Consider the following 42,775-nt stretch of genomic DNA (forward strand, 5'->3'; position numbering starts at 1 on the left):
CGCCGATCCAGCCGAGGTCGACGCCGTCTACGCGGCGCTCGTGGACGCCGGATACCGGGGTGAGCTGAAGCCGTGGAACGCCGCGTGGGGGCAGCGCTACGCGGTGATCAACGACCCGGACGGCAATGGCGTCGACCTCTACGCGGCGCTCGAGTGATCATTCGCAGTTCGTCATGGATCCGCTAGTGAGCAACTCCCCCAACGGCATTCCCACCAGCTCGCGCACCTCGCGGGAGAGGTGGGCCTGATCCGCGTAGCCGGTGCGGGCCGCGGTGTCGGCGAGCGGGATACCCGTCCGCGCCGTCGCCACTGCCCGCTGTAACCGCAGGATGCGGGCCAGCGTCTTGGGCCCGTATCCGAAGGCCGCCAGCGAGCGACGATGCAGCGAACGAGCATTCAGCCCGGTCTCGGCCGCGGTCTCGGCCACCGAACGCCCGGCGTCCAGCGCCATGACGATCCGCCGCAGCCGCGGATCGGGCGGGTCGACGACGGCTGCCCTGCGCACCGCGATCTCCTCCAGCGCGGCGGTCCGGTCCGCGGCATCGTCGATGCGCGCGGTCATCTCGCGCACCGTGGCGGCGGGCCAGAGATCGGCCAGCTCGATCCGCCGGTCCCGCACTTCGTGCGCGGGCACCCCCAGCAGGGCCGGTGCGGACCCGGGGAAGAACCGGATCCCCGCGAAGGCGGTACCGACCGGCACCTCCGGACGGAACGCGGTGGTGTCGGGACCCGCGACGAATAACGCACCATCGCGCCACAGCAGGTCCATACACCCGTCCGGAAGGACCGGAGCGGCGCGATCGTGACGGGTGACGGTGCGGGTCCACAGCACCGCGCCGGCGAGTCGCGCGGGCCGCTCGCGGTAACCCGATTCCGCCGCATCCACGGTTCCGAGGCTACCCACCCCCACCGACAGCCCGGCGACTAATCTGAAGACACCCGCCCTCGGTTCAAGGACGGGTCCAGCGCATCGGACGACGGAGTCCGCGGCGGACTTCCCCGCGGGCGCCGGGCGCTGTCGCTCCTCCGTCGGAAGGGACCGCTGCCGGTATGACCGAGAGCAATACTGAGGACGCTGCACCGTTCGTCGACATCATCAATGGCGCTTTGGAATTCACTATTCCGGCCGCCGCGCGGATGGGGGTTCAGGCGGTCGAGGTGCGCCGCGGGTACGCCGCGACCACGGTTCCCGTCGAGGGGAACGGCAACCACTTCGGGGTGATCTACGCCGGCGTGCAGTTCACCGTGGCCGAGGTGCTCGGCGGCGCGATCGCGGTGGCGACGTTCGACAATTCGGCGTACTACCCGCTGGTCAAGGGGTTCGAGATCAAGTTCGTCGGGATGGCGAAGTCGCAGCTGCGGGCCCAAGCCACCCTGTCCGAATCGGAGATCGCGCGGATCGAGGCGGAGGCGGCGGAGCGCGGGAAGTCGGATTTCACGCTGGAGTCGGTGGTGACCGATGCCGAGGGGAAGACGGTGGCGATCACCAAGGGCCTCTATCAGCTGCGGGCGCACGGAAAGTAGTTCGAGCCCAGGATGATTCGGCGGTCGACGCGACGGCTGCCCGAATACCCCGCACCGTGCGCGCCGTCGGGCACGGTATGGGTATTCGCGGTCAGTGGGGGTTCATACCGCGCGGCGCAACCCGAATGTAGTGCGGTTCGGCGGCCGCGATTTTGTTACCCGGGTCTTTACAACCGACGGTGACCTCGGTGGCCGGTGGTGACGAAAACGTCCAGAGCGTGACCCACTCTGTGCCCGCGATTTCTTCTCGCTTCTTCACATCCGAAGAGCGCAGATCCTCGTTCCGCCCGCTGCTGTCGGTTACCGTGCAACGCAACCCGGTGACCGCGTCACCCCACGCGGCGGGCACCTTGATATCCATGACCGCGTCGGCCGGGATCAGTACCGTCCGCGTTTCGCCCGGCGCAATGTGTACACCGGCGCCGGATTCGGCGTCATCCTGGCCCGCAGCGGCATTCACCGGACTCGTGGATGAGGCGGCCGACGAGGTCGACGCCGTATTCGACGATGTGTCATCGGAGCACCCGGCCACCGCGACGGCCAACAGCGCGGGCACCGCCATACAGATCAGTCTCACAGGTCAACCTCTCGTCGCGCCCGCGCCCCAGGCGCCGGGCCGGATCAGCGATCGAACACAGCGGAAACTTTCCTCGGGAATGCACACTACAGGGCACCGCATTTCGCAGTTTATCGGCAAATATAGCGGGCGAGATCGGATCCGCCGACGGAATCCGGATTGCAGCGCATCCGGCACACGCCATTCACCGGCCGCACCCGGTCGCCACGGTGGCTAGGATCGTGCCGGTGGTCGCGACACCACCGCCGCCACCGCTCGTATTCCGGCCGCTATTCGTCTTGGAGAAACCCGATGACGTTTTCCGTCGCATTCGACACCCTCGATATTCCCGCCCCCGGCGGGTCCGCCGACGCCTATCTCACGCACCCGGACGACGGGTCCGCCCACCCCGGCCTGCTGTTCTTCATGGACGCCTTCGGCCTTCGGCCCTGGATTCGCGAAATGATGGAAACCATTTCCGCGCAGGGCTTTACCGTGCTCGCACCGAATATCTTCTATCGGACCGGCCGCGCGCCGGTCCGGCCGATGCCGGACTTCGACGAACCGAACGCTGATGCGAAGTTCTTTGCCGCGCTCGCCCCCGTGCGGCAATCGCTCACCCCCGATCGGTCGCTGCACGACGCGGGCGCCTACCTCGACTGGCTCGACGCCTCCGACTACGTGACACCGGGGGCGCTCGGCGTCGTCGGCTACTGCATGGGCGGCAGGCTCGCCCTGCGCACCGCGGGCGAATACGGGCCGCGCATCGCGGCCGCCGCCAGTTTCCACGGCGGCAGGCTCGCGGTGGAGGAGGCGCCCGACAGCCCACACCACGCCGCCGACCGGATGACCGCGGAACTGTACATCGCACACGCGAGCGCGGACCCGTCCATGCCCGCCGACCAGATCGCGCTGCTGGACAAGGCGCTCGACGCGGCCGGCGTGCGGCACACCTCGGTGACCTATCCGGACGCCGGACACGGCTTCACCATGCGCGACACCCCGGCCTACGACGCCGAGGCCTATCAGCGTCACCTGCGCGACCTGGTCGACCTGCTGCACCGGGCCATCCCGGGTGACCGCGCCCCGGCGGGCGGCGCAAGATGATCACAGGACTCGACCGGTACCCGAGGAGCGCAATGGAACTGAGCTACGCAGATATCAAGGCCGCTGCGGACCGGATCGGGGGCCGGATCCGGCCGGTCGCCCTCGCGGCCGGTGACCGTGCCGACACTGCGGGCGCACCCGCCGATCCCGGCGAGCTGTGGTTCGCGCTGGAGTTCATGCAACACACCGGTTCGTTCAAAGCCCGTGGCGCACTGAACTTCATCCGGTCCCACCGGGATGCCGGGACGCTGCCCGAGGCCGGGGTGACCATCGCTTCCGGCGGCAATGCGGGGCTCGCGTGTGCGTGGGCGGCCGCGGGTCAGGGTGTCACGGCGACGGTATTCCTGCCCGCCACCGCGCCCGCCGTCAAGGTCGACAGGTTGCACGGCTACGGCGCACAGGTGCGGCTGCTCGGCGAGCAGTACGCCGATGCACTCGCCGCCTGCCACGAATTCGCCGCCACCAGCGGCGCGCTCATGTCGCACGCCTACGACAACCCGCTCATCGCGGCCGGTGCGGGCACCCTGATGGCGGAGATCCATCAGCGCCTCCCCCGGCTCGACACCGTCGTCGTGGCCGTCGGCGGTGGCGGCTTGTTCGCCGGGATCGCCACCGCCGCACACCATTACGGCATTCATACGGTGGCGGTGGAACCGGAGCACTGCCGCGCGCTGAACGCGGCGCTGGCCGCGGGCGAACCTGTCGACGTCGAGGTGAACTCCGTCGCCGCCGATTCTCTCGGAGCCCGGCGCGCCACCGAGCTGGCCATCACCGCCGCACAGCGGTCCGGCGCCCGCTCCGTCCTGGTCACCGACGAACAGATCATCGCGACCCGCCGCATTCTCTGGGCCGAGCGGCGGCTCGCCGTCGAGCACGCTGCCGCCACCGCACTCGCCGCACTCACCGATGAGGACATCGAGCCGGGCCGCGGCTACCGGCCGGAGCCGGGCGAACGGGTTTGCATCATCCTGTGCGGCGCCAACACCGACCCGTCGGATCTCCTCCGATAGCCGTAGAAGGCATTGCCCGGCAACGGAATCGGTACCGGATGACCGCTCTCCGGCTCGATCGGCGAGACTAATGGCATGATGACCGACGCGGTGACCCTCGCGCGCCGACTGGTGCTGGAGAAGTTCCCGCAAGCGCGGGCCGCCTGGCTCGGTGGCAGCGTAATCACCGGCATGACCACCCCGGCCTCGGATCTGGACATCACGATTCTGCTCACCGGCTCCCCGGCGCCGTATCGCGAGTCGCTGCGGCACGAGCGGTGGCCCGTCGAACTGTTCGTCCAGACCGAAACCTCACTCATGGCCTGCTGCGGCATGGAGGTCGAGCACCGCAAGCCCACCACGCTGCGCCTCATCGGCGAATCCGAGGTGCTGATCGACTCCGATGGCAGCGGCCACCGGCTACGCGGGCTGTTCCTACGTTTGCTGGATGCCGGGCCGCCGCCCCCGACCGCCGATGAAATACGCTCGGCCCGTTACGGAATCACCGATCTGCTGAACGATCTGACCGCGACGGAGACCGAGGACGAACGCATGATGATCGCCATTACCCTCTGGCAGCGCCTCGCCGAGCTCTTGCTGACCGGTCACGGCCGCTGGATCGGTGGCGGCAAATGGCTACAGCGTGAAATCCGCTCCCTCGACGCGCACACCGGCTCGGCCTACGCCCACCGCCTGCCCGATGCGCTGCGCGCCGTCACGGCCGGCGATAGCGGCCCGATGATCGCGGTGACCGGCGAAATCCTCGATCTGTTCGGCGGCCCACTCTTCGAGGGTTACCGCGCGGTACCCGCCGAAGCGGCCGATGCCGAGCGCTAGGGCGGTAGGCTCGAACCACAAGGAGGATCGCATGGCGCTCGAATCCCTCATGGTCCCGCTGGGTACGCCCGCACCGGACTTCGCGCTGCCCGACCTCGACGGGCAGGTCCATACCCGCGCGGACTACGCGGGTGGAACCGGACTGCTGGTCGTCTTCGCCTGCAACCATTGCCCTTACGTCAAACACATCGAATCGAGACTGGGCGCGGTGACCGGCGCGTTCGCGACATTGCCGACCGTGGCGATCTGCACCAACGACGCCGACGCGTACCCGGCCGACCGGCCGGAGGAATTACGCGGACAAGTCCACCGGGCGGGGTGGACCTTCCCGTACCTCGTCGACCGGTCCCAGGCCGTGGGCCGGGCCTTCCGTGCCGCGTGTACGCCGGACTTCTTCCTCTACGATGCACGGCTCGAACTGGTCTACCGCGGCGCTTTCGACGACTCCACCCCGGGAAATGGAAAACCGGTCACCGGCGCTGCGCTGAGCGCCGCGATCGAGGCGGTACTCGCGGGTGAACCGGCGCCGGAGCCGCAACGGCCGAGTATGGGGTGTTCCATCAAATGGCGCCACGACTGAGCATGGCGATCAGGTACCCACCACCGCGTTCATGATGGTGCCCGCGCTCGTCGCGACCACGCCGCCGAGCATGGCCCCCGCTACCATTTTCGGCGATTGCAACCCGCCTCCCGACCACTTCTCCCAGGCGAATCGGCCGCCCGCGTAGGTGATCGCGGCGATGCCCGAGAGCAGTACGAACCAGGTGAGGTAGCGGACCAGCTGCAGGATCTTGTCGGCAACGGGAGGGGCTTCGGGGGTCGGGTTCCCGACCTGCGCCAGAACTGTGCCATACATGTCATGTGCCGCGGCGAGAATGATGCTCACAGTCGTACCCCTCTTCTGATGTCAGCGAACGGTCGAGAACGCCGTACAAGATCGTACTCGCTTCCTTCCGGAAACATTGGGGTGCAGCGTGATTCAGAAAATCAAGCCAACCGGTCGGAAATGTGCCGACCTGCGAAAACGCATCACATCACCGAAGGAAGCAACCCGTCGGCACACATCTTGAACAAAGCATGCGGTCGACCGTATGCTTACTTCATGACAATGACCAGGCAACGCCGCACCGAAGAGACCGATCCGTACTGCCTGCCCGCCCTCGAAGCGTCCGCCCTCCTCTTCGACGCCCCCTGGCATCGGTTCGGCGTGCTCGGCGACAGCCTGTCCGCGGGCACCGGCGACCCGAGCTCCGGATACGCGAGCCTGGGCTGGCCCGGCCGGGTAGCCGACGTCCTGCGCCGCGTACATCCGGAGCTGGCGTACCTGAATACCGCCGTGAACGGCGCGACGACGCCCGAGGCGATCGAGCACCAACTGGACCGCATCCTCGCCTTCGAACCGGATCTGCTGCACCTGCCCAGCGGCGCGAACGACATCATCCGCCGCGACCCCGATTACGACCGCATCGAACAGACCCTGCGCGGGCTGTACCGACGCGCCGCGGGTACCGGCGCCCAGCTGCTGACCTTCACCCTCGGCAAAGCCTATGCCGTACCGGTCTTTCCGGACTGGCCGGAGCGGGTGCGCACCCTCAACGGCATCACCCGCAGACTTGCCGCCGAACACCGCGCCCTCCTGGTCGAGATGTGGGACCACCCGATCAACGACCGCGACGACCTGCTCAGCGCGGACCGCATCCACTTCTCCGCTGCCGGACAGGCCGTGCTGGCCACGGAGGTCGTGAAACATCTTGCGCACCAGCTGAATCGACGTGTCCCGGCATGAACGAGGAATCGAGTGGCGGCCCGCCGGACGAGCCCACCGACAAGCGCCTGTTACGCGGGGCGCGCACCCGCGGCCTGATCCTGCGGCGGGCCGTCGACGTGGCTTCGCTCGACGGTCTCGACGGCCTCAGCTTCGGTAGGCTCGCCACCGACACCGGACTCAGCAAAGCCGGCGTGCAAACTCTGTTCCGTACCAAGGAAACGCTCCAGCTGGCCGCCATCGACCATGCGCGTGACATGTTCGTCGCGGCGGTCATCGCCCCGGCACGCGGCGAACCCCGTGGCGTTCCCCGGCTGCGCGCCATCGTCGAGCAGTGGATCGCCTATGCCGCGGCACCGCTGTTCGCCGGCGGCTGTTTCCGCGCCGCGACCATGACCGAATTCGACAGCCACCCGGGTCCGATCCGCGATGCCCTGTTGCGCGACCAGCGCGACTGGCGGACGATTCTGGCCAACCAGTTCCGCCATGCGCTCGCGGCGGGCGATATCGAGGACCTGGACCCCGAACTCGCCGCCTTCCAACTCGACGCCGTGCTACTCGCCGCGAATACCGCTCTGCGGCTGGGTGATTCGGATGTCGTGTACCAGGTCCAGCGCACCCTGGACCAACTGCTGCGCCCCGGTGACCGGACGGCTACCGCCGAGATCCGGCTCAGCCCCGGGACACCATGACGATTTCGGTGACCGCGGAGCGAGCCCCCGCTTTGACCTCGATCCGATAGAGGCCCTCGGTGCGGAGCCAGGCCGAGCCCACCAGCAGGCCATCCTTGCGGACCGGGTGCACCTTGGCGATCGCGCGTTTCGTGGCGGCCTCCGAGATCAGGCACTCCACACCGTCGGGGGTGGCGGCACCGGCGATCTCGATCCGAAAGTCCGTTCCGGCCGTGACGGTATCGGACACTCGGAGGCCGACACCGGATTCGTTCGCCGCCGTCGGCACACGCTCGGTATGGGTGGCGGCCGCGCTCGCATGGGTAATGCCCTCGACCCGCGCGGCGAGAGCGCCATGCGTTTGCGGAATCCGCCACGGCCGGGTTTCGGACGGGGTCGCCGCCGCCGGGACCACCGTGCCGTCGCCCTTGCGATCGACGCGCCGCACCTTCCCGTATTCATCGGTATCACAGGTATATTCGCGTTCGAGTGCGACACCGTTGACGAAGACCACCGATTGCGGCGTATCCTGGTGCACCCCCACCAGCGGCCAAAAGTCCGCCACACCGGCGGCGGCTGTCACCTTTTCTCTGCGGGCGAAGGCTTCGGAGGCCAATTCGCCGTCCCCACCGATATTCTCGATATCTCCGATGGTCAGGCGGCGCACCGTCTCCCCCTCGTCCACGCAGTGATACGCGGGTAGTAGGTCGTGGACGCCGGGCATGGTCGACAGCAGAGCGCGGACCCTGGCCTGCGGGGTGGGCAGCCCGGCACCGTCCCCGATCACCGACAGCACCCGCACCGCACCGGAAAAGGGCGTTCCCAGACTCACTACCGCACGCACGATCGCGGCGCCGCCGAGCACCTCGGTGAAGTACCGGGCGACCAGCCCGCCCGCCGAATGCGCCACCAGGATCAGCCGGGCGTCGGGGCCACCCGCGCGGGCGCGCCACTGGGCCAGATGCCGCTCGGCCGTCACCGCCAGGCGCCGGGCATTGTGCTCGATCGAAAGCCGCCAGTCGTAGGGGAATCCGAGCACCGCGTCCGGATGGGTGGCCAGTCGTAGTCGAGCGGTCAGATCCGAATACGGTTCGACACCACGCAGTCCCGGCGCGAAGGCCGGAAAGCGCAACAACCGGGTCGGGGTGATCCGGCCCGCTCGACCGGCTCGCTCGTCCTCGGTCACCCGCAGCGCGTCCAGCGCGGGCCCATCGGTCCAGGCCCGCACGTACCAACGCGGATCGGACCGGCCCCAGACCGTCCGGCCGGATTCGGTGTCGACCAGTTCCGAGCCCATCAACCCGGGGAGCACGATCACCGCGTCGTCGGTCATAGTTCGGTTCGCACCCTCTCGAAGATGATTCGGGTCCGGCTGCCGGTCAGTACGAACGCATCGTCGGTTGCGGTCCAGGTCGGACCGCGGAGCAGGAATTCGGTGAGCCACATGTCCTGATCTTCCAGTTCCGGCGCGCACGCCATCAGCGTCGAGTAAGGAGCTCGTGCATCGAGAACGTCACCGATGATGTCCACGTCGAACATCGTGGTGTTACAGCCGGCGTGCGCCGACAGCCTGCGGGTTTCGGAAACGAACCAGAGCGTAATCCGGGTATAGCGGACCAATGGGCGGGGCATGCCGTCCTCGGTGACGGACGCAGAGATATAGCGCTGGCCCCAAGGGGTGGGTCGGGTCATCGACGGTGAAAACCTTACTCACGATGTTCGATTGCCCGACCATCCTGGTTCGCGCGGATGAGCGCCGGAACCGGCCGGTCCGCTCAATGAACCGATTAGCGTAGATTCTTCTCGATCTCTCTTGCCGCATGTGCCACCAGTCCCGGCAGCGCGGGCGGAAAGCGCGGCGCCAGCGACATACAGGCGATCGCGGCCACTTCGGGCGTCCCCGGCTGTTGAATCGCCGCTGCGGCGCAACAGATTCCACGCACCATCTGGTAGTGGTCCACGGCGATCATGCCGGTGTCCTCGATGCCGGTGCGGACCCGGCGCCACTCACCCGCCGAATAGGTGGGCGGCGGGACCGCGCGGTCCACCCGGCCCGCCAGCAGCACTTGCGCCAACGCGGTCCGGAAGGCGAGGTCGTTATCCGGGGCGGCGCTGAGAAAGACCTCGGCGCCGTTGAATCCGGCCACCATGTGGATCGCCCCCTGGTCGAGGACGCAGACCGCGACGGTCGACTCGGTCAGTGCGGCCAGGATGCGCCCCGGTCGCTGGGCGGCCCGCCGCAGCATCGGCGCGGCCTGCCAGCGCCGCCCGAGTTCGGCCAGCCGCGCGCCGACGAAGTACCGCTGCTGCACCCGGTGCACCGCGCCCAGCGCCACCAGCTGTTCGGCCAGACGGTACGCGGTGGCTTTGGGCAAACCGGTCGCGCGTGCCAGCCGAGACAGTCCGCAACCCTCGGGTGCTTCCGAAATCGCTTGCAGCACTTGAAAGCCCGAATCCAATACGCCGCGACCAGCACCCGGATGGGGATCGGGCGCATTCGACGAAGGATCCACGGACATCGCATTCCCCCCTCCCGCGCCGACTCTCTTCGGCGCACCCGCTCGCGCACGGAGCGACTCAGACAGCTTATCGACTCTCTCGGGTCGGGCGCAGGCCATAGCTGGGAACTCGTCACCGGACGGACCGGTCCAGTACCCGGCAGGTGGCTCCCGACAGTGCGCCCCCGCGCTCGTAGGGTCGGAGCAGGCCATACGACATCCTTGGAGCTGCTGTGGATCCACAACTTGCCGAAGATCTTCGTGACTTCCCCGAGCTACATCGCCGCCACCGGCGAAACCTACGTCACGCCAACGGTGTACGACGGCACACCCGCCCTGCGAGCCGCCTTCAGCAACTGGCGCACCACCGACGCCGACGTGGACCGCGTGTACGCGGCGATCACGGCCGCGCTCGACGCCCTCGACTAGCTCACGGCGGGCACAGCGCTATCGTCAATAGGGCATTGGTGCCGATGATCAGCTGAATATTGCCCGAGAGCCCGGGCAATTCGTTCAGCAGCACGGTGACCGCCCGGTCCTCGGTCGCGACGCTGATCGTGCTGAAACCCTGGATGGAGCCGCTATTGCCCCACGCAGTCCGTCCGCACAGGGTGGAGAAACGGAACAGCCCCAGTCCGGATGCCTCGGAGAAGCCGCCGGTCAGACCGGTGGGGATGGTGTTCTGCATTTGCGCGAGCAGCTCGGGCGGCAGCACGTGCCCGGAGACCAGGGCCAGGTAGAAGCGGTTGAGATCGCGGCCGGTGGAGACCATCGCACCATCGGCCAGCCCCCACCCCGCGTCGACGTCGGTGACATCGACGCGGAGCTCGCCGAACCGGTGATATCCACGCGGGTGCGGACCGTGCAGCACCTCGTCCAGCGGGAATTCCGGCCAGTATGTCTCGGACAGTCCGAGCGGAAGCAGGATCCGCTGTGCCACCGCCACGGCGACCGGCGACCCGGTGACCCGCTCGATCAGCTTGCCCACCAATAGATAATTTGTATTCGAGTATCCGAAGGTTGTGCCGGGAACGAATTCCGATGGGGCGCCGAGGCCGAGCTCGATCAGCTCGTCCGCTGACCGCGAATTCCGCAGCATCGCCACCGATCCCTGGTCGAGCATGGGCAGATAATTCGGAATTCCACTGGTGTGCTGCAAGAGATTTCGCACCGTGATCCGAGCACCGTCACCGCCGGGACCGTGCACCACGCCGGGCAGATACCGTTCCAGCGGCGCGTCCAGGTCGATCCGATTCTCCGCGACCAACTGCAATGCCACCGTCGCGACGAAAGTCTTGGTGATACTCGCGATCCGCACCCGGGAATCATCCGGGAATCGCGCTCCGGTGCCGAGATCGCCTACCCCACTGTCGAATTGGTCGATCTGCCCCGGTGTGGTGTAGACCATCTGGGCCCCTGGCACACCGGAGGACATGACGAGTCGATCCAGCTCCGACTGTAGAAGTGCGATCGGCGCGGCGGGTGCGGCGGCAACGGGCGGCGCGACTGGAGCCACCCAAGTGGCTGTCGCGATTGCCGCCATTGTCCGGAATACAATTCGCCGCATAGATATCTCCTGATTACGGAATTCTCCTGCAACGAATATCGCCGACCGCACCGCGAGCGTTTACCGCCGAGGCATACGGTCACCGCGCGGTGGCCGTTCTCTCAGCAAACTCTCATCCACCTCATTCGAATGTCTCAGAGTCGCCCCGTTGAATCTGTTGCGGCTGCCCCGCCCGGGATCACCTCTCCCGGGCGGTAGGCAGCGCCAAACCCGCCTCGGATCCAGGCTCACCTCGGAGCACCGGAACGAGATCGCGCCGTAGCCCGGCCTGCCGGTGTGGCTCAGCGGTGGACGGGGCGCGAGTCCGCCATCGGAACCGGGCTGGGTTCCACGGGAGCCGATGCCGAGACCGCCGACGGCCGGCGGGTGGCGACCAGGAACAGTGCCACCAACAGCACGCTCAGCCACACATAGGTGTTACCGATGACGTGCTGCCACGGCGTCCACAGTGATTCTCGATGTTCGCCATTGGGTAGCCAGTTCTGCGGCCCGTAGACGAATACGGCGGCCGTCACGGTGGTGACGACGTACCAGCCCACGGCCTCACGCAGCGGCAACCTGGTCGCGTAACCGAACATGGCGAACAGCGCGGGGGCGATCCAGATCCAATGGTGCGACCACGAGATCGGCGAGACGAGCAGGGTGAAGACCGCGTTGACGGCCAGCGCGAGGGGTGGGAAGTCGGCCGCGCGGCGCATCGCCGCGACCACCAGCGCCAGCAGAGCGGCCCCGAGCACCAACCACACAATGGTGAAGGTCGGCTCCGGGACCCGCAGCCGGGCCAGCACGGCCTGGATGGACTGGTTGGTGTGGAAGGCGGATCCGCTCAACCCGTCGACATTGCCGAGACCGCCGAACCAGTACTTCACCGAGGCGCCGGGCAGCACCAGGAAGCTCAGCGCGGTCGCGGCGGCGCCGGTTGCCGCGGCGGTGACCGCGGCCTTGTAGTCCTTACGAACCAGGAAGTAGAGGACGAAGGCGGCGGGCGTCAATTTGATCGCGGCCGCGATGCCGACCAGCATGCCGCGGCGCCATTTCGGCTTCTCGGTCAGGCAGTCGGCCACCACCAGCGCCATCAACAGCAGATTCACCTGGCCGAAATCCAGGGTCGAGCGGGTGGGTTCCAGCAGCATAGCCAGCGGTGCGGCGCAGGCCGTGGCGAATAACGCCAGCCTCCGAGCGCTCTCACCGGGCCACACCCGCCGCGCGACAACGTACAGCGTCAGTGCCAGCGCCGCGGTCGAGGTCACGAAGAACGCGAAGGCGGCGACATCCCACGGCAGCAGCGCGAAGGGTGCGAGTACGAGTGCGGCGAAGGGCGGATAGATGAACGGCAGCCCGATCCCGAGCGTGGTCTGCGGCAGCTGCCCGTACATATCGCCGCCGTGCCGCAGGGTTTCCACCCCGAGCCGGTAGACCTGGAGGTCGATGAAGCCCCCGGTGATCTGCTTACACGGCCAGATCGGCAGGGTCAGCCACACAGCGGCGACAACCACGAGTAGCGCCGGGACAAGCCACATCACACGCCCCGGTCGGCGGTTGGATGACTTCGGCGTTTCGGCGGCGGCGGAACTACTCATCCGCGGCGACTATACCGGTGGACCCGTCCGGGATCGACGGGTGCCGACAGGCACCCACTCCGCTCGTAGTTGCTGACCATTCGCTCTCGGCCTGCGGCTATACGTCTATGCCATCCGCTGACGGCGTGTCGCAGCGGTTTGTCGGTGCCGACCGCCCACTCACCCGGGGCGGGTATCTTTCGTTCGGCACATCGTGGCGGACAGGGAGAACGCGGCATGCTGGACAACGGCCTTCGATTCGGGCCCGGAATGCGCGTTTGATATGTGCGCACCACGAATCGTGCATATCGCCCACGATGCGGCAGCCCGAACCAACCGTCGCGGCCTGTTCGGGGGAGCGGTAGGGCTCGCGGCGCTGGCCACCGTCGCGGTGGCGCCCCCGGCCGCGGCGGTACCCGCGGGCTCCGGCGGGGTCGTCGATCTCACGCACACCCTGACACCGCAACTTCCGGTCTGGCCCGGGAATCCGCCGCCGGCCATGCTCCCGGTGGCCTGGCATGCGGTCGGCGGGTTCGCCCAGCAGGCGCTGGCGTTCTGGGAACACACCGGCACCCACCTCGACGCGCCCGCGCATCGGGTGCCGGGCGGCGCCACCACCGAACTGCTCGCGGTGCGGGATCTCGTCGCCCCGCTGGTCGTCGTCGACATCAGCGCCAAAGCCGACGATGCCGACGCCACGCTGACCATCGCGGATATCGAGAATTGGCAGGCACGTCACGGGCGCATTCCGCCGCGGGCATTCGTCGCCATGTACTCCGGGTGGGAGCGTCGCCTCGCCGACCCCGCCGCCTTCGTCAATCTCGATGCCCAGGGCACCGCACACGCGCCCGGATTCGCTCCGGAGGCCGCCGAATATCTTGTCTCCCGGTGCGATGTGGTCGGCGTCGGAGTGGATACCCTGAGCCTGGATCGGGCCTCGAGCCGGGACTACGGCGCGCACACCGCGATCCTGGGCGCGGGTCGCTACGGCGTCGAAATGCTGGCGAATCTGGCGGCGGTGCCGCCGCGGGGCGCCACCGTGGTGGTCGGCGCACCCAAGCACGCCGGCGGTACCGGCGGACCGTGCCGGGTACTCGCACTCACCTGAATCGCTCCGGGCCACCGATCGAAAGCCGGTGCCGGAAAAGGCCGTTCGGATCCCAGTCCGCCTTGATCTGTCGCAGCCGCGGATAGTTCGCACCGTAGTAGAGATCGTGCCACGGCACGCCCGAGGTATTCCATTGCGGATCGGCCAGATCCGGGTCGGGATAGTTGATGTAGCTGCCGCCGTTGCGATCGTTCGGTACCGGGGCGCCACCGGTATCGGCGTAGACCTCCCCGTACATGCCGCGGGCCCAGGCCAGGTACCGGTCGTCATCGGCGGGCAGCCGCCACGCCGCGTGGATCAGCATCTTCATGAACGCGCCGCGCGCGGGAATCGCGGTCGTCTCGGGCGCGACGGCATTGATCGCGCCGCCGAAGGGCAGGAATTCGAGCTCGGATTCGCCGAGGAAGCGCGGGTCTGTCAGGTAGCGGTAGAAGATCCGCAGCTGTTCCACGGAATATGCCCGTCGCAGATACGCGGACTTCACCTTGACCCGTGGGGTGAGCGGACTCTTGGGGTAGTACACCTGCCGCACCGTGTCCGGATAGGACGCCCGCGTCGCGGGCTGTACCAGCGGCGCGGGCGAGACATCGGCCACGACGGCCGCCACGAATTCGTCGAAAAGCGCCGTGGCATCCGGATTCTCGGCGTCGAGCAGGATGGTCAGCTGAGCGAATCCGGTACCGAGCGTTCGAAAACTCAGTGGGGCATACAGTCCGGCGAAACGATTGCCCGGCGCACTGTGCTGTTCGAAGAAGGCCAGGTAGTTGCCGAGGAAGCGAATGAAGTTCTCTTCGTTCAGCATCGGCACGATCAAACGCGAATGCAGCAGCGCACCAGGAGGTTTCGGCAGAGCATGCCGAGGATCGGTCCCGTCGGATTCCGGCGAACGGAACAGAAAACGCGTCACCACACCGAAATTACCGCCGCCCCCGCCGGTATGGGCCCACCACAGCTCCTGGTGCGGACCGTCCTTCGTCGCGACCACGATCGAGGCGGCACCCGTGGCGTCGACGGTCACCACTTCCACACCGTAGAGGTGATCGACCACCAGCCCCAGCCGACGCGACAGCGGGCCGTAGCCGCCACCGCATACATGCCCACCCGTGCCGACGCCGAGGCAGATGCCCGCCGGAATCGTCACACCCCATTCGCGATACAGCGCGTCGTACACCGTCGCCAACTCGGCTCCGGCGTCGATGGAGAAGGCCCGATACGTGTCATCCCATCGCACCGCGGTCATCCGGCCGAGGTCGATGATCGCCCGGGTCTGCGCATTGTCCACGAAATCCTCGAAGCAGTGCCCGCCCGAGCGCGCCGCCATCCGCAGCCCGTCCGCCGCCGAACGGGCGACCGCGCCGCGCACCTCCTCGCTCGAGGTCGGAACGAAGATCTTCTCCGGTCGCGCGAGAAACCGGCGGTTGTACCCCCGCAACACCAAAGGCAGGTACTCGAGATCAGTCGCGCCGACCAGCCGCGACTCCGCCGCGGCGACACCGGGAATGCCCAGTGCCACCGCCGCACCGCCGGCCGTGGCAATGAACCGGCGACGTGACAGTGACACCGAACTTCACCTCGCAGAACACTTCGGAAATACAAACAGCGCCAACACCGTAGCGATTCGCGAGGCGCGCGGCCACCCAGTCGTGGCGGGCGGTACCGTCCGCCACGACGGTCGCCGATCGGTCAGGACGCTGCGAGCGCTTTGACGTAGCGGTGCGCCGGAACCTCGACGTGGCCCGTCGCGCTCGGGGCATGGTGGGTGAACAACCCTTCGTCGGTCCAGCCATTGCGGCCGTAGAACTTTCGTGCCCTGACATTGCCCGCCACCACGGCCAGCCAGGCCCGGTCGTACCCGTTGGCCAACACCCGCCGCTCGGCCGCCGCCAACAGCACCCCGGCCACCCCGGTCCCGCGATGCGCGTCGGCGACATAGACCTGCTCCACCTCGTCACCGGCCACCATCACGAATCCGGCCACCGCACCCGCGACAACGGCCACGGTCGTCTCGGCTAGACGGTGCGCCGCGCGTTGATCGAAGGACTCACGCGGGCGCACCGCGACCAGTTCGTCGGGCACGTTGCCCAGATGTCCGTCGCGCCAGCCCCGGTACCAGATCCAGGCGATCGCCGCGACGTCCGCGGCCCGCGCGGGCCGCAGTTCCGGCGTACGTTCCACTGCCATCCGTGCAATCTAGGCCGCGTCCCTCGGTCAGCAGTATCGACAGGACCGTTACAGGATCCCGCGGTGCCCGCCGAACCTAGTCGCTGAGGTGTCGTCGTCCGACCAGATCAGTGCGGAAGCCCGTTGGGGTAACAGACGGGACGCCAGAGCGTGCCGCAGAAGAAGTTGTTCAGATCGGCCGAACCGCTGGCAATCCCGCTGTTGCCGATCGCCTGCGTCTCGATCGCCTGCTTCTCGATCGGCCGAAGCTCGATCGCCTGGGGTTCGATTGGTGCCTGAGCCTGTGCGGGAGCGACGGACATCAGCACCGCACCGGCCAGCAGCGCACCCGCGACTAGGGAGCGATTGACTCGAATCATTTCAAACCGATCTTCTCGAGTTGGATCCGGTCACGGATGTGACCTCGATGACTGCATCGAGCACCCGACTCCGTCCGTTACGAATCCGAAATCCCTGCGCCACAATCGAACTAGTGCCGTGCGAGGCTCGGTCGACCCCGACAATCAACCCGGCACCCCAGGACCACGGGGGGTACAGCTTCCTGGACGCGGCACCAGCAACCGGGCGGCACCTGGGCCGCCCCGTACCGCGTCGGCTGTTATCGTCGAAAGGGCCATCAGCGCCGGTGGAGGGACCGCGCTGCACCCGCGCACCCGAGGAACCCTCTTGAAGTATGTGCCCCGCCTGATCATGTTCCTGGCGATCCCCGCTGTGCTGTTCCTGCTGCCCTGGTGGACCCTGATCGCGGCTCCCACAGACGGTGCGGGCCCATTGTTCCAGCTCGGTTCCGTGGTCTTCCTGCTCGGCTATCTGTGCCTGCCCGCGTCGATGTTCCTCGGGCACGGCCCGCGCCAGTCGGATGCCGCGTCCATCGTCGGCGACACCCTGCTCGGCGTCATGTGGGTGGTGTTCAGCTGGTCGCTGATCGGCACCGTCGCCGGACTCGGGCTCGCTCTCGCGGGCGTCGATAACCGTGCCGCGATCGTGGCGGCGAGTGTGCTCGCGATATCGGCCGCGCTGGTGGCCTGGGGGATCTTCGAGGCACGCCGGGTGCCCCGGGTTCGCACCGTCGACGTGGCGATCCGCGGACTCGGCCCCGGCCTGGACGGCCTCCGCGTGGTCGTCATCACCGACACCCACTTCGCCGCGCTCGACCGGCTGCGCTGGTCGGAACGAGTGGTCGACGTCGTCAATGCCCAGCATCCCGATATCGCCTGCCACGCGGGTGATCTCGCCGATGGCTCGGTGGCGAAACGGCACCCCCAGGTCGATCCGCTCGGCAAGATCGAGGCCCCGCTCGGCCGGTACTACATCACCGGCAACCACGAGTACTTCGGCGACGCCCAGGGCTGGATCGACCATATGACCTCGATCGGCTGGCAACCGCTGCGCAACCAGCACGAAACGGTCAGCCGAGGCGGCGACCAGCTGGTGATCGCGGGCATCGACGACCCCACCGGCGTCGGCCTCCCAGGCCACGGCCCGGACCTGAAAACCGCTCTCGCGGGCGCTGATCCGCATACCCCGGTGGTCCTACTCGCCCACCAGCCCAAGCAGATCGCCGACACCGCCGCCGCGGGTATCGCCCTGCAAATCTCCGGCCACACCCACGGCGGCCAGATCTGGCCGTTCCACTACCTCGTCCGCCTCGACCAACCGGTGGTCGCGGGCCTCAGCCGCCACACCGACAACACCCAGCTCTACACCAGCCGCGGCACCGGCTTCTGGGGCCCGCAACTGCGCGTCTTCGCCCCCAGCGAAATCACCGTCCTGATCCTGCACCCGGAGCGGGCCGAGAGCTGAACAGCCCGGCACCGGGTTCGGTACTCACCGCCTAAATCTCCGGCAGCGGTGGCGATTTCGGGAAGGTGACCGGTAGGGCCGTCAAAGCTCGGTGGAACGGGCCCGGACGCCAGGTCAGCTCAGCGGGCGATACCGCGAGTCGTAGCTCGGGCAGGGCGTCGAGGAGTTGATCGATGGCTTCCTGGGCGATCAGATACGCCATCGAACTCGCCGGGCAGGCATGCGGTCCAGCGCCGAACGCGAGGTGAGATCGATTGCCCGCGTATTGATCCGCCTTGATCCGGGGGTCGTTGTTGCAGGCGGCCATGCTGATGACGACGGGTTGATGCGCGGGCAACCACACATCGTCGATCAGAATCGGCTGGCGCGGAAAGCTGATACAGAAGTTCGCCATCGGCGGATCGTTGAACAAGACTTCGTCGAGCGCGTCGCGGGTGGACAGACTCCCGCCGAGGACGCTTCCGCCGAACCGCTCCTCGGTGAGGATCAACAGCAGAGTGTTGACGATCAAATTCTGTTGTGGCTCAATGCCCGCGCCGAACAGCGTGCCCAACTGGTGCACCATTTCGATGTCGCTCAACCCCGTGGGATGTTGCACCATCCGCGTGGTGACATCGCCGCCGGGCTCGGCGCGCTTCAACTGGGTCAGCTCCAGCATGGCGCCGACGAGCATCTTGTTCCCCTCATCGGCGTCGACGCCCTCGAATATCGCGGCCATCCCCTTCGCGGCCCGCGCCGCGATCTCGGCCGGCGAGCCGAGCAGGGCGTTGAGCACCGCGAAGGCGAGCGGAAATGCGTACTGGCGCACCAGATCCGCGGATCCGGTCGTGCAGAAGGAATTGATGAGCGGGACCGCCAGCGTCGCCACCGTGTCATGCAAGCCGTACTGATCGACCTTGTCCAGAGCCGCCGTATTCGTCTTCCGATACCTGGCATGGTCATCGCCCGCGTTGCGCAACGCGTTCGGCCGCCACTGCATCATCGGCAGCACCGGACAGTCCGCGGGGATATCCTGCTGCCACGTGCGCGGATCGGCCGGAAAATGGTCCGGGTCATTGAAGATCCGCACCGCGGTGTAATAGCCGATCACCAGGGTCGCGGGCACACCGGGGGCCAAGTCGACCGGCACCAAAGACCCATAGCGCCGGCGCATTTCGCGATAGACCCGGTGCGGATCCGCCGCGAACTCCGGCGAATACAGCGGTACCCGTGGGCCATCGGAATCAATGGGCGAATCGAGCGCGGACATGCCGTGCGCTGCGGACGAGGACATCGTCATCGGAGATACTCCAGGTGATCGAACAACAAGCTCCGTGAGCCTAAGCAGTCTGCGGCTGGTGCGTACCGGAAACGATTCACAAGCACTTCACTTCGACCTCAGTAGTTCCTGATCGCGGGGTGAGGCGTCGCCCCGGACCGCTTCGATGCGACGCTCGATGGATCTGATCGACGAAGAAAGCCGGTTCGAGTCCGTATCGAAGGCGAAACCCGCTCGCGCCCAGGCATAGCCGCCGTCCTTCATGGCCCGGACCTCGATTCGATGGACGTTGTTGCGGCGATAGATGCCCCGCACCGCCGCCACGCGCACAGGCTACTTGCTACCGCCGCCACCGCCGCCCTCGATTCCCCAGGGCTGGGAAGGGCATCCGGCCGGATGTTTGCCGATCAGCGGGCCGGGCCGCAGACCAGACTTGATGACCGGTCGGTTTGCAATCGGGCGAGTCACTGATACGGGGCTTTGCGCGCGAGTAATCTCTGGATCGCCGATCGATGCTGTGGAGTGCGGACGCCGTCGTCGAACAGAGAGCCCATGGTCACCCATCGCGGGAACCCGATTGTCGTAGTCGTTGCTTGTGCCGTGTCCATCACGCTGTTGATCGCGGCATGTACCTCCGATCGGTCCGGGATATCGGGCGACCACGATGCCTCCCCGGTCGCGTACCGGGAGCCGGTCGAGTTGACGAGCGAGGACGGCGTTCTCGAGGTGCGATTGTCGGCGCATCAGGGCGCCGTCACCCTCGATACGGTGTCGTCGCCGGTCTCGAACTTCCTGGTCTTCGGGTACGAGCTCATCAGGGGCACCGCCTCGGACGGCTCGACCGAAGGCGACAACACCTACCCGGCCCCGACGTTGCGTGTCGATCCGGGCGAACGCCTGATCGTGCACCTCGACAACGATCTGCGGGACCTGACGATCAGGGACTATTACGACCCCGCATTCACGCCCGCGGGTGCGGATGTGCCGATCTACCCGCCGTCTCTCACATCGTCGCCGATCAACCTGCACACCCACGGGCTGCACGTCAGCCCCAATGGCAACGCCGACAATGTCCTGCTCGATATCCCGGCGGGTAAGGGCAACGTCTTCGACTATGCGGTGCCGAAGAGCATGCCGCACGGCCTGTACTGGTACCACAGCCACCGACATACGGTCACCGCTCAACAGACCTACAAGGGCCTGGCCGGACTACTGGAAGTCGGTCGGCCCGACGGCAATCTGCCGCTGGTGACGCGTAACAACATTCCGATCCGCACCATGGCGTTGCAGTACAACTTCGTCTTCGACCGCAAGGGCGGCGCTGCCCGATTGAACGACCCGAACTGGCCGCAGTACGTGAGCACACTCGAGCCCCCGGAGGGGTCACAGCTCGCCGACGGCACGTACCGGCCGAGTCTGGCACCGGTGAACTTCGCCGAGACGACCATGGGTTCTCGATACATCACCAACTGGTACAGCGGGCCGCTGTCACCGGCCAACCACCGTGGGCAGAACCAGTTCGTGCCCGGCAACCTGCAAAGCTTCACCAGCGATCCGGCGGTCCAGCCGCCCATCTCCATCCCCGCGGATCCGGCGCTGCCGGACAACCAGCGCGACGTGCAGTTCACGATCAACGGCCAGTTCCAGCCCCTGTTGAAGCTGAAGCCGGGTCAAACCGAGATCTGGATCCTGGCGAATATCAGCGACTTCGCCTACTTTCCGGTCCGGTTGACCGAGACGGGGACGGGCAACCATCCGAAGTTCGCGATCCTCGGCCAGGACGGCGTCCCCTTCTCCGAGGTGCGTCTACCGGTCGACGGCGACGGCACCCGACTCCTAATCCCGCCCGGATCGCGATACGCGATCGCGGTGACGATGCCGAAGACCGGCGATCTCGTCCTCGAGATGCCGCCGCTGCCGGGAGCGAAGCCGATCACGAATCCCGGTGTGCTGTACACGAACAACGGCACCGACAACCCTCCCGCCGTACTGGGCACGGCGAGCGTCGACCCCGCTACCATCAGCTATGAGGACGGCTTCTTCACCTTCCCCACCCAGAAGCTCATCCAGGTGCTGCCCGACAGCGGCGAGGGACAGACCACGCCATTCGTACCCGGCCAGCAGCTCGGCGCCTATACATCCTTCGAGGACACCTCGGCCACGACACCCGCGGTGAAGCGCACGCTCACGGTCACGGGCGGTTTCGGCAACGAGAAGGCCAGCAAAAACGACCCCAAAGCCTTCACCTACCAGTTCGACGACAACACCTTCCCGAATATCCCACTGCTCCAGCCGCGACTCGGCTCGGTCGAGGAGTGGTTGATCACGAATCTCAACAACGACGAGCACCCGATGCACATCCACGTGAACGAGATGCAGGTGATGGAGATCGTGGATCCGGTGGCGAATACCAGGACCGGCGTGCAGATGTGGGGGCAGGACAACGTCAACGTCCCGGCTCCCGTCACCGACGAGAACGAGAACCCGCTGGTACCCGCCTCGGTGACATTGCGCATGAGGTTCACCGATTACACCGGTACCTTCGTGGTCCATTGCCATCGCCTCAATCACGAGGACAACGGCCTGATGGCCCTCGTCGATGTCATCCCCGCGGTGTCGACCTATGCCGCGGCGATTCCGGGTTCGCCGGGCACGCCCGCGACCGTCCGGGTCTACGACGGCGACGGCGACAGGCCGGTCGCGACGGTTACGCCGTTCCCGTCGTTCGAGGGCGCACCGACGGTTGCCATGGCCGATGTGAACGGCGACGGAGTGCTCGACCTGGTGGCCGGTACCGGTGCGGGGGTGAGCCCGCAGGTCGCCGCGTACGACGGCGCGGGCAGCGCACCCTTCAGCACCGAACTCGGCCGGTTCGCGCCGTTCGCGGCCGACTTCCGCGGCGGCGTCGACGTCGCGGGCGCCGATATCGATGGTAATGCGTTGGCCGACAACATCATCGTGGGCTCGGGTCCCGGCATCGAATCGCAGGTGAAGGTGTTCTCCTCGACCCTGCCCACCGAGCCGGGTACGGCACCCGAGTTGTTCTCGAGCTTCACGCCGTATCCCGGATCGACGACCGGGGTCACAGTCGCCACCGGAATGGTCGATACCGCTTCGGGTCGGGCGAGCATTGTGACCGCGCCGGGACCCGGCGCGGCCCCACGGGTGAAGAGCTTCCACTACGACCTGTACGCGCCGACGGCGGCGGCGAAGAGCACGACCGACACGCACGGCGGTCATCCCCACCAGCCGATCATGACCTCGGAGTTCCTCGCCTTCGACGAGAGCTACCGGGGCGGTGTTTCGCTCTCGACCGGATGGGTGGCGGGCGCCGAGGGCGGCGCGAAGAGCATCATCACCGGCATGCTCGGCGGCGACGGTGCGGTGCGCGTCTGGTCGAGCGGGTCGCGGCTCGACGGTCAGCCCGCGATATACACCGAGAGCCCGAACCACCATTCGGGCTCGGTCTCCTTCCGCGAGATCACGTCGTTCGTCCCCTTCGCCGACGGTGCGGGCGGCACCGGTGTACGGGTGGGGACCACGAGCACCACTTCCGGCGCGGATCTGATCGTCAGCGGATCGGCGGCCGATGGCACCGAGATCCGCAAGTACCGACTGGGCCGAGCCGATCCACAGGCCACCACCGTAATACCGACGCTGTCGAGCACGGTTCGCATACTTCCGGCACGGACCGGGCCGGTAACGCTCGCAGGCCGGTAGCGGTCAGGGCAGAGTCCAGAATGTCCTGGTCACGAGATAGAAGATGACAACCCAGGCCAGGTTGAGCGCGGCGACGATGGCGATGCCCTCGAGGTTCGTCCGCACGGCCGGTGCCTCCGGGGGCGGACGCAGCCACCGCCGCAGCAGCCGGTTCACGTAGTAGGGCATCGTGAAGAAACTCATCGTGAAACTGGACAGCAGATTGCCGATGAGCATCCCCAGCCAGAGCGGCATCTTCAAGGGGGAAAGGGCGAGGGTGAGCAGTACGACCGTCGGGTAGAGGCCGACCCAGACCGCGATTGCCGTCTTGGTATCCGACGGCGGGGAAACCTCGTGGCCCTTCTCGTCGAAGGCGAACCAGCTGCCGAACGAGTTGTCGATCGTGCGCAACTCGAAATCGCTGAACTTTTCGCCCTCGGCGAGCAGTTCCCGGCGTCTGTCCGAGGTGAGCCAGGTGGCCAGGTTCGCGGCGGTGTCGAAACGATAGAGCGCGGTCCACTCGTCCTGAACGCCCTCGATGGGACGGAAGAGTTCGGTGCCGCGAAAGCCCGCGAAGGCGGCTTCCTCCCGGCTCAGGCGAGCCTGCCATTCGAGGAAGTCGTCGACGCTGTCGGGATTCACGCGGTGCGTGACGACGACCGTGACGAGCGGATTCGCGGCTCGGGTGCCGCCGGTGATGACCTGCTGGGTGGCGGGGCCGTCGAAATATTGCCTGCCCTTTTCGAGCAGATCCTGGCGGGCCGAGCTGTTGAGCCAGTCCTGGAGGTGTGCGACGGAGTCGAAGCGATAGACCACGACCCAATCGGGCTGTACCGCTGTGGGGGCGGCGATCTCGGCGCCGAGGAATCCGGGATAGCCCGACGCCACGGTATTCAAATGCTCCTGCCACTCCCGGAATGCCTGACCGGAACCAGCGAGGACCTTCTGGCCGATGATGACCGTCGCGGCATTGTCGATGACATTCTCGGCGTCCATCACCGCCTCCTCACAGCTCGGCGACGGACGGAACCGGCGTGTCCCCGTCGAGCCCGCGGTAGATGCGTTCGGGTGTGAACGGCAGCGCGCGATACCGGAGGCCCGTCGCGTCGGCCAGCGCGTTGGCCAGCGCGGGCGCCACCGGGTTGATACAGCACTCCGCCATACCCTTCGCCCGCATCGGCCCGACCGAATCCGTCGAGTCGACCAACAGCACCTCGGTGCGCGGAATATCGGCGTAGGTGGGGATACGGTAGTTGCGCAGATTCGGGTTGATCATGACGCCGTGCTCGTCGACGTGGAAGTTCTCGGTGAGCGCGAACCCGATGCCCTGGGCGACGCCGCCCTCGATCTGGCCGCGCACCTGCGCCGGGTTGATGACGACTCCGGCATCTGTGGCGTGCACGCTGTAGAGGATGCGGATCTGTCCCGTCACCCGGTGGACGGCGATCCGGAAGCCGTGGGTGTTGAATACGACGCTGCGCGGCGACCCGAATGCCTTGCGGGCCTCGGTCAACCGGGTACCGCGTCGGCGTGCCACGTCGACCAGCTCGAGCAGCGACACCCGGTTGCCGCCGCATACGACCCCGTCGTCGTCCATCGCACACGCGGCGATATCGACGTGCGCGTGGGCGGCGGCGACAGTCAAGACGCGGTCGCGCAGGGCCTCGGCCGCCCGCTGCACCGCGTTTCCGGCGACGAACAGACCTGCGCTGGCGAACGCCCCCGTATCGAAACCCGTTCGGTCCGTATCGGATTGGACCAGGCGCACCCGTGACGGTGTGGTGCCGAGCTGGTTGGCGGCGATCTGCACGTGGGCGGTCGAGGTCCCCTCACCGAATTCGACGGTGCCGACGGCGAGTTCGTAGACGCCGTCCTCGCCGAGGGTCAGCCAAGCCTCGGAGAGGTGGTCGGTCGGGGGCGCGGTCTCGTGGAGTGAGCTGGCGGCGCCGGTGCCGATCAGCCACCCATCTCCCGGTGGCGGTTCGGCCGTGTTGCGCCGCAGAGCGTCGTCGACGAGATCGATGCAGCGCAGGAGACCGTCCTCGCCGAACGTGACATCGTCGGGGCCGTCGTCATAGGCGACGAGGGCATCGCCGGGACGCACGATATTGCGCCGCCGCAGCTCGAGCGGATCCATTCCGAGCGCGACCGCCAGCTCGTGCACGGCGGACTCCACCGCGAATGCGGGCTGGGTCATCCCGTACCCGCGCAGCGCGCCGCTGGGCACGGTATTCGTGTAGACCGAATATCCGTCGAATTTCTTATTGGGGCAGCGGTAGGTCGCGATGGCGGTCCCACCGGCGAACAGCGTCTCGCCGCCGTGGTTACCGTAGGCCCCCGTATTCGACACATTGCGGACCTGGACGGCGGTGAGCGTGCCATCGGATCGTGCGCCGAGCTTGACCGTCAACGTCATCGGATGCCGCGGTGACGCCGTCGTGAACTCCTCCTCGCGGGTGAACTCGAGGCATACCGGCCGACCGGTGTCCAATGCGGCCAAGGCGACCAGATCCTCGGTGATCACCTCCTGTTTGCCACCGAATCCACCACCGACCCGCTCGCAGAACACCCGCAGCTGATCGGGCCGCAGGTCGAAGAGATAGCCGAGTTTGGCCTTGGCGATCGACGGGGACTGCGAACTGGTGCGCACGTGCAGGCGACCGTCCCGCATCCACGCGATCGAGCCATGTGTCTCGAGATGCGCGTGCTGCACGCGGGGCGAGGAATACGTGCCCTCGTGGATCACCTCGGCCTCGACGAAACCCGCCTCGACATCACCGACGTGCCCGTGGATCTCGAGCAGGATGTTGTGTTCGGGATCTCGCACGAACGGGTCGTGGGAGCCGTGCAACCGGGGCGCGCCGTCGGCCATCGCCTCCTCCGGTTCGAAAACCGCGCGCAGCACCTCGTACTCCACGACAACCTTGCGGCAGCCCTCCTCCGCCGCCCCGACGGTATCGGCCAGCACCGCGACCACCCGTTGACCGACGAAGCGCACCGTGTCGTCGAGGATGTAGGTATCGCTGGGATCGACGAGGTGATCGGTATGTATCGCGGTCGTGAAGTGCTTGCGCGGCACATCCTTCCAGCTGTAGACCCGCCGTACACCGGGGACCGCGAGCGCGGCCGTCTCATTAATGGACACGATGCGGGCATGGGCGTGCGGCGAGCGCAGCACCTTCAGATGCAGCATGCCCTCGATCGCGGTATCCATCGTGAACTCCGCGCGGCCCGTCACCACCTCGGTCCCCGCCGGAGCTCCGACGCTGGCGCCGACGGCCCGGCCCGGCAGGGCGGCCTCGATCCCGGCGATACCGTTCACCGCATCCTCGATCGCGCGGTAGCCGGTGCAGCGGCACAGGTTGCCCTTCAGCGCACGCGGCAGGTCCTGCTTCTGCGCGTCGGTGAGGGCCGCCGCGGTCATGATCATGCCCGCGGTGCAGAAGCCGCATTGGAAGCCCGGCGCGTCACGGAACTGCCGCTGCATCGGGTGCGGGTCCGCGGGCGAGCCGAGGCCCTCGATCGTCGTGACCGCACGCCCCTCCGCGCGGAATGCGGGCGTGATGCAACTGTGTACGGGATCTCCGTCCAACCACACCGTGCAGGCGCCGCAATCGCCTGCGTCGCAGCCTTTCTTGACCCCGTGGCAGCCGAGCGAGCGCAGGAAGGTGCGCAGGCATTGACCGGGATTCGGCTCGTCCTCGAAGGTATTTCCGTTCACGATGTACGTCACGGCGCCTCACCCTCGGTGAGCTCGACGCGGATCTCCTCGGCGAAATGCCGGGCCAGGTGGTGACGGTGGTCGGGCGTGCCATTGGGGTCGCTGAACCACAGGTCTTCGGGTATGGCGTCGATACTCTGTCGCAGCTCCTCGGCGTCGGGCATGCTGTCGAATGCCAAGCGCACCGGACGCGTGGTGCCCGCGGTGACAGTGAGCAGCAGGTCGGCGGTGCCGGGCGTCTGGGTGGCGATCATGAACAGCGTCGAACGTCCCAGCTCGGTCAATGTGAAACGCCGATGGGCATGCCGCTTGCGCAGTGCGCCGACCGGAATATCGACGCGCCGGAGAATCTCGCCCGGGTCGAGGACGTTCTCGTGGTTCCCCGTGACGAAATCGGCCGCATCGATCACGCGTTCGGATCCATCGGCGGCCCACACCGTGTACGTGGCCTCGAGCGCGACCGTCAAGGTGATCATCGGACCCGCGGGCAGCGACAGGCAGATATTGCCGCCCACCGTCGCCGCGTTCCACACCTTGAACGAGGACAGGAATGCCTCGCAACAGGTGGCCAACAGCGCGCTCGCGCGCCAGTCGCTCAGGGGCGTAAAGGCATTCAACTCACGGATGGTGCACGTCGCACCGATCTCCAGTCCGGCGGCGCTGGGCACCATGCTGTCCCAACCGAGCGAGGTGAGGTCGATGAGCCGGCGCAGATCCGGTTGCTCGGCCGAGAACAACCACGTCCCCCCGGCCAGCCACGCATCGCCCTCGCGCCAGGTCGCGCCCGGTCGGTCGAGGGGGCGCCGAACGATATCGGTGATCGTATTGAGATCCATAGCGCTGCTCCCTCGAAGAAGGTGCCGTGCTGCCGATCGCCCGAGTCCGATCGCGACCCTGATCCGCCCTGTCCAGGGCATAGCCGTTCCCGCACTCGCCTCGACTCAACGTACCCGACCGACCACCCCTCCCACCCCCGAACTCGCTACACCCGCCGCCGCCCCGCCCTGGTCAGGCCGCGCTGATCCCCTCGAGCGCTGCGGCGATCTCGACCCGGCTGGTGATGCCGGGGCGAGGATAGATCCGGTACAGGTGCGCCGACGGTGCGATGTGACAGATAGAGCTTTTCGGCGATCTGGCGATTGCTGAGGCCTTCGGCGGCGAGGGTCGCGAATGCAGTTCTTGGGAGGTGAGTTGGTCGCGGGCGGTGGGGGTGCGCCGGGTGCTGGTTTCGCCTGCGGCACGCAGTTCGTTGCGGGCGGCTTCGGCCCAGGGGTCGGCGCCCAGCGCGTCGAAGCTGTCGTGGGCCGCGCGCAGTGGTCCACCGGCCTCGGACATGCGACGCAGGCGACGGCCGTGATGGAGCTGTAGGCGGGCGCGATCGAGGGGCCAGGAGCCGACCGGGCCGTTGAGCGCCGCGGCGTACACGGCGTCGGCGGTGGTGTCGCCGGCGAGGACCGCTCGGCTGTACTCGTCGACGACGGTGAGCATGGCGGCGGGCAGTCGCATCGGCGAAGGAGCGTCCTCGGCCCGATCGCAATCGAAATCGACGGCGTTCCAGTCGATCTGGCCGGTCGATTGACACGCAGGGTGCTGGCGGCGGGCGGCAGTGCCCCTGAGGACCTGATCGAGCAGGTGTGGGGTGACGCGAGACCCGGAAATGTCATCCAAGCCCTACGCGCGATCATCTGGCGGCTGCGCGCCGGATTGGGGCCCGACATCGGACCGCGTTACCTCGTGCGCGACCGAACCGGATACGTCTTGACCATCCCCGGATCACTCACCGACCGTTGGGAACTACCGACCCGGGTCGCCCACGGACTGCGTCACCTCACCGACGGCGAACCGGCCGCCGCGGTCGCCGACCTCGAATCGGCCGTCGCACTGTGGCGCGGTGAACCCTGGCAAGACCTCTCCCCCGCACCGGAACTCGCCGGTATCCGAGCCAGCCTCGCCGAATTCCACGATGTCGCCATCGAAGAACTCCAAGCGGCGCGCATCGCCGCCGACATCACCCGCGCCATCGCGGCACTCACCGCCGCCGCCGTCGCCACCCCCGTACCGCGAACGCCGTTGGGAACTACTGGCACTCGGGAGGCACGGCACTACACGCTGACGGAGACGTCTCTCGTGGGACTCGTGGTATTCGGAATGGACGCCGCGAAGGCTGTCGCATTGTCCATACGCTCTTGCCGACTGGTACCGGCACTTCGTTCGTAGTATTGGTCGAAGGCCGCCGCGCCTGCGGCAGGCGATATCGCGGCCCTACTTCTGAATTTCGCGAATGCGGACGATTCGCTGCCGTGCAGTTCTTTCATCATGAAATCGACCTGCACCTTCCATTCGCCCACTCGGTTACCCGCGAAAGCCCGCAGCGCGTCGTCCCGGCCACCTTCCCACTGGATCAGACCTATGGCACCCTCAGCCGAGTTGTATGCGCCGGTATCGAAGCTGGATTCGGTCTGCATATTACCGAGGATGGCGGTCGCTTCATTGTGCGTCAGGCCGTATTGATCCCGGAGGTACCGATAGATATCTTCTGCTGTCGCCCGCTGGCCGCTGGATATCGGCTTGGCATTCCCCGCGGATCCGTTGTACGAGACCGGACTACCCGCGCCGGAGCCGCCGCCGAAGCCACCGGGTGGCGGATAGCTGTTTCCGGCAGGGGAGGGAGCGTTCCTTCTGTGGGTGGCAGTGGAACCGCCGATCCCCTCGGCCTGTTGCCAGATCTTCCCCTGGGCTTCGACTACCTTGTCATGGGTCTTGTCGACAGCCTTGCCCACGGACGACATGAGGCTGGCCTCGGCACTCGCCGTCAGACGGTACGGAGGATTCGGATTCTCCTTTGTCACCGGATCCCGAACCGGAGCAGGTGCATCATTCAACGCGTTCCTGAGTTCGGTGACATAACCCTGGATGTCGGAGAACGCGCTCGCAGCGATTCCCGATGTCGCAAAGGTGGAGGTGTCCACACCGCCATCGGTGACCTGTATCGCTTCCTTGGCGTCGCTGACCGTCTTCGCCAACTTGCCATAGTCCTTGACCATCACGCCGCCGGACTTGTCGTCGAGTTCGACGACCTTGCCGTCGCCTTCCAAGCGCTTCGAGAAATCGGGAACGGTGGTCTTCCCCGAGCCGAGCACGAAAAGCGAGGCCTCGATCGCCCTCCCACCCCAATCAATGAAGTTCCGCAGCACCGGCGACGATCCATCGGGATGCTTCAGGGGCATCACCTTGTAACGCTCACCGGCCATCGGGGCTCCGCTTCTCCTCGGGTACCGCCTGCGCACCCACTGCTCACCACAGACTGTCGGGCGGCCGCCGTGTGGCCGCCTTCCATAACTGCCCTGTTCGAGTATCGACCATCCCCCGCACTGGGAAATGTGAAAGACCCACGCCCCCCATGAACATGATCCCGAGTCGATACGCCCTCGCCGAGGCAGTTGGCAGGTGCGCCCTGGGCCTTATCGGCAGCCGAGTCGTCGACAGGGTGCCGGGCGGCCGATCGCAGCCCCTTGTGTCACCCGGCGGCGTTCGGATTCATGGATCGGTCGAGAGCGGCACCTTCGAGGCGTGACCTATCGGGGATACTCTTATGTCGGTGAGTTTGCGTGTCCCATCCAATCGAGGAGGGTCGGCATGTCGGCGTATCCGGACCCGCGGGATCCCCGCGTCGAGGAGGACATCCGCGAAGCGGTGCAGCGGGCACGTGCGTCAGCACTGGGCTCATGTATGTCCGAACAGGACATCACCAACCTGGCCACCGGCTATCTGAATGTGGCCGGCGCGAGCACCCCGGGCATCGAACTCGACATCCAACGGGAAGTGCGTCGCCAGTCCGGCACCGATTGGACCGTACAAGACCGACGCGGCCGCGACGAGGGGCCACCACCCACCACACCGGCGGAACCCAGCCCCCGTGTGGACGCCCCGGACCCGGTCTTCGGTGTGACGGTGGACCATTGGTGCACCGACCAGGAAATCCACGGCATCCAGGGCTATGCCCTCTACGACAGCACCATGATGCAGAGCCGCTACGACCCCACCTGCCCGTCGGAGTTCTACAGCGGCTACCTCACCGCGCTCGTGGGCCTGATGCAATCCGTGGCACCCCACGACACACTCGCCCGCTATCGGTCGGTCGTCGAAACCATCGACCGAACCTTCAAGACCTGGCCCGGCTCCCCGGACCGATCCAGCGGTGTCGCCTTCGCATTGACAAACGCCTGGGAGTACGCCAATTCCGGCGCCTCGGTCATACAGATCCTCGCCCACCTACGCGGCGAGATCGCCTGCATCGCAGACTGTTTCCAAATAGCTCGCGCCGACGGTCGGTAATCTCGATCGACCCGGTGGAAGGTAGCGGGCGACGACCTATCCCGGCCACGATGGGCAGTGCCAGGTGCCGCCTCCACGAGAAACGGTTCGGCATGCGGCAGCGGTGCTCCCCGAACGCGATCACCCATGCTGCCCACACACACTCGACCAGCCCCCCGAGCTCCGAGTATGCCCTGGAACCGAGCCGGTGGAGCTGCTGTGAATCGAAAATCGTTATGGACGCTGAACACTCGTGGATGTCTGCGCTTGGGCAATGATCGCAGAGCCCATCCACCGCCGTAGATATCGCCGCAGATCGTCTTGGCTCCGTGGCGGATTGCCAGGAGAGACGAAGAACGACTGCATTGTCCGTAGGAGGTATTCGACGAGCTCGTACAGCGATTCGTCGTCGTATCCGTAACTCTCCCAATCGACATCGAAGCGTTTGATCATTGTCATTCCGAAGGCTTGGGCTTCTTCGGAGGTGAGGCTGTCGGGATGCGCGTTCGAATATGTGCCCGAGAGCAGAATGCCCAGGTGGGGCGTTCGAGGTACCTCGGACAGCGTGAAGACCACTCCTTCGGTCATTGCCTCGATGGGGTCTTCGATACCACTTACCTGCTGCGCCAACCTATCCAGGAAGCCGTCGACCGACGCGATGGCCGCGGCCCGCATCAGAGCATCCGCGCTGGGGAAGTATCGGTACACCGTCTGGCGAATGACGCCGAGGGCCTCCGCGACGTCGCCGATACTGATTTCGGAACCCGTTCGCCCGATCAGTTCGACCGCGGCGGCGACAATTCGACGCGACGCTTCGTCGTCGCTGTTCGGCGGACTTCCGCCCCATCCGCGCCTTCGTGCCACCGCTCGTTTCCTCGGCTCGAACCATGTCCATCGGGTGTGAAACCGTCCGCACGCCGTACCCATCCACTGTCCGGATCAGGCGCTCGACGGTATCACAGGCCCACCGCCTGACCGCCATCGGCGCAGGTCAGTGCGGCATTAGCAATTGTTATCATACACGTCGACGTTCTTGTGTATGGTGACTGAATCATGGCCTCGCCACAGCCGAGCGGGCCAGACAGCTTCCGAAAGACAAGGCATAGCCCCATGACCGACCTGCATGTCCGAAAGATGCGATTCGCATTCGAGGACTACGACGTGCCCTTCCTGTGGAACGAAAAGAATCCGGCCTTCTCGTCCATGGCCAATGCGGTGTCCTTGCTGGCGATCGGCTTCGAGAAGATGATCGTCAATATGATTCGCGAGGCCATGCCGCGGATCACCGATCCCGCGATCGCGGAGGAGGCCGACGCGTTCGTGCGGCAGGAGGGACAGCACTCCACCGCCCACCGGCAGCATGTCAATGGCCTGATCAGGCAGTACCCACGGCTGCAAGAGACGCTGAACGCGGTGATCGCGGAATTCGACCGCCTCACCGTGAACACGCCCCTCGAATACCGGCTCGCTTACACCGCCGATCTGGAGGCGACCTTCACCCCGGTGTTCAAACTGATGCTCGACAATGACGCGACCCTGTTCCAGCCGGGAGACGACCGTGTCGCATCACTGTTCATCTGGCACTTCGTCGAAGAAGTCGAACATCGAAGTTCCGCGCTCATCATCTTCGATTCCGTTGTCGGCAGCGATATCTACCGCATGCGCATGGCCCCATCGATCTTCCGGCACGTCATGAGAGTCCTGCGGGTGGCCTGCGCGGGCTTCAACAACCATGTCCCGCTGGAGGATCGGAAGGTCGATGCGATGTCGATGTTCGCCACATACCGGCGGATACAACAGCTACGCAAGTGGTTGCCGCTGCTGAAGGCGCAGGACAACGGCCCGATGCCGCGCGCCTTCGACCATCTGCCGCTCGGTGAGCAGCTCATCGCGTTGGCGGGCATCATTCGCAGTCAGTTGCCGAAGCACAATCCGGATCACGAGAAGCTGCCCGCATTGGCCGACGTATGGTTCCGACGCTACGAGGCCGGATACGACGTCTCGCACTGGTACACCGCCACCTCGCGGGAGCAGTAATGACCGATCTCTGCGCACCTACATTCCAACAACTCGCGACCGAGCTCGGCTTCTCGTGTGAGGAGGCCGGTGGGCTCGTCGAGCTGAGAAATCCCTTTGCACTGGAGAACTGGACGCTACCGGTCCTCGAGTTCACTATCATCCTGGGCGCGGTGCTCGCGCTGATCTACGCGATCATGCGCTCGCGTCGCCATGGCGATCCGACCAATCTGGTGGTCTGGTTCGGCGCGACCGCGTACCTGTTCATCATCGAACCGCCCCTGTACTTCCCCGCGGCCTTCGGCATCGACGAACACGTCGACACCATGTTCGCGCACAATGTCTTCACCGTGGATTTCCTCTGGGGCCGGCTCCCGCTCTACATTGTCGCGATCTACCCCTTCATGGCCACCCTGGCCTTCGAAATCGTCAGAATGCTCGGGGTTTTCCGCCAGTACGGCGTCCTCGTCGGCGCGGCCTGCGTGGGCTTCGTCCACCACGCCTTCTACGAAATCTTCGACCAGCTCGGACCGCAGCTGCGGTGGTGGGAGTGGTCGACCGAAAATCCGCTCAACCAACCGATGTTCGACTCGGTCCCCCTCCCCAGCGTGGTGGTATTCGCGGCCCTGTGGCCCATGTCCCTGGCCTTCTGCACCCAACTATTCGTCGGCCGCCACATCGACCGAGGCCGAACCTTCACCGGCCCGCAATTGTTCTGGCGCACCCTCGTCATCGGCATACTAGGATCCATCGGTACGGCCGTATTACCGATCCCCGCAACGGTATTCGGCGTCGGTAACTCCACCGTACGAGGCTTCCTCTACGCCGCCGAACTAGTAATAGTCAGCCTCGCCGCCGCCACGATACTGATACGCCAATGGCGGCGCCTGCGCCAAAACCATTCGGGAACAACCGTCTACACGAACAACTTCATCCGCTTCTACAGCATCGCCTACCTGTCTGTCATGGCATTGCTCTGGGCAACCGCCCTACCCGACTTCCTCTCCGCCGCCGACGGTTCGACAAAGAATGGCGACCCCATCGGCAACCTCTGGTACACCCTCATGTGCTTCGCCCTCGCAACCCTCTGCGTGGTCGCCACATTCACGGTGCCGAACCGCAGCACGAAGACCGACGACCCGTCCGTCAGCGAAGAGCCGGCCACACAGGCAGCGCACTGACCGAGCTTCCGACAGCCGAACAAAACACTTCGTTGCCTTGGCGCAGCAGCAGAGGTTGTCAGTTTGTCCGGAAGATCGCGATGGCCGATTCAGCCGTGGGTATTGCGAGGTCGCATGAGGTGCTTTGGACTTCCACGGCCATCAGGTCGTAGGGAGCCTCTCGCTTGGGAGTGGGGAGCAGCAGGCCGACAAAAGCCGTGATCCGGCACCAGCCTCCGCTGGTGTTCTCGATGGCGGGGACTCCATCGACGCGGACTCTTCGCCGGCCGTCGCTGAGTGGATACGACGCGTCGGTGGCTCGGCGCCTGGATTCGTAGAGGAGTTCGACTTCCTGGCTCGCGGAGTAGCGCTTTGGATCGTCGAGAGTGAAGACGCACTCGTACAGAGAGGTTTTGGCGTCCAGGTAGGGCGTGTGTCCTTCGCCGACACCGGCGAGACCGGCGCACGGGTCGAGTGTCGCGGCCGAGCGCCGGGAGAGGTTGCTCTCGAATACGTGCACCGAAGACCGAGCGATCTTCTCCACCGCAGGACAATTGGCGCGGCCGCCGTTGCCGACCATCTCGGAGAAGGTGAGAAACGCTTTCAGGCCGTCATCGATCTGCTTGATCGGCACTGTGATCGCGCACCCGCCGCTGTCGACGGTCTGGATCGCTTCGTGCCCGGCTACATCGAACGTCCGTGCTCCGTCCGGTACACGATCTGTCGGTGTGCCGACGGTGATGTCCACAAAGATTGCGGAGGTCCTGGTCTCGGCCAAGAAGTCGTCGAAGGATGCGACGCAGCGACCCATGTCTTGGGCCGGCATGACGCGCGCGGATCCGACCTCGGCTACGGCCGCGGTATCGAACAGATCGCACGGATCGATCGCGCGCAGTTCGTCGAACGCATCGAGCCTGGCCTGGGATCCTTGCGGCTGAACCCGGCTGCGGTAGGTGCTGCTCGGTGTCGTCGGCGGCACGCCGCGGCCGATCTCCGGCGCCGATTCGAAGGCCGGGGTGTCGGTAGCTGCCGCGCCGACGGCCGTCGGATCGGATGTGCCACTCGCACAGGCGCAGAGGAGAGTCAGGAGTACGGCGCAAACCGCTGAACTCCGAAAGCTCCTGTATCCCAGCAGCATACTTCCCCCTTCGATCGCGTTCAGCAGATTCATCCTGCAGCGTAGCGGCTGGCTATACCGTGTTCGGGTCCTGCCGGGACCTCAGTAGTTGCGGCGCGGATCCGGGATGATCCGGCCCGCGCGCCTCGATGCCGAGCGACTGAACTGGGTACTCCGCAACCAGCAGCTGAGCCCTGCGGACAGCTATGTGTCGCTGACCTCAACCCAGCATTGGACAAACTGCCGTGCACGTGCGCTGCATCCTGGGTACGGCGAGGGTGAGCAGGCCATAGACCTGACCAGCACTCAGACATCGCAGCGGCGGACATCCACGAGGTTGGGCAAGCCATCGCGACCATGCCCATGTCCCCGCCACAGATCGCGCCAACCGGGCCACGCACCGTCGCTACCGCGAATCTCCACCAGCCCGAAGATCAACTCCCCGACACTCGCATGCACCCACTTCGGCAACAGAATCCTGTTCCCGCCGAGGATGACGACTGGTATCAGCAGCACCGAATAGCTGTACGTTCTCGGGATTTCCACCGCCAGCAGCAACCCCATCGCAACGATCGAGCCGAACTGCAGGACGAAGTCGATCAACGTGGCACCCAGCGACCGCAACTTGCGTGGCGACGGATACCGCGTATCACCTTCGTCCCCATGATACTTCGGCAGAAAATTGGGCAATCTCGCCATCCCGATGACCTCCCCCCGAACTCATCGGGTAATCATGACACGGTCCTACCTGGCCGAGCACATCGCCGGGGAGCGGCTGCCGAGTGGTGGCGGAGGCCCTGCCCCCTGCGGCGAGCAGGACCATGAGAGTCGCTGCCGCAGCATGGAATCGGAGAAGTCTGTTCGACCTCGGTGAGTGAGCGCATCTGGGGAGTTCCCGGAACTTTGTTGGGCGTCGTAGAAATTCGATGGAACCGAACGGATCTGCGGCGCGTCTAAACCGGAAGGCGAAACCGAAGGATCGCTCTGTGATTTGCGCGGTGAGGGTTTCGTTGACAGGGTTGGATCGGACTGGCAGCTGCTTGGGAGTGGGAGGTGTCGATGGTCGGCTTTGATCCAAGCCGTGCCGCAGAGGATTTGGCGCAGTACGCGACAGATTTGGAGCAGAAGGCCCGGCGGTACGGAGAACTGCAAGGTCGGATGGCCGCGGTGTCGGCGTCTGCGTCCAGCGCGGGTGGACGAGTGGCGTCCGGTGGGGCTGCAACACCGTACGTTGCCCCGAAGGTTATGACCGATGTTGCACAGGCGAGCGCCACTTTGACGAAGGCACTGTCTAATATGAAGGCGGCGTTCAAGGACGTCAACACCTATCTGGAACCAGTTGTAAAAGGTTTCGCGACAGCCTCAGACGATAAAAATTGATGCCCGTGTGCCGGGTTGTTCGAAAACATCGCTTCGGCTGTCAGTTGCGGTGAGTGAGAAAGGATTCTTCGTGGGTGCCTATCTGAGCACGTCCGACTTGCCGCTACCTGCGGGGTGGCAGCGAAAGGCGTTCGGGTTGTACCGATATGCGGTATTTCCGTTCGCGATGGGATTGCTCTTTCTGCAGGCCGTGCCCGGCGTGATCTGGGCTGTTCTGACCGGAGAAGAGTCGGTGTCGGAGGGGATTCTGTTCCTTGCCCTCCTTGCCCTCCTTGCCCTCCCTGGTCTCCTGGGCACCGGATTCCTGCTAGCGGCATGGTCGCAGGTTCCACGAAAAGCGCCGGTAGCCGCCGAGATTCGGACTACCGCCGATGGCAGTGCGTTGGTACTACCAGTTCGGCGATATTCGGTTCTGGCCAGAAGTCGTTCCACCGCCGGTATCGAATTGACTCGTGGTCACGTGACGATCAGGTACGGAAAATCGTCAGTAGGCATTGCCTGGGACGATATCTCGGCGATCGAATCCCGTTGCGACAAGGTGCGGTCCACCCGAACCAACGTCATCGATATCGTCCCCCGCGGATCCGAAACCGGCTCCCGAATCATCGACATCCCCCACCCGTTCCTGGCCACCGACCCCACCAGGGTCTACCACCTACTCCGGTTCTATGTCCGCAATCCCGAACTCCGACCGGAACTCGGTACCCAAGCCGGCTTGGACCGATTCCAGCACGGTGGTTATGGATCGGAGATGAGAGTCGATTGATTGCCCGGTCCTATGGCAAAGGTGCCGAGACGCACCGAGCGTCAGGGCTGGATCGTGTTCGGGGTTTTGCTTCCCAGGCAGCTCAGCGCCTGCATGGCCTCGCGCTCTATGCGTGAGAGATCACCGAGAATGGTGCCTGCCTGTACGAGGCACTGCGCATTGCCTGATTCACCGGCTGTCGTGATCAATGCGGCGACTTCCGTCCATAGGGTGGCTGCCTCGGTGTACAGCCTATGGCCGGTGCGCAGGTGGCCGCTGTCGATCAGTTGGGTGCACTCGGCGAGGAAGTCGCGGTAGAAGTTGCGAAACAGGGCGCCGCCGGTGCCGGCCTTCTCCATCAAGAGGGCAGCCTGCAGCAGGTCCCGCTGTGGGTTGTCGGTCCGCTGGAACCATGTTCGCACCAGCTTGCCAGCCTTCTCGATGCCTCGGTGGCCAAGGTTGGCGATGGGCGGGTTGAGGAAGGCGTCGGCGCAGGCGGTGATCGCGGGAATGATCTGACTCCGCGGGGAGAGCGGGTTCCTGGGAGTGGCGAGGGTGAAGGATCGATGCTTGGCGGTCATCGGGCCGCGCGCAGCCCTGGCCTGGGCGAGGCTGGTCAGGCCGGTGGATACCATTCCGCCTTGCTGGTCGGTGTCGACCAGATAGGCGTTGTGGTCGTCGTACCCGTACATGGCGACGATATGACCGCCGAAGTGCACCTTCGACGTGAAGTAGTCCAGGTAGTAGCTGTCGAGCTGCAATCCGACGGGGTGGCCGGCGTCGATGGGGGCAACCACGTTCTCCCAAGCCCTGCGGGGGGAGGTGGTCTCCTGCACCAGCAGCTCCAGCCCGACTCTGGTGGTCAGGTTTCTGGTGAGATCGAGAGGTTTGACCCGTCCCCCGAGGAAGGGGAACCCCATAGTTTTGCTGTCCCAGTAGACGAAGGACAGACCGGAGCCGAGGCCGAAGAGCATGGGCTCGGACAGATCGAGTCCCTGCTGCCGCAACAGCACTCCCAGAGCCGTAGTCTCGCAGTGCTGCGTATCGCGGGTTTCAATGTCTATTACCGTGGTCATGCCATGCTTTCCTGGACGGGGATGATCAGCCGGGTCATCAGCTCTTCTCGCGGTGCCGCTGCCGGCCCGACGACATAGAACTCACGTACGGCGCTCACGAGCGCAGTCCACGCTTGTAGATGCGGCGAAGAGAGCCCCGTCATCATGTTGGACTCTCCCGTAGGGGCAGAGTCCAACGCTGTACCCGCTGGCCCGAAGTCGATCGGCTCCTCACTGTGTCGGGACCGCGCCAAACATGCGTCAGCTTGTCCGATTTCGATGGTGCGCTGGCATTCAGCCGGAAACCGCGCCGAGATTCGCACCGTAGAGCCACCTCGAAAACACCCCGAGGACACCACGAGCGTTCACCGAACGCGGCGACCGCCTGTGGGGCATCGCCTCGCTGCCTGTTGCAGCCCGTCTGTGGTGAATAGTGCGATGGCATCTCGGTTCATCCCCGGAGAAAGAAGTTCCCGAGATGCCATTCGCGCGATCTGAGCCAGCGTTCCACGGGTCGGAGTGAATTTCCTCGTGTGTCAGGCGGATAGGCAGTGCGTTGGTCATTGCCGAGCTCCTGGAGTTTCTGTGCTCGCCGGGAGGCTTCGCAGTCCGACGACGACGCGCTGATACTGCTGGATCGAGTGCAGTTCCCATTGCTCGAGGCCGACTCGCCTGCACCCAACCACGGAAATGAGCAGTCGTTCACAGGCTCTTACCCGGCGACCCCAGCAGTTCCGGTCGACGTCACCGGTGACCGCCGTCTCAGCACCTGGGCGGACAGTACCACAATGGCGACAACGGCCGCGGTAATGATGATCGGAAGAATCATGGTGCCGGCCTGGTCCGCGGCATGGGCGATCGGGTTGGCGAAACCGAGTCGATCGAACGCCCAGCCGAGGGCGGCGATGATTACCAGGAGTGAGCCGCCGACGCGAAGGACCGGCTCAGCTCGGGTGGTGGCCAGTGCCAGTAGTGGCGGCAGGGCGAGCGCGACCAGCAGCAACTGAACGGCCTCGATGCCCAGATTGAACCCGAGCAGACTGAGCGCCAGTTGGCTGGTGGACAACTCCAGTTCGGCCAGGGTGAACGAGAACGCCATACCGTGGATAAGCCCGAATGTCCCGGCGACGACGGCTTCTCGGCCCGGGAACAGTGGCCGGATGGCGTGTGCGCCGCCCACCAGGATCGTCGCGGCGATGAGTGTTTCGACCGGGCGCGCAGGGATCTCCAGCCGACTCAGGGCGCTGACCACGAGCGCAGCGGAGTGCCCCACGGTGAATGCGATTGTGACAGCCAGGATGTGCCGAACGGCGCGACGTGGTCGGTTGTCCGGGTGCCAACGACCGGCCTTGGCTATCAGCACGGCTGGTAGTAGGAGGGTAAACAGAAACAGGAGGTGGTCAGTGCCCTCGAGAATGTGATGGCCACCGAGTATCACCATTCCGACGAATCCCCGCCACACGCTGGCATCGTTCAGATCCACCGATAGGGGTGGCACGGTCATGGACTCGGCGTCCATGCGTACGACGCCGATCTGTCTGCCGTCATTATCGGCATCGACTTGCCCGGCTTGCCAGTCCTGGCGGACCGCGACAATGGCGATATGCGTGACAACCTTGTGGATGACGGCGTCGTAGCCCAATACGAATCGGCGCATGTCGACGCCCGGCGGCGGGGTCAACACTGCATGGACGACGAGTTCCTTGTATGAACCTGTGGCCGTCCGGTCTGCGTAGTCCAGACGCATGTCGCTGATCTGGACGGTCCACGGCACGCCGTCCGGCGTGGCGGGCCGCAAATGGTCGCGCAAATAGCTCGTCAGTCCGGCGGAGTCCTCGGCCGACAGGTCCGGCTTCAAGTTGATGTCGATACCGCTGGCCTCCGCGAGATTGGCTGCGGGTACCAACAATTCTGCGTTGATCGCCGTCTCGCGCACATCGAGCAGAACCTTGCTGCCCGGCATCGGATGCGCTGGTGCGGCAATCGGGTTGTACAGCAATACGATAACTGCACAACCCAGCATGACCAGTACTCTTCGTAGCGTTCGTGTCATGGGCCGATGATGCGCGCTCCACGGGTAGGCCTGAATCGGTCGATCTACCTATCTTCGCGACGGCCCGCATGCGGATAGCCTCTCGTGCCCAAAGAGCCTGGCGACAGACCGGCGGCGGGGCCGGTGATATATGACCGGCCTCGTTGTGCTGCCACGCCGCTAGCTGGTCGAACGCTCACTGGCGCCTGGATCTGCCTGCGCCGCAGCTGCATTCGCGAGTACGAACGCCCGCCCCTACCACCACGAAGCCTGGGTCACCTGGGATTCAGGTGAAGGGCCTACGAGTGGACAGGGCGGGAACCTATTCGAACCGGACCGACATCTTGCCAGACTTCACCGATCTGCGAAGACAGATCGAACTAAGCGGACCGCGGAGATCAAAGACATCAAGGCCGTGGGCGTCGGACGGGCCGAGAAGCAGCTCACAACGGACGAGGCCCCCAGATCGCCTACGAGCGGTGGGTCAACGCGTGCCCAGCGCATCGAGGATCATCGGACGCGCTATCGACAGCGCTTGCTGCCAGTAGGGCCAGGTGTGCGTTCCGTTGACGATGTCGATACGGGCGGCAATTCCCAACGCCGCCACTCGATCACGGAACATCTCGGCGGCAGCCAGTGCCATCGCCTCCAGACCCATCGCGTTCACGGTGTTACCGGCCCCGTTCGGCAGGTCGAGCGGACCAGGCAGGCCATTACCGCACCAGACGTACATCGGCAGTCCGCGCAGCAGCTCGGCCTGCACGGTGGCATCGTTGCGCTTCCAGGCGGAATTCCCGGCCGGACCCCACATGTCGTCCACATTGAAGTTGCCCTCGTCCCACATGGCGGCGCGCATCGCTTCGTTCCAGAGCGGAAACGTCGGGTGCACAAAGCCCGAAAAGGATCCGGCAAACTTGAATTGGTCACGATGGTGGGCGGCCAGCGTCAGCGCGGCGTTGCCCCCCATGGAGGCCCCGACGATCGCGTTGTTGGTTCGCGACACGCCGAACCCTTGCAGGAACGCAGGCAGCTCCCGAGTAAGGAAGGTCTCCCATTTGTACGTCGCTGCCTGATGGTTGGTACTACTCGGGCGGTACCAGTCGGTGTAGAAACTCGAGCGACCGCCGACCGGGAACACCAACGTGACATTGTCGCCCGCGAACTGGCGCAGCGCGTCGGTATCGGTCGTCCACTGGTTGTGGTCGCCCGGCGCACGGAGACCGTCGAGTACGTAGAGGGCCGCACTCCCGCCGCGCGCCGCCCACTGCACCTGGACTTTGATCGGACCCATGCTGGATGGCACGGAGAGCTCCTGAACACCCCCTGCCGGTGCGCGCAAACCCGGTGCGGCAGTGGCCATCGCCGCACCGATCGTCGACACAAGCACAGCTGTCGCAACGACAGTTACGGCCTTCCCGAGCCAACCACGAATCACCCGAGTACCTCCCATTTCTCCCCGGACAATCTACCGCAGACCGAAACCACTGTCGCCCAGTCCAAGTCACCACCGATTGTCGGCGCACCGACGCCGCGACCGGAGGGAGTACAGGCATCCGTGGTTCCGGCGAGCACCATCACCAGCGTCCGCCCCCTCCACGGCCTCAACTTGATCGCAACCCTTGGGCGTCGTTACTTGTCAGCACAATCCGCGGGAGAACACCATGCTCTTGTCGCCTCCGAGGTCGTGCATGACCACCTGTCGCCCGGTTTTGCCATCCCATTCGGAGTAATGCTCGTTCCCGGCATCGTCCTGCAGCCAATCCGCTACGCCACTGCCCTGCCAGTACTGGCTCTTCCAATCGCTCGGCACTCCGGCCTGGAATCGGCCGAGATGCGACTTCGCTTTGAACGAGTCCAGATCGGCGCGTGGCAGCTCGGCAACCACCTCGACAGTCTGATCACTGAGCCCAGCCATGGCACTCTCGGCTGCGACGACTTTCACGCCGTTCGGGAAGTGGATACCGCCACATTCCCAGATCTTCTCGACATCCGAAGGGCCGCTACAACCCGTGAGCACTAGGGGCCGTCCTCAAAGCCATACGAGCAGGGTGGCCAGGTCGAGCATGCCTCGATAAGAGGTCGCGGTCTTGTCGTATCCGGTGGCGATGGCTCG

At 65.8% G+C, this 42,775-nt stretch carries 43 protein-coding genes (1 of these 43 running past the window's edge); 18 read left to right on the forward strand and 25 right to left on the reverse strand.

Translation table 11 applies throughout. The features are described 5' to 3' along the window. Positions 1-157: the 3' portion of a VOC family protein gene (locus tag AB0H61_RS21685; RefSeq protein ID WP_357307209.1), read on the forward strand. The gene continues 236 nt to the left of window position 1, outside the view; only the last 157 of its 393 coding nucleotides appear in the window; the start codon falls outside the window, past its left edge; it ends in the stop codon at positions 155-157. On the opposite strand, the gene AB0H61_RS21690 is transcribed toward AB0H61_RS21685, so the two are convergent. Next, on the reverse strand, positions 158-886 hold the full coding sequence (locus tag AB0H61_RS21690) for a helix-turn-helix domain-containing protein (RefSeq protein WP_357307211.1): 729 nt from the start codon (positions 884-886) through the stop codon (positions 158-160). It lies immediately after the preceding gene. Positions 887-1,050: 164 nt separating this feature from the next. On the opposite strand from AB0H61_RS21690, the gene AB0H61_RS21695 reads away from it, so the two are divergent. Continuing rightward, on the forward strand, positions 1,051-1,524 hold the full coding sequence (locus tag AB0H61_RS21695) for a YiiD C-terminal domain-containing protein (RefSeq protein WP_357307213.1): 474 nt from the start codon (positions 1,051-1,053) through the stop codon (positions 1,522-1,524). A 91-nt stretch (positions 1,525-1,615) separates the two neighbouring features. Here AB0H61_RS21695 and AB0H61_RS21700 read toward each other — a convergent pair whose 3' ends face one another. Then, on the reverse strand, positions 1,616-2,101 hold the full coding sequence (locus AB0H61_RS21700) for a hypothetical protein (RefSeq protein WP_357307215.1): 486 nt from the start codon (positions 2,099-2,101) through the stop codon (positions 1,616-1,618). A gap of 291 nt (positions 2,102-2,392) precedes the next feature. Between AB0H61_RS21700 and AB0H61_RS21705 the strand changes: the two genes are divergently transcribed. The 4 genes from AB0H61_RS21705 to AB0H61_RS21720 all read left to right on the forward strand — a co-directional run bounded on the left by AB0H61_RS21705 (position 2,393) and on the right by AB0H61_RS21720 (position 5,593). Beyond that, positions 2,393-3,187, forward strand: coding sequence for a dienelactone hydrolase family protein (locus tag AB0H61_RS21705; RefSeq protein ID WP_357307217.1), 795 nt, complete (start codon positions 2,393-2,395; stop codon positions 3,185-3,187). A gap of 32 nt (positions 3,188-3,219) precedes the next feature. Beyond that, positions 3,220-4,197 carry a serine/threonine dehydratase gene (locus AB0H61_RS21710; RefSeq protein WP_357307219.1) on the forward strand — a complete coding sequence of 326 codons (978 nt, stop codon included), beginning with the start codon at positions 3,220-3,222 and terminating at the stop codon, positions 4,195-4,197. A 75-nt stretch (positions 4,198-4,272) separates the two neighbouring features. Further along, entirely contained in the window at positions 4,273-5,013 is a 741-nt protein-coding gene (locus AB0H61_RS21715; protein WP_357307221.1) for a nucleotidyltransferase domain-containing protein, read from the forward strand. 31 nt (positions 5,014-5,044) lie between these two features. Beyond that, entirely contained in the window at positions 5,045-5,593 is a 549-nt protein-coding gene (locus tag AB0H61_RS21720) for a thioredoxin family protein (protein ID WP_357307223.1), read from the forward strand. Between the two features lie 9 nt (positions 5,594-5,602). Here AB0H61_RS21720 and AB0H61_RS21725 read toward each other — a convergent pair whose 3' ends face one another. Further along, positions 5,603-5,899, reverse strand: a complete 297-nt coding sequence (locus tag AB0H61_RS21725; protein WP_357307225.1) for a hypothetical protein — start codon at positions 5,897-5,899, stop codon at positions 5,603-5,605. A gap of 216 nt (positions 5,900-6,115) precedes the next feature. On the opposite strand from AB0H61_RS21725, the gene AB0H61_RS21730 reads away from it, so the two are divergent. After that, a complete protein-coding gene (locus AB0H61_RS21730) occupies positions 6,116-6,799 on the forward strand; it encodes an SGNH/GDSL hydrolase family protein (RefSeq protein ID WP_357307227.1) in 684 nt (227 codons plus the stop codon). Further along, entirely contained in the window at positions 6,796-7,470 is a 675-nt protein-coding gene (locus AB0H61_RS21735) for a TetR/AcrR family transcriptional regulator (protein ID WP_357307229.1), read from the forward strand. The genes AB0H61_RS21730 and AB0H61_RS21735 overlap by 4 nt, the downstream gene beginning before the upstream one ends. Here AB0H61_RS21735 and AB0H61_RS21740 read toward each other — a convergent pair. From AB0H61_RS21740 to AB0H61_RS21750, 3 genes are all read right to left on the reverse strand, one after another. Then, positions 7,451-8,782: a hypothetical protein gene (locus AB0H61_RS21740; RefSeq protein ID WP_357307231.1), complete on the reverse strand. Its 1,332-nt coding sequence runs from the start codon at positions 8,780-8,782 to the stop codon at positions 7,451-7,453. The two genes, AB0H61_RS21735 and AB0H61_RS21740, sit on opposite strands and share 20 nt — an antisense overlap. Next, the gene (locus AB0H61_RS21745; protein WP_357307233.1) at positions 8,779-9,141 is read right to left on the reverse strand and encodes an META domain-containing protein; all 363 of its coding nucleotides are present in this window, start codon (positions 9,139-9,141) and stop codon (positions 8,779-8,781) included. Before AB0H61_RS21745 ends, AB0H61_RS21740 begins: the two co-directional genes overlap by 4 nt. 95 nt (positions 9,142-9,236) lie before the next feature. Beyond that, complete coding sequence (locus AB0H61_RS21750) at positions 9,237-9,968, reverse strand: helix-turn-helix domain-containing protein (RefSeq protein ID WP_357307235.1); 732 nt, start codon at positions 9,966-9,968, stop codon at positions 9,237-9,239. Positions 9,969-10,169: 201 nt separating this feature from the next. On the opposite strand from AB0H61_RS21750, the gene AB0H61_RS21755 reads away from it, so the two are divergent. Continuing rightward, positions 10,170-10,376: a hypothetical protein gene (locus tag AB0H61_RS21755; RefSeq protein ID WP_357307237.1), complete on the forward strand. Its 207-nt coding sequence runs from the start codon at positions 10,170-10,172 to the stop codon at positions 10,374-10,376. A gap of 1 nt (position 10,377) precedes the next feature. On the opposite strand, the gene AB0H61_RS21760 is transcribed toward AB0H61_RS21755, so the two are convergent. Beyond that, positions 10,378-11,463, reverse strand: coding sequence for a serine hydrolase domain-containing protein (locus AB0H61_RS21760; RefSeq protein ID WP_357307239.1), 1,086 nt, complete (start codon positions 11,461-11,463; stop codon positions 10,378-10,380). A gap of 332 nt (positions 11,464-11,795) precedes the next feature. Continuing rightward, positions 11,796-13,094, reverse strand: coding sequence for a glycosyltransferase 87 family protein (locus tag AB0H61_RS21765; protein ID WP_357307241.1), 1,299 nt, complete (start codon positions 13,092-13,094; stop codon positions 11,796-11,798). A gap of 262 nt (positions 13,095-13,356) precedes the next feature. On the opposite strand from AB0H61_RS21765, the gene AB0H61_RS21770 reads away from it, so the two are divergent. After that, positions 13,357-14,181, forward strand: a complete 825-nt coding sequence (locus AB0H61_RS21770) for a cyclase family protein (protein WP_357307243.1) — start codon at positions 13,357-13,359, stop codon at positions 14,179-14,181. Here the strand turns inward: AB0H61_RS21770 and AB0H61_RS21775 are convergent. The 3 genes from AB0H61_RS21775 to AB0H61_RS21785 all read right to left on the reverse strand — a co-directional run bounded on the left by AB0H61_RS21775 (position 14,174) and on the right by AB0H61_RS21785 (position 16,664). Beyond that, positions 14,174-15,742, reverse strand: coding sequence for a BBE domain-containing protein (locus tag AB0H61_RS21775; protein ID WP_357307245.1), 1,569 nt, complete (start codon positions 15,740-15,742; stop codon positions 14,174-14,176). The two genes, AB0H61_RS21770 and AB0H61_RS21775, sit on opposite strands and share 8 nt — an antisense overlap. Before the next feature lie 122 nt (positions 15,743-15,864). Further along, complete coding sequence (locus AB0H61_RS21780; protein WP_357307247.1) at positions 15,865-16,362, reverse strand: GNAT family N-acetyltransferase; 498 nt, start codon at positions 16,360-16,362, stop codon at positions 15,865-15,867. 107 nt (positions 16,363-16,469) lie between these two features. After that, positions 16,470-16,664 (reverse strand): hypothetical protein, encoded by a 195-nt coding sequence (locus AB0H61_RS21785; RefSeq protein ID WP_357307249.1) that lies wholly within the window; start codon positions 16,662-16,664, stop codon positions 16,470-16,472. Between the two features lie 373 nt (positions 16,665-17,037). Here AB0H61_RS21785 and AB0H61_RS21790 point away from each other — a divergent pair, with 373 nt between their 5' ends. After that, positions 17,038-18,165: a metallophosphoesterase gene (locus tag AB0H61_RS21790; protein WP_357307303.1), complete on the forward strand. Its 1,128-nt coding sequence runs from the start codon at positions 17,038-17,040 to the stop codon at positions 18,163-18,165. A 31-nt stretch (positions 18,166-18,196) separates the two neighbouring features. On the opposite strand, the gene AB0H61_RS21795 is transcribed toward AB0H61_RS21790, so the two are convergent. Next, positions 18,197-19,444 (reverse strand): cytochrome P450, encoded by a 1,248-nt coding sequence (locus AB0H61_RS21795; protein ID WP_357307251.1) that lies wholly within the window; start codon positions 19,442-19,444, stop codon positions 18,197-18,199. Positions 19,445-19,531: 87 nt separating this feature from the next. Further along, the gene (locus tag AB0H61_RS21800; protein ID WP_357307253.1) at positions 19,532-19,747 is read right to left on the reverse strand and encodes a hypothetical protein; all 216 of its coding nucleotides are present in this window, start codon (positions 19,745-19,747) and stop codon (positions 19,532-19,534) included. Positions 19,748-19,975: 228 nt separating this feature from the next. Here AB0H61_RS21800 and AB0H61_RS21805 point away from each other — a divergent pair, with 228 nt between their 5' ends. Next, entirely contained in the window at positions 19,976-23,143 is a 3,168-nt protein-coding gene (locus tag AB0H61_RS21805) for a multicopper oxidase domain-containing protein (RefSeq protein ID WP_357307255.1), read from the forward strand. Between the two features lie 3 nt (positions 23,144-23,146). Here the strand turns inward: AB0H61_RS21805 and AB0H61_RS21810 are convergent, their stop codons facing one another. From AB0H61_RS21810 to AB0H61_RS21825, 4 genes are all read right to left on the reverse strand, one after another. After that, complete coding sequence (locus AB0H61_RS21810) at positions 23,147-24,118, reverse strand: antibiotic biosynthesis monooxygenase (protein ID WP_357307257.1); 972 nt, start codon at positions 24,116-24,118, stop codon at positions 23,147-23,149. Positions 24,119-24,128: 10 nt separating this feature from the next. Continuing rightward, on the reverse strand, positions 24,129-26,855 hold the full coding sequence (locus AB0H61_RS21815) for a molybdopterin-dependent oxidoreductase (protein ID WP_357307259.1): 2,727 nt from the start codon (positions 26,853-26,855) through the stop codon (positions 24,129-24,131). Beyond that, positions 26,852-27,679 (reverse strand): FAD binding domain-containing protein, encoded by an 828-nt coding sequence (locus AB0H61_RS21820; RefSeq protein ID WP_357307261.1) that lies wholly within the window; start codon positions 27,677-27,679, stop codon positions 26,852-26,854. Before AB0H61_RS21820 ends, AB0H61_RS21815 begins: the two co-directional genes overlap by 4 nt. A gap of 172 nt (positions 27,680-27,851) precedes the next feature. Next, entirely contained in the window at positions 27,852-28,349 is a 498-nt protein-coding gene (locus AB0H61_RS21825) for a hypothetical protein (RefSeq protein ID WP_357307263.1), read from the reverse strand. Between the two features lie 69 nt (positions 28,350-28,418). On the opposite strand from AB0H61_RS21825, the gene AB0H61_RS21830 reads away from it, so the two are divergent. Next, on the forward strand, positions 28,419-29,060 hold the full coding sequence (locus AB0H61_RS21830) for a BTAD domain-containing putative transcriptional regulator (RefSeq protein ID WP_357307265.1): 642 nt from the start codon (positions 28,419-28,421) through the stop codon (positions 29,058-29,060). On the opposite strand, the gene AB0H61_RS21835 is transcribed toward AB0H61_RS21830, so the two are convergent. After that, entirely contained in the window at positions 28,946-30,094 is a 1,149-nt protein-coding gene (locus tag AB0H61_RS21835) for a phage tail tip lysozyme (RefSeq protein WP_357307267.1), read from the reverse strand. The genes AB0H61_RS21830 and AB0H61_RS21835 overlap by 115 nt on opposite strands. A gap of 385 nt (positions 30,095-30,479) precedes the next feature. Here AB0H61_RS21835 and AB0H61_RS21840 point away from each other — a divergent pair, with 385 nt between their 5' ends. Next, complete coding sequence (locus AB0H61_RS21840; RefSeq protein WP_357307269.1) at positions 30,480-31,178, forward strand: hypothetical protein; 699 nt, start codon at positions 30,480-30,482, stop codon at positions 31,176-31,178. A 213-nt stretch (positions 31,179-31,391) separates the two neighbouring features. On the opposite strand, the gene AB0H61_RS21845 is transcribed toward AB0H61_RS21840, so the two are convergent. Further along, positions 31,392-32,021 (reverse strand): TetR/AcrR family transcriptional regulator, encoded by a 630-nt coding sequence (locus AB0H61_RS21845; protein WP_357307271.1) that lies wholly within the window; start codon positions 32,019-32,021, stop codon positions 31,392-31,394. A 246-nt stretch (positions 32,022-32,267) separates the two neighbouring features. On the opposite strand from AB0H61_RS21845, the gene AB0H61_RS21850 reads away from it, so the two are divergent. Both AB0H61_RS21850 and AB0H61_RS21855 read left to right on the forward strand, forming a co-directional pair. Further along, entirely contained in the window at positions 32,268-33,194 is a 927-nt protein-coding gene (locus AB0H61_RS21850; RefSeq protein WP_357307273.1) for a metal-dependent hydrolase, read from the forward strand. Then, the gene (locus AB0H61_RS21855; protein WP_357307275.1) at positions 33,194-34,354 is read left to right on the forward strand and encodes a hypothetical protein; all 1,161 of its coding nucleotides are present in this window, start codon (positions 33,194-33,196) and stop codon (positions 34,352-34,354) included. The genes AB0H61_RS21850 and AB0H61_RS21855 overlap by 1 nt, the downstream gene beginning before the upstream one ends. A gap of 58 nt (positions 34,355-34,412) precedes the next feature. Here the strand turns inward: AB0H61_RS21855 and AB0H61_RS21860 are convergent, their stop codons facing one another. Beyond that, positions 34,413-35,159 (reverse strand): hypothetical protein, encoded by a 747-nt coding sequence (locus tag AB0H61_RS21860; RefSeq protein ID WP_357307276.1) that lies wholly within the window; start codon positions 35,157-35,159, stop codon positions 34,413-34,415. 597 nt (positions 35,160-35,756) lie between these two features. Beyond that, positions 35,757-36,053, reverse strand: coding sequence for a hypothetical protein (locus AB0H61_RS21865; RefSeq protein WP_357307277.1), 297 nt, complete (start codon positions 36,051-36,053; stop codon positions 35,757-35,759). Between the two features lie 450 nt (positions 36,054-36,503). Here AB0H61_RS21865 and AB0H61_RS21870 point away from each other — a divergent pair, with 450 nt between their 5' ends. Next, positions 36,504-36,830: a hypothetical protein gene (locus AB0H61_RS21870; protein ID WP_357307279.1), complete on the forward strand. Its 327-nt coding sequence runs from the start codon at positions 36,504-36,506 to the stop codon at positions 36,828-36,830. 70 nt (positions 36,831-36,900) lie between these two features. After that, a complete protein-coding gene (locus AB0H61_RS21875) occupies positions 36,901-37,596 on the forward strand; it encodes a hypothetical protein (RefSeq protein ID WP_357307281.1) in 696 nt (231 codons plus the stop codon). A 41-nt stretch (positions 37,597-37,637) separates the two neighbouring features. On the opposite strand, the gene AB0H61_RS21880 is transcribed toward AB0H61_RS21875, so the two are convergent. The 4 genes from AB0H61_RS21880 to AB0H61_RS21895 form a co-directional block, all read right to left on the reverse strand. Further along, positions 37,638-38,651 carry a BtrH N-terminal domain-containing protein gene (locus AB0H61_RS21880; RefSeq protein WP_357307283.1) on the reverse strand — a complete coding sequence of 338 codons (1,014 nt, stop codon included), beginning with the start codon at positions 38,649-38,651 and terminating at the stop codon, positions 37,638-37,640. Positions 38,652-39,342: 691 nt separating this feature from the next. Continuing rightward, on the reverse strand, positions 39,343-40,683 hold the full coding sequence (locus tag AB0H61_RS21885; RefSeq protein ID WP_357307285.1) for a HupE/UreJ family protein: 1,341 nt from the start codon (positions 40,681-40,683) through the stop codon (positions 39,343-39,345). A 463-nt stretch (positions 40,684-41,146) separates the two neighbouring features. Next, positions 41,147-42,112: an alpha/beta hydrolase family protein gene (locus AB0H61_RS21890; RefSeq protein ID WP_357307287.1), complete on the reverse strand. Its 966-nt coding sequence runs from the start codon at positions 42,110-42,112 to the stop codon at positions 41,147-41,149. Between the two features lie 186 nt (positions 42,113-42,298). Then, entirely contained in the window at positions 42,299-42,577 is a 279-nt protein-coding gene (locus tag AB0H61_RS21895) for a hypothetical protein (protein ID WP_357307289.1), read from the reverse strand. Between the last annotated feature and the right edge of the window lie 198 nt (positions 42,578-42,775).

The organism is Nocardia sp. NPDC050710 (assembly GCF_040654375.1).
Taxonomy (GTDB): Bacteria; Actinomycetota; Actinomycetes; order Mycobacteriales; family Mycobacteriaceae; genus Nocardia.

Bases quoted from the DNA above. Each gene is read 5' to 3' on its own strand.
- AB0H61_RS21820 (WP_357307261.1), bottom strand. From the start codon at position 27,679: ATGGATCTCAATACGATCACCGATATCGTTCGGCGCCCCCTCGACCGA.
- AB0H61_RS21805 (WP_357307255.1), top strand. From the start codon at position 19,976: ATGGTCACCCATCGCGGGAACCCGATTGTCGTAGTCGTTGCTTGTGCC.
- AB0H61_RS21795 (WP_357307251.1), bottom strand. From the start codon at position 19,444: ATGACGATGTCCTCGTCCGCAGCGCACGGCATGTCCGCGCTCGATTCG.
- AB0H61_RS21890 (WP_357307287.1), bottom strand. From the start codon at position 42,112: ATGGGAGGTACTCGGGTGATTCGTGGTTGGCTCGGGAAGGCCGTAACT.
- AB0H61_RS21695 (WP_357307213.1), top strand. From the start codon at position 1,051: ATGACCGAGAGCAATACTGAGGACGCTGCACCGTTCGTCGACATCATC.
- AB0H61_RS21720 (WP_357307223.1), top strand. From the start codon at position 5,045: ATGGCGCTCGAATCCCTCATGGTCCCGCTGGGTACGCCCGCACCGGAC.
- AB0H61_RS21730 (WP_357307227.1), top strand. From the start codon at position 6,116: ATGACAATGACCAGGCAACGCCGCACCGAAGAGACCGATCCGTACTGC.
- AB0H61_RS21770 (WP_357307243.1), top strand. From the start codon at position 13,357: ATGTGCGCACCACGAATCGTGCATATCGCCCACGATGCGGCAGCCCGA.
- AB0H61_RS21745 (WP_357307233.1), bottom strand. From the start codon at position 9,141: ATGACCCGACCCACCCCTTGGGGCCAGCGCTATATCTCTGCGTCCGTC.
- AB0H61_RS21785 (WP_357307249.1), bottom strand. From the start codon at position 16,664: ATGTCCGTCGCTCCCGCACAGGCTCAGGCACCAATCGAACCCCAGGCG.
- AB0H61_RS21710 (WP_357307219.1), top strand. From the start codon at position 3,220: ATGGAACTGAGCTACGCAGATATCAAGGCCGCTGCGGACCGGATCGGG.
- AB0H61_RS21740 (WP_357307231.1), bottom strand. From the start codon at position 8,782: ATGACCGACGACGCGGTGATCGTGCTCCCCGGGTTGATGGGCTCGGAA.
- AB0H61_RS21855 (WP_357307275.1), top strand. From the start codon at position 33,194: ATGACCGATCTCTGCGCACCTACATTCCAACAACTCGCGACCGAGCTC.
- AB0H61_RS21705 (WP_357307217.1), top strand. From the start codon at position 2,393: ATGACGTTTTCCGTCGCATTCGACACCCTCGATATTCCCGCCCCCGGC.
- AB0H61_RS21850 (WP_357307273.1), top strand. From the start codon at position 32,268: ATGACCGACCTGCATGTCCGAAAGATGCGATTCGCATTCGAGGACTAC.
- AB0H61_RS21895 (WP_357307289.1), bottom strand. From the start codon at position 42,577: ATGGCTGGGCTCAGTGATCAGACTGTCGAGGTGGTTGCCGAGCTGCCA.
- AB0H61_RS21885 (WP_357307285.1), bottom strand. From the start codon at position 40,683: ATGACACGAACGCTACGAAGAGTACTGGTCATGCTGGGTTGTGCAGTT.
- AB0H61_RS21765 (WP_357307241.1), bottom strand. From the start codon at position 13,094: ATGAGTAGTTCCGCCGCCGCCGAAACGCCGAAGTCATCCAACCGCCGA.
- AB0H61_RS21825 (WP_357307263.1), bottom strand. From the start codon at position 28,349: ATGCGACTGCCCGCCGCCATGCTCACCGTCGTCGACGAGTACAGCCGA.
- AB0H61_RS21715 (WP_357307221.1), top strand. From the start codon at position 4,273: ATGATGACCGACGCGGTGACCCTCGCGCGCCGACTGGTGCTGGAGAAG.
- AB0H61_RS21750 (WP_357307235.1), bottom strand. From the start codon at position 9,968: ATGTCCGTGGATCCTTCGTCGAATGCGCCCGATCCCCATCCGGGTGCT.
- AB0H61_RS21840 (WP_357307269.1), top strand. From the start codon at position 30,480: ATGTCGGCGTATCCGGACCCGCGGGATCCCCGCGTCGAGGAGGACATC.
- AB0H61_RS21860 (WP_357307276.1), bottom strand. From the start codon at position 35,159: ATGCCGGCCCAAGACATGGGTCGCTGCGTCGCATCCTTCGACGACTTC.
- AB0H61_RS21810 (WP_357307257.1), bottom strand. From the start codon at position 24,118: ATGGACGCCGAGAATGTCATCGACAATGCCGCGACGGTCATCATCGGC.
- AB0H61_RS21735 (WP_357307229.1), top strand. From the start codon at position 6,796: ATGAACGAGGAATCGAGTGGCGGCCCGCCGGACGAGCCCACCGACAAG.
- AB0H61_RS21780 (WP_357307247.1), bottom strand. From the start codon at position 16,362: ATGGCAGTGGAACGTACGCCGGAACTGCGGCCCGCGCGGGCCGCGGAC.
- AB0H61_RS21835 (WP_357307267.1), bottom strand. From the start codon at position 30,094: ATGGCCGGTGAGCGTTACAAGGTGATGCCCCTGAAGCATCCCGATGGA.
- AB0H61_RS21880 (WP_357307283.1), bottom strand. From the start codon at position 38,651: ATGACCACGGTAATAGACATTGAAACCCGCGATACGCAGCACTGCGAG.